This window comes from Leifsonia sp. EB34, from assembly GCF_041260585.1.
GTDB lineage: Bacteria > Actinomycetota > Actinomycetes > Actinomycetales > Microbacteriaceae > Leifsonia.
Genome location: NZ_JBGCCV010000001.1, coordinates 1 through 57,202, shown reverse-complemented (window position 1 = coordinate 57,202; position 57,202 = coordinate 1). Strand labels below are relative to the sequence as shown.

General features: G+C 69.0%; 51 protein-coding genes, 1 tRNA gene and 1 pseudogene (1 of these 53 cut by a window edge). 29 read left to right on the top strand and 24 right to left on the bottom strand.

The window, feature by feature from the left end; all coding sequences use genetic code 11:
- On the top strand, window positions 1–899 hold the 3' portion of the coding sequence (locus tag ABIA36_RS00265) for an SLC13 family permease (protein ID WP_369960100.1). Its footprint begins 256 nt before the window's first position; 899 of the gene's 1,155 nt are visible here — the last part of the coding sequence; the start codon falls outside the window, past its left edge; its stop codon occupies window positions 897–899.
- 42 nt (window positions 900–941) lie between these two features.
- Here the strand turns inward: ABIA36_RS00265 and ABIA36_RS00260 are convergent, their stop codons facing one another.
- Together ABIA36_RS00260 and ABIA36_RS00255 are read right to left on the bottom strand one after the other, a co-directional pair.
- Window positions 942–2,933, bottom strand: coding sequence for a YhgE/Pip family protein (locus tag ABIA36_RS00260; RefSeq protein ID WP_369960098.1), 1,992 nt, complete (start codon window positions 2,931–2,933; stop codon window positions 942–944).
- Window positions 2,930–5,854, bottom strand: a complete 2,925-nt coding sequence (locus ABIA36_RS00255) for an MMPL family transporter (protein WP_369960096.1) — start codon at window positions 5,852–5,854, stop codon at window positions 2,930–2,932. The genes ABIA36_RS00260 and ABIA36_RS00255 overlap by 4 nt, the downstream gene beginning before the upstream one ends.
- A 136-nt stretch (window positions 5,855–5,990) precedes the next feature.
- Here ABIA36_RS00255 and ABIA36_RS00250 point away from each other — a divergent pair, with 136 nt between their 5' ends.
- Together ABIA36_RS00250 and ABIA36_RS00245 are read left to right on the top strand one after the other, a co-directional pair.
- A complete protein-coding gene (locus tag ABIA36_RS00250; RefSeq protein ID WP_369960094.1) occupies window positions 5,991–6,653 on the top strand; it encodes a TetR/AcrR family transcriptional regulator in 663 nt (220 codons plus the stop codon).
- Between the two features lie 63 nt (window positions 6,654–6,716).
- Window positions 6,717–7,589: an SGNH/GDSL hydrolase family protein gene (locus ABIA36_RS00245; RefSeq protein ID WP_369960092.1), complete on the top strand. Its 873-nt coding sequence runs from the start codon at window positions 6,717–6,719 to the stop codon at window positions 7,587–7,589.
- Here ABIA36_RS00245 and ABIA36_RS00240 read toward each other — a convergent pair.
- Window positions 7,501–8,433, bottom strand: coding sequence for a sugar phosphate isomerase/epimerase family protein (locus ABIA36_RS00240; protein WP_369960090.1), 933 nt, complete (start codon window positions 8,431–8,433; stop codon window positions 7,501–7,503). The two genes, ABIA36_RS00245 and ABIA36_RS00240, sit on opposite strands and share 89 nt — an antisense overlap.
- A gap of 173 nt (window positions 8,434–8,606) precedes the next feature.
- Between ABIA36_RS00240 and otsA the strand changes: the two genes are divergently transcribed.
- A complete protein-coding gene (gene otsA / locus ABIA36_RS00235; RefSeq protein ID WP_369960088.1) occupies window positions 8,607–10,085 on the top strand; it encodes an alpha,alpha-trehalose-phosphate synthase (UDP-forming) in 1,479 nt (492 codons plus the stop codon).
- A 26-nt stretch (window positions 10,086–10,111) separates the two neighbouring features.
- Window positions 10,112–10,942, top strand: coding sequence for a trehalose-phosphatase (otsB, locus tag ABIA36_RS00230; protein ID WP_369960085.1), 831 nt, complete (start codon window positions 10,112–10,114; stop codon window positions 10,940–10,942).
- Between the two features lie 57 nt (window positions 10,943–10,999).
- On the opposite strand, the gene ABIA36_RS00225 is transcribed toward otsB, so the two are convergent.
- The 3 genes from ABIA36_RS00225 to ABIA36_RS00215 form a co-directional block, all read right to left on the bottom strand.
- Window positions 11,000–11,557: a hypothetical protein gene (locus ABIA36_RS00225; protein ID WP_369960084.1), complete on the bottom strand. Its 558-nt coding sequence runs from the start codon at window positions 11,555–11,557 to the stop codon at window positions 11,000–11,002.
- Window positions 11,554–13,383 (bottom strand): alpha/beta hydrolase, encoded by a 1,830-nt coding sequence (locus ABIA36_RS00220; RefSeq protein ID WP_369960082.1) that lies wholly within the window; start codon window positions 13,381–13,383, stop codon window positions 11,554–11,556. Before ABIA36_RS00220 ends, ABIA36_RS00225 begins: the two co-directional genes overlap by 4 nt.
- A gap of 61 nt (window positions 13,384–13,444) precedes the next feature.
- A complete protein-coding gene (locus ABIA36_RS00215; RefSeq protein WP_369960080.1) occupies window positions 13,445–13,765 on the bottom strand; it encodes a hypothetical protein in 321 nt (106 codons plus the stop codon).
- A gap of 114 nt (window positions 13,766–13,879) precedes the next feature.
- On the opposite strand from ABIA36_RS00215, the gene ilvD reads away from it, so the two are divergent.
- The 4 genes from ilvD to ilvC are packed head-to-tail and all read left to right on the top strand — an operon-like array spanning window position 13,880 to window position 19,021.
- On the top strand, window positions 13,880–15,574 hold the full coding sequence (gene ilvD / locus ABIA36_RS00210) for a dihydroxy-acid dehydratase (protein WP_369960078.1): 1,695 nt from the start codon (window positions 13,880–13,882) through the stop codon (window positions 15,572–15,574).
- Window positions 15,575–15,630: 56 nt separating this feature from the next.
- The gene (locus ABIA36_RS00205) at window positions 15,631–17,436 is read left to right on the top strand and encodes an acetolactate synthase large subunit (RefSeq protein WP_369960077.1); all 1,806 of its coding nucleotides are present in this window, start codon (window positions 15,631–15,633) and stop codon (window positions 17,434–17,436) included.
- Window positions 17,437–17,441: 5 nt separating this feature from the next.
- Window positions 17,442–17,951 (top strand): acetolactate synthase small subunit, encoded by a 510-nt coding sequence (gene ilvN / locus ABIA36_RS00200; RefSeq protein WP_310128669.1) that lies wholly within the window; start codon window positions 17,442–17,444, stop codon window positions 17,949–17,951.
- A gap of 41 nt (window positions 17,952–17,992) precedes the next feature.
- Window positions 17,993–19,021 (top strand): ketol-acid reductoisomerase, encoded by a 1,029-nt coding sequence (ilvC, locus tag ABIA36_RS00195; RefSeq protein ID WP_369960074.1) that lies wholly within the window; start codon window positions 17,993–17,995, stop codon window positions 19,019–19,021.
- A gap of 69 nt (window positions 19,022–19,090) precedes the next feature.
- Here the strand turns inward: ilvC and ABIA36_RS00190 are convergent, their stop codons facing one another.
- The gene (locus ABIA36_RS00190) at window positions 19,091–19,279 is read right to left on the bottom strand and encodes a DUF1918 domain-containing protein (protein WP_369960072.1); all 189 of its coding nucleotides are present in this window, start codon (window positions 19,277–19,279) and stop codon (window positions 19,091–19,093) included.
- Window positions 19,280–19,357: 78 nt separating this feature from the next.
- Here ABIA36_RS00190 and ABIA36_RS00185 point away from each other — a divergent pair, with 78 nt between their 5' ends.
- The 4 genes from ABIA36_RS00185 (at window position 19,358) to ABIA36_RS00170 (ending at window position 23,638) form a co-directional block, all read left to right on the top strand.
- Window positions 19,358–20,116, top strand: a complete 759-nt coding sequence (locus tag ABIA36_RS00185; RefSeq protein WP_369960070.1) for a copper homeostasis protein CutC — start codon at window positions 19,358–19,360, stop codon at window positions 20,114–20,116.
- A 105-nt stretch (window positions 20,117–20,221) separates the two neighbouring features.
- A complete protein-coding gene (gene serA, locus ABIA36_RS00180) occupies window positions 20,222–21,814 on the top strand; it encodes a phosphoglycerate dehydrogenase (protein ID WP_369960068.1) in 1,593 nt (530 codons plus the stop codon).
- 108 nt (window positions 21,815–21,922) lie between these two features.
- The gene (locus ABIA36_RS00175) at window positions 21,923–22,288 is read left to right on the top strand and encodes a YciI family protein (RefSeq protein WP_369960067.1); all 366 of its coding nucleotides are present in this window, start codon (window positions 21,923–21,925) and stop codon (window positions 22,286–22,288) included.
- 78 nt (window positions 22,289–22,366) lie between these two features.
- Window positions 22,367–23,638 (top strand): RNA polymerase sigma factor, encoded by a 1,272-nt coding sequence (locus ABIA36_RS00170; protein WP_369960065.1) that lies wholly within the window; start codon window positions 22,367–22,369, stop codon window positions 23,636–23,638.
- Window positions 23,639–23,647: 9 nt separating this feature from the next.
- Here the strand turns inward: ABIA36_RS00170 and ABIA36_RS00165 are convergent, their stop codons facing one another.
- Entirely contained in the window at window positions 23,648–24,238 is a 591-nt protein-coding gene (locus ABIA36_RS00165; protein WP_369960063.1) for a TetR/AcrR family transcriptional regulator, read from the bottom strand.
- Between the two features lie 123 nt (window positions 24,239–24,361).
- Here ABIA36_RS00165 and ABIA36_RS00160 point away from each other — a divergent pair, with 123 nt between their 5' ends.
- The 3 genes from ABIA36_RS00160 (at window position 24,362) to ABIA36_RS00150 (ending at window position 28,211) form a co-directional block, all read left to right on the top strand.
- Complete coding sequence (locus tag ABIA36_RS00160) at window positions 24,362–25,927, top strand: MFS transporter (protein WP_369960061.1); 1,566 nt, start codon at window positions 24,362–24,364, stop codon at window positions 25,925–25,927.
- A gap of 74 nt (window positions 25,928–26,001) precedes the next feature.
- A complete protein-coding gene (locus ABIA36_RS00155) occupies window positions 26,002–27,057 on the top strand; it encodes a 3-isopropylmalate dehydrogenase (RefSeq protein ID WP_369960059.1) in 1,056 nt (351 codons plus the stop codon).
- 23 nt (window positions 27,058–27,080) lie between these two features.
- The gene (locus ABIA36_RS00150) at window positions 27,081–28,211 is read left to right on the top strand and encodes a branched-chain amino acid aminotransferase (protein WP_369960057.1); all 1,131 of its coding nucleotides are present in this window, start codon (window positions 27,081–27,083) and stop codon (window positions 28,209–28,211) included.
- A 75-nt stretch (window positions 28,212–28,286) separates the two neighbouring features.
- Here ABIA36_RS00150 and ABIA36_RS00145 read toward each other — a convergent pair whose 3' ends face one another.
- Window positions 28,287–29,375, bottom strand: coding sequence for an aminotransferase class V-fold PLP-dependent enzyme (locus ABIA36_RS00145; RefSeq protein ID WP_369960055.1), 1,089 nt, complete (start codon window positions 29,373–29,375; stop codon window positions 28,287–28,289).
- 82 nt (window positions 29,376–29,457) lie between these two features.
- Between ABIA36_RS00145 and ABIA36_RS00140 the strand changes: the two genes are divergently transcribed.
- Genes ABIA36_RS00140 through ABIA36_RS00120 form a run of 5 tightly spaced genes read left to right on the top strand, consistent with a single transcriptional unit; the run spans window position 29,458 to window position 34,570 of the window.
- Window positions 29,458–30,399 carry a LysR family transcriptional regulator gene (locus ABIA36_RS00140; protein ID WP_369960053.1) on the top strand — a complete coding sequence of 314 codons (942 nt, stop codon included), beginning with the start codon at window positions 29,458–29,460 and terminating at the stop codon, window positions 30,397–30,399.
- 20 nt (window positions 30,400–30,419) lie between these two features.
- Complete coding sequence (locus ABIA36_RS00135) at window positions 30,420–31,298, top strand: ketopantoate reductase family protein (RefSeq protein ID WP_369960051.1); 879 nt, start codon at window positions 30,420–30,422, stop codon at window positions 31,296–31,298.
- Window positions 31,295–32,080 (top strand): fumarylacetoacetate hydrolase family protein, encoded by a 786-nt coding sequence (locus tag ABIA36_RS00130; RefSeq protein WP_369960050.1) that lies wholly within the window; start codon window positions 31,295–31,297, stop codon window positions 32,078–32,080. Before ABIA36_RS00135 ends, ABIA36_RS00130 begins: the two co-directional genes overlap by 4 nt.
- Window positions 32,081–32,092: 12 nt before the next feature.
- Window positions 32,093–33,622: a glutamate--tRNA ligase gene (gene gltX, locus ABIA36_RS00125; RefSeq protein WP_369960048.1), complete on the top strand. Its 1,530-nt coding sequence runs from the start codon at window positions 32,093–32,095 to the stop codon at window positions 33,620–33,622.
- A 9-nt stretch (window positions 33,623–33,631) separates the two neighbouring features.
- Window positions 33,632–34,570, top strand: a complete 939-nt coding sequence (locus ABIA36_RS00120) for an NAD(P)/FAD-dependent oxidoreductase (protein ID WP_369960046.1) — start codon at window positions 33,632–33,634, stop codon at window positions 34,568–34,570.
- A 36-nt stretch (window positions 34,571–34,606) separates the two neighbouring features.
- Here the strand turns inward: ABIA36_RS00120 and ABIA36_RS00115 are convergent, their stop codons facing one another.
- Window positions 34,607–35,062 (bottom strand): MarR family winged helix-turn-helix transcriptional regulator, encoded by a 456-nt coding sequence (locus ABIA36_RS00115; protein ID WP_369960044.1) that lies wholly within the window; start codon window positions 35,060–35,062, stop codon window positions 34,607–34,609.
- An 88-nt stretch (window positions 35,063–35,150) separates the two neighbouring features.
- On the opposite strand from ABIA36_RS00115, the gene ABIA36_RS00110 reads away from it, so the two are divergent.
- Window positions 35,151–36,230, top strand: a complete 1,080-nt coding sequence (locus tag ABIA36_RS00110; protein WP_369960042.1) for a hypothetical protein — start codon at window positions 35,151–35,153, stop codon at window positions 36,228–36,230.
- Between the two features lie 104 nt (window positions 36,231–36,334).
- A tRNA-Gln gene (locus tag ABIA36_RS00105) sits at window positions 36,335–36,406 on the top strand.
- A gap of 618 nt (window positions 36,407–37,024) precedes the next feature.
- Here the strand turns inward: ABIA36_RS00105 and ABIA36_RS00100 are convergent.
- From ABIA36_RS00100 to ABIA36_RS00090, 3 genes are all read right to left on the bottom strand, one after another.
- Window positions 37,025–40,678: a hypothetical protein gene (locus tag ABIA36_RS00100; RefSeq protein ID WP_369960040.1), complete on the bottom strand. Its 3,654-nt coding sequence runs from the start codon at window positions 40,676–40,678 to the stop codon at window positions 37,025–37,027.
- A gap of 113 nt (window positions 40,679–40,791) precedes the next feature.
- Window positions 40,792–42,000 (bottom strand): tyrosine-type recombinase/integrase, encoded by a 1,209-nt coding sequence (locus ABIA36_RS00095; protein WP_369960038.1) that lies wholly within the window; start codon window positions 41,998–42,000, stop codon window positions 40,792–40,794.
- A complete protein-coding gene (locus tag ABIA36_RS00090; protein ID WP_369960037.1) occupies window positions 42,000–42,248 on the bottom strand; it encodes a helix-turn-helix transcriptional regulator in 249 nt (82 codons plus the stop codon). The genes ABIA36_RS00095 and ABIA36_RS00090 overlap by 1 nt, the downstream gene beginning before the upstream one ends.
- 389 nt (window positions 42,249–42,637) lie before the next feature.
- Here ABIA36_RS00090 and ABIA36_RS00085 point away from each other — a divergent pair, with 389 nt between their 5' ends.
- Together ABIA36_RS00085 and ABIA36_RS00080 are read left to right on the top strand one after the other, a co-directional pair.
- Window positions 42,638–43,237, top strand: a complete 600-nt coding sequence (locus tag ABIA36_RS00085) for a hypothetical protein (protein ID WP_369960035.1) — start codon at window positions 42,638–42,640, stop codon at window positions 43,235–43,237.
- A 115-nt stretch (window positions 43,238–43,352) separates the two neighbouring features.
- A complete protein-coding gene (locus tag ABIA36_RS00080; protein WP_369960033.1) occupies window positions 43,353–45,245 on the top strand; it encodes a hypothetical protein in 1,893 nt (630 codons plus the stop codon).
- Between the two features lie 3 nt (window positions 45,246–45,248).
- On the opposite strand, the gene ABIA36_RS00075 is transcribed toward ABIA36_RS00080, so the two are convergent.
- The 3 genes from ABIA36_RS00075 to ABIA36_RS00065 form a co-directional block, all read right to left on the bottom strand.
- Window positions 45,249–45,812, bottom strand: coding sequence for a hypothetical protein (locus ABIA36_RS00075; RefSeq protein ID WP_369960032.1), 564 nt, complete (start codon window positions 45,810–45,812; stop codon window positions 45,249–45,251).
- Between the two features lie 128 nt (window positions 45,813–45,940).
- A complete protein-coding gene (locus ABIA36_RS00070) occupies window positions 45,941–47,335 on the bottom strand; it encodes a hypothetical protein (RefSeq protein WP_369960030.1) in 1,395 nt (464 codons plus the stop codon).
- Window positions 47,336–48,590: 1,255 nt separating this feature from the next.
- Window positions 48,591–49,106, bottom strand: a complete 516-nt coding sequence (locus ABIA36_RS00065; RefSeq protein WP_369960028.1) for a hypothetical protein — start codon at window positions 49,104–49,106, stop codon at window positions 48,591–48,593.
- Between the two features lie 171 nt (window positions 49,107–49,277).
- On the opposite strand from ABIA36_RS00065, the gene ABIA36_RS00060 reads away from it, so the two are divergent.
- Entirely contained in the window at window positions 49,278–49,865 is a 588-nt protein-coding gene (locus ABIA36_RS00060) for an HNH endonuclease signature motif containing protein (RefSeq protein ID WP_369960027.1), read from the top strand.
- Between the two features lie 100 nt (window positions 49,866–49,965).
- Window positions 49,966–50,583: a hypothetical protein gene (locus ABIA36_RS00055; RefSeq protein ID WP_369960026.1), complete on the top strand. Its 618-nt coding sequence runs from the start codon at window positions 49,966–49,968 to the stop codon at window positions 50,581–50,583.
- 9 nt (window positions 50,584–50,592) lie between these two features.
- On the opposite strand, the gene ABIA36_RS00050 is transcribed toward ABIA36_RS00055, so the two are convergent.
- From ABIA36_RS00050 to ABIA36_RS00040, 3 genes are all read right to left on the bottom strand, one after another.
- Complete coding sequence (locus ABIA36_RS00050) at window positions 50,593–51,159, bottom strand: AAA family ATPase (protein ID WP_369960025.1); 567 nt, start codon at window positions 51,157–51,159, stop codon at window positions 50,593–50,595.
- Window positions 51,160–51,162: 3 nt separating this feature from the next.
- On the bottom strand, window positions 51,163–51,525 hold the full coding sequence (locus ABIA36_RS00045; protein ID WP_369960023.1) for a hypothetical protein: 363 nt from the start codon (window positions 51,523–51,525) through the stop codon (window positions 51,163–51,165).
- A 79-nt stretch (window positions 51,526–51,604) separates the two neighbouring features.
- Window positions 51,605–52,375 (bottom strand): nuclease-related domain-containing protein, encoded by a 771-nt coding sequence (locus tag ABIA36_RS00040; protein WP_369960021.1) that lies wholly within the window; start codon window positions 52,373–52,375, stop codon window positions 51,605–51,607.
- A 154-nt stretch (window positions 52,376–52,529) separates the two neighbouring features.
- Here ABIA36_RS00040 and ABIA36_RS00035 point away from each other — a divergent pair, with 154 nt between their 5' ends.
- Complete coding sequence (locus tag ABIA36_RS00035; RefSeq protein WP_369960019.1) at window positions 52,530–53,045, top strand: hypothetical protein; 516 nt, start codon at window positions 52,530–52,532, stop codon at window positions 53,043–53,045.
- 2 nt (window positions 53,046–53,047) lie between these two features.
- Here ABIA36_RS00035 and ABIA36_RS00030 read toward each other — a convergent pair whose 3' ends face one another.
- The 3 genes and pseudogenes from ABIA36_RS00030 to ABIA36_RS00020 all read right to left on the bottom strand — a co-directional run.
- The gene (locus ABIA36_RS00030; protein ID WP_369960017.1) at window positions 53,048–53,806 is read right to left on the bottom strand and encodes a potassium channel family protein; all 759 of its coding nucleotides are present in this window, start codon (window positions 53,804–53,806) and stop codon (window positions 53,048–53,050) included.
- Window positions 53,803–54,003, bottom strand: coding sequence for a TM2 domain-containing protein (locus ABIA36_RS00025; RefSeq protein WP_369962041.1), 201 nt, complete (start codon window positions 54,001–54,003; stop codon window positions 53,803–53,805). Before ABIA36_RS00025 ends, ABIA36_RS00030 begins: the two co-directional genes overlap by 4 nt.
- Before the next feature lie 66 nt (window positions 54,004–54,069).
- Window positions 54,070–54,210 (bottom strand): annotated as a pseudogene (locus ABIA36_RS00020) (DUF4236 domain-containing protein); the annotation flags it as partial.
- A gap of 156 nt (window positions 54,211–54,366) precedes the next feature.
- On the opposite strand from ABIA36_RS00020, the gene ABIA36_RS00015 reads away from it, so the two are divergent.
- Window positions 54,367–55,275 carry a hypothetical protein gene (locus tag ABIA36_RS00015; protein WP_369960016.1) on the top strand — a complete coding sequence of 303 codons (909 nt, stop codon included), beginning with the start codon at window positions 54,367–54,369 and terminating at the stop codon, window positions 55,273–55,275.
- Between the two features lie 126 nt (window positions 55,276–55,401).
- Here the strand turns inward: ABIA36_RS00015 and ABIA36_RS00010 are convergent, their stop codons facing one another.
- Together ABIA36_RS00010 and ABIA36_RS00005 are read right to left on the bottom strand one after the other, a co-directional pair.
- A complete protein-coding gene (locus ABIA36_RS00010) occupies window positions 55,402–55,707 on the bottom strand; it encodes a hypothetical protein (protein ID WP_369960014.1) in 306 nt (101 codons plus the stop codon).
- Between the two features lie 410 nt (window positions 55,708–56,117).
- Window positions 56,118–56,738, bottom strand: coding sequence for a L,D-transpeptidase family protein (locus ABIA36_RS00005; protein WP_369962040.1), 621 nt, complete (start codon window positions 56,736–56,738; stop codon window positions 56,118–56,120).
- Window positions 56,739–57,202: the final 464 nt, after the last annotated feature.

The following is a 57,202-nucleotide window of genomic DNA, read 5'->3' as shown; positions in this document are numbered from 1 at the left end:
TGAGCACGATCTTCCTGTCCCTCGACACCACGGCGGTGCTGCTTACACCGGTGGTGATCGTGCTCGCCCGGCACTCGGGCCTCGACCCGTTGCCGTTCGCGCTGACCACGGTGTGGATCGCGAACACGGGATCGCTGCTGCTCCCGGTCTCCAACCTCACCAACCTGCTCGCCCAGCACGCGATGGGCGACCCCACGCCGTTCGCCTTCGCCGCCCTGATGTGGGCGCCGGCGCTCGTGGCGATCGTCGTGCCGCTGGTGGTCGTGTTCGTCATCTCGCGCAAGCGGCTGCTGGTCCGCTACGAGACGGGGCAGGAGGACGGGATCGAGGACCCCGTGCTGTTCTGGACCGCCGCCGCGGTGGTGGTCGCGCTGATGCCGCTGCTGGTGTCGGGGATCCCGGTGTGGATCCCGGCCTCCGGCGCGGCGGTCGTGCTGCTCGTGCTGTTCGCAGTGCGGCGACGCTCGGTGCTGCGGTTCGGGCTGCTGCCGTGGCAGCTCGTGCTGCTGGCCTCCGGGCTGTTCCTGTTCATCGAGGCGCTGCACGCGAACGGTCTCGGGACTTTGCTGGCGCGCGTCTCCGGCTCCGGGGAGTCGCCGCTGGCGCTGCTGCGGCTGTCGGTGACCGGGATGGTCGGCGCCAACGCGATCGACAACCTCCCGGCCTACCTCGCACTGGAGCCGGCGGCGGGTAGCCCGGTGCGGCTGGCGGCGCTGCTGATCGGGGTCAACGCCGGTCCGCTGATCACGCCGTGGGCGTCGCTGGCGACCCTGCTGTGGCATCAGCGGCTCACGTCGTTCGACGTCCGCATCCGCTGGGGCCGCTACATGCTCCTCGGGCTGATCGTCGCGCCGGTCACCGTCGTGCTCGCGACGCTCGCCCTCTCCGCCACGGTCTGACCCGACCCCTGTTCGGTCACTCGGCGGTCACTCGGCGCGCACTCACTCGGCGGGGAGGAGCTGCGCGGCCGTGACGATGCGGCGGCGGGCGACCGCCACCAGCGCGAGCGCGAAGCCGATCGCGGTCCAGATCAGGAGGCCGCCGAGTCCGCGCCACACGCCCGTCGGCCCGTCCACCACGCCCTGCAGCGCCGTGATCGCGGGAGACGTCGGCAGCCACGCCGTCACGCTGTCGAAGAACCCGGGCGCCGTCGACACGATCCCGGAGGCGAGGGTGACCACGACGACGAGCATCGAGACGAACCGTCCCAGGCCGCCGAACAGCGCGACGAGCCCGTGGTTGATCGCCGCGAAGCAGACCGCGGCCGCCGCCGCCACGCCTGCGAAGCCGAACCACGCGCCGACCCCGAGCTGCATCGCCGGCTGCATGATCGCCGCCACGAGCACGCCCTGGACGACGCCGATCGCGGCGGCCGGCAGGAGGCCGTCGGACGCGATCCGTCCGGCCGCGCGGGAGGTCAGCAGCGCGCGCCGCGAGATCGCCTGCAGCACCAGGAACGAGGCGAACGCTCCGAGCCACAGCGCGACCGACGCGAACAGCGGGACGCTGGACGCCCCGAACGCAGGAGTCCCGGACTGCTTCTGGCCGACGGGCTCCGAGGCGACCGACGCCAGGTTGGTGCGCTGCCCCGCGTCGTAGCTCGGAAGCTTCGCCACGGCCTGGTTCAGTCCGGAGGCGAGGGAGGCCGCCCCCGCGGCGGACTGGTCGGCGCCGGTCGCGAGCGCGGGCACACCCGCCGCGAACTGCTGCACGCCGGTCGCGTACTGGGACGCGCCGTCCGCGGACTGCTGCACGCCCGAGGCGAGCTGCTGCGCTCCGGAGGCGGACTGGGACGCGCCGGAGGCGAGCTGCTGCGCGGCCGAGGCCGACTGGGCGAGCTGCCCCGGCAGCGGCGCGACGCTGCTCGAGAACGCCTGGGCGCCCGAGGCGACCTGGGTCGCGGCGGCCTGGAGACCCTGCCGCGGGTCCGGATTCGTGATCCCGTCGATGGCGGACTGGATGCCGAGGCAGATCGGGTCGGCCGCGGTGTGCACGAGCACGCAGTTGTTGTGGAGGTCGGTCAGCCCGGCGACCGTTTTGCCGACGCCGTCGCGGACGCCCGCGGTGCCGGTGGCGAGCTGTGCGGCTCCGGACGGGAGCTGCTGGGCCGCCGTCGCGCCCTGAGACACGCCGTTCGCGTACTGCGTCATCCCGTTCGACAGCGTCCCGAGCCCGCTCGCCAGCCCCGAGGCGCCTCCGGAGAGCTGACCGAGCCCGCTGGCCAGCGAGTCGGCTCCCGTGGAGAGCTGGGTCGCCCCGTCCGCGAGCTGGTGGGTGCCGCTCGCGAGATGGGTCAGCCCGGTCGAGAGCGATCCCGCGCCCGACGCCGCCTTCGCGAGCTGGTCGTGCAGCGTGTTGAAGCCGACGTACACGTTCTCCAGGTACGTCGTCGTGAGTTGCTTGTTGAGCACCCCGGTAGCGGTCGTGGTCACCGCCTGGCTGATCGCCGGGTCCACGAGCTTGGACTTCTGGCTCGTGCGGACGTCGATGGTCGCCTGTGTGGCGGCGCCGGAGGTGCCCGCGGTGGAGGTCGCCGCCTTCGAGAAGTTCTTCGGGATGGTCACCACCGCGACATAGCCGCCGTCCGCGATGCCCGCGCTCGCGTCCTTCTGGTCCGTGAGCACCCAGGTGAAGTTCTCGTTCTTCGCGCCGAGCAGCCCCGCGGCCATCTGCCGGCCGAGCGGCACGATCTGGCCGTTGACGGTGACCGGCTGGTCGAGGTTCACCACCGCGGCCTTCACCTCGCCGAGCCGGGCGGTCGGGTTCCAGAGCGCCCACACCAGCAGGCCGCCGATGACGAGCGGCACGAGGACGATACCCACGATGGTCAGCCAGGTCACGCGCTTGTCGGAGCGCATCCGCTCCAGCGAGAACAGCGAGCGCGGGCGGCGCAGAGCCGGGTTCGGGGAAGGGGAGGGCGGTGGGGTGGTCATCGGGCGTTCGCCTTCTCGAGGTGGGCGGCAGGGTGGTGGTCGGCGTTGTCGGTGAGCGCGGGCGCCGTCGCCGGGGGAGTGGACGCGGTGCCGTGCGCAGCCCCGTCGGTGTCGACGACGAGCCGCACCGCGGTGGGTTCGGCGGTGTCGGGCAGCAGGTCGTCCAGCCCGGACGGGTCCACACAGCTCACGACCAGCGCGAACGGGCGCCCGGCCGCGGCCGCGTCGGCGAAGGCACGACCGAGCTCGGTGCGCACGCGCCGCCGCTCGACGGGGTCGGTCAGGCTGTCCGCGGCGTCCAGGCCGAGGATGGCGGGGGAGTCGGCGAGGGCGCGGCGCACATCCTCCACCGGGGTCTCGGCGCGGTCGAGCCGGACCACGGAGGTCCGCGAGCGCACAGCCGATCCGCGGGTCGGGAGGACGAAGCCGGCGACCTTGACCGTTCCGCCGTCGACGCGCGTGCGGCCGGTGACCGCCATCAGCAGCGCGAGGGCGGCTGTGCGGTCCGGGCCGTGCACGACGAGGACCTCCCCGTCGCCGAGGCGGAACGACACATCGCGCAGCAGCGGGGTGCGCCGCGCGCTGACCGACAGGCCGTCCGCCGCGGCGACGGAGCGGGAGCCGGGCTCGGGCCAGTCGGCCAGCTCCAGCTCCTTCTGCAGGCCGTCGCCCTCCACGTCGAAGGAGGGGAGCACGCGGTCGAGCCAGCGCGGCATCCACCAGGCCTTGTCGCCGAGGAGCTGCAGCACCGCAGGCACGAGCGTCATCCGCACGATGAACGCGTCCACGAAGACGCCGACGGCGAGGCCGAGCGCGATCGGCTTGATGGACGCGTCGCCCTCCGGCACGAACGCCGCGAACACCGAGATCATGATGATGGCCGCGGCCGTGACGACCTTGGCCGAGCCGACGAAGCCGCTCTGGATGGCGCGGCGCGCGTCGCCGCCGTGCACGTAGTCCTCGCGGATCCGGCTGACCAGGAAGACCTCGTAGTCCATCGCCAGCCCGAACAGCACGCCCATCAGGATGATCGGCATGAAGCTGATCACGGGCCCCGTCTTGTCCAGGTGGACGGCGTCGCCGAACCAGCCCCACTCGAACACCGCCGTGACCGCGCCGAAGGCGACGCCGACCGACAGCAGGTAGCCGAGCGCGGCTTTGATCGGCACCGCGATCGAGCGGAAGACCATGGTCAGCAGCACGAGGGAGAGCCCGACGACGAGGATGCCGAACGGCAGCAGCGCGCCCGCGAGCCGGCTGGAGACGTCGATCTGGGCCGCGGTCGTGCCGGTGACCTTGAGGTCGACGCCGTACTCGTCGAGGAAGTGCTGGTGCTTGGCGCGCAGCTCGGAGACGAGCTGGGCGGTGCGCGGGTCGTCCGGCGCGGTGGTCGGGATGACCTGCACGATGCCGGTGTCCGCGTTCTGGTTCGGCGTGGAGAGCGGCACGGCGGCGACGCCGGGGAGGTCGGCGATCTCGGCGCCGAGCTTCTTCATCAGCCCGAGCGGGTCGTGGCTGGAGATGATCGAGCCGGTGATGATGAGCGGGCCGTTGTAGCCGGGCCCGAAGTGCTCGGACACCAGGTCGTACGCGATGCGTGCCGGGTCGGACTTGGGGTGCGAGCCGGCGTCCGGGAGGGCGAGGCGGAGCTGGAGGGCCGGGACCGCCGCTATGCCGAGGGCGACGACGACGGCGACGACGGTCGCGATCGGGAAGCGCGTGACGGCACGCACCCAGGTGCGGAAGGGACCCTTCGGGATCTCGGCCGTCGCGGCGTGGGCGAGCGACGGGTTGGCGCGCGTCGCGGTGACCGGTTCGGCCTCCGCGGGTGCCCCGGCCTCCGCGTCCGGAGTGGCAGCGCGCCGTGCGGCACGCTCAGCGCGCTTGGCTGCGCGGCGTCCCGGCGTGATCCGCGCCCCGGCGAAGCCGAGGAACGCGGGCGTCAGGCTGAGCGCCACGAGCACGGCGATGCCGACCGCGACCGAGGCGGCCAGTCCCATCGTGGTCAGGAATGGGATCCCGGCGACGGCCAGCCCCGCCAGGGCGATGATGACCGTGATCCCGGCGAAGAGCACCGCGGAGCCGGCGGTCGCCACCGCGCGCGCGGCGGACTCCTCCGGATCGACGCCCGCCTTCAACTGACTCTGATGCCGCGAGATGATGAACAGCGAGTAGTCGATCCCGACCGCGAGGCCCAGCATCAGCGCCAGCAGGGGAGTGGTCGAGGAGATCGGCCCGAACAGCGTCGCGAGGAAGATCAGCGCCATCGAGAGCCCGACGCCCAGCAGGGCGGTCGCGAGCGGCATCCCGGCCGCCAGGATCGACCCGAACGTGATGATGAGCACGACGATCGCGATCACCAGCCCGATGCCCTCCGTGGGCGAGATGGTGGGCAGGTTCTGCGAGAAGAGCTGGCCGCCGACCGCGGTCTGCGAGCCGGACGGCAGCTCCTTCTGCAGCGCGGCGCCGGCGTCCTTGATCGCGGTCTTGGTCTCGGCCGGCACGGTGGTCTGCTGGCCGTGGAGCTGCACCGTGATGATCGCGGCGGTGCGGTCGTCGGAGATGAGGTTCTTAACCGTCGTGCTGTACGGGGAGGTCGTGCCGGCGACGCCGGGGGTCTTCGCGAGGTCGGCGACGGTGCTCTCCACCGGGTGCTGGATCGCCGGCTGGTCGACCGTCTCGCCCTTCGGCGCCACCACGACGATCTGCGCGCTGGTCCCGCTGACCTGCGGGAAGGTCCTGCTCAGCGTGTCGAGCGCCGCCTGGGACTCGGTGCCGGGGATGCTGAACGTGTTGTCCGTACCCTGGTTGAAGGCGATGGCGCCGCCCGCGAGGAGGACGAGCAGCAGCAGCCACAGTGACAGGACCAGCTTGCGGGCGCGGAAGGCCCAACGGCCGATCGAATACAGGAGCGAGGACACACGTTCTCCAGCAGGGAAGTGGAACGACAGGGCGGATGGAGCGCCTGTCGAAGGGTTTCGATACATGGTTGTATCCGATGCCCGACTGTATCGGATACACTCGTGTATCGGAAACTCGGCACAGGAAGGTTTCAGCTTGAATAGCACGGCCCTCAGAGACGACGCGCCTGTCGAGTCCGCTCGCCGGCAGCGCACCCGCACCCGCCTCCTCGACGCCGCGTTCGACGTCTTCGCCGAGCAGGGCGTCAAGGCCGCGAGCGTAGAGACGATCGCCGAAGCGGCGGGCTTCACCCGCGGCGCGTTCTACTCCAACTTCTCCAGCAAGGAAGAGCTGTTCTTCGCCCTGATGGAGCGCGAGAAGAGCATCCGCCTGGAGCAGCTCGACGCCGGCGTGGAGCAGTTCCTGCGGCCGCTCGTCGGCGACGGGGGCGTCGCGCTGGACGACGCGGATGTCCTCCGGACGATCACCCGCATCCTGGAGCTGCAGTCCGACGACCGGCGCTGGTGGCTGGTGCAGTCCGAGTTCCTGCTGCTCGCCCTCCGCGACCCGGCCATCTCCGCCGACTTCCTGCGCTACCAGGACGGCTTCTTCCGGGAGCTCACCGAGACGGTGGTCGCGGCGCTCGCGAGCGCCCGCCGTCGGTTCACCATCGACCCGGAGGAGGCGGTCCGCGTCATCGCGGAGCTGTGCGCCAACGGGGAGGCAAGGGCGCTGCTCTCCGGTGACGAGCGGAAGTTCGCCGAACGGCTCTCCGAGTCGGTCCCCGCCATCCTGCTGGCCCTCACGGAACGGGTCTGACCCGACCGGTCCGACCTCCCGGGTCTGATCGAACGCCGAGGCGCACCGGGTAACGTGTGCTCGATGCGACGTCGACTGCTCCGTCCGGCCCTCGCGACCGCGCTGTGCGCGGCCGTGCTGCTGGTCGTGGCCGCTTGCGCCGCGCCGGCGAACCCGGCGGCGACTCCCGGGGACGCCCCCGGTTCCACCCCGGCCCCGATGTCGACCCACGACCCGTTCCCGAAGCAGGCGCTCACGCCGCAGACCCGGTACGTCGCGCTGGGCGACTCGTTCGCCGCCGGCATGGGCGGGGGAGACGAGACCGGCAAGTGCCGCTCCAGCCCGTTCAGCTACCCGAGCGTGTTCACCCGCGACTCCGGGGTCGACCTCGTCGTCGATGCTGCGTGCGCGGGAGCGACGACCTCCGACCTCCTCAAGCACCAGCTCATCGCCCTGGACGACCGCACGAACCTGGTGACCGTCAGCATCGGAGGCAACGACCTCGGCGTCGCCGCCATCGCCGCGGAGTGCTCGGCGGGCAAGGCGTTCGCCTGCCGCAACGGCGTCTCCTCGGCGCTGTCGCTGCTGAACGTCCTCCCGGAGCGGCTGGCGGCGGTCTACGCGGCCATCCACCTCGCCGCCCCGAACGCCCGCATCGTCGTCACCGGCTACGCGGTCGTGTTCGACAACCACGACCCGAAGTCGCCGACCTTCGGCACCGACACCGCGATCAACGCGGCGACGCTCGGCCTCAACCAGACCATCTCCGACGTCGTGGACAGCCAGCGGGCGCAGGGGGTGCCGATGACCTACGTCGGCGTCGACTTCGCCGGTCACGGCGTCGGCTCGAAGAAGCCGTGGCTGAACCTCAGCGGGACCGACGCCTTCCACCCGACCGCAACGGGCTACGTGCAGTACGCGAACGCGCTGGTGCGGGTGCTGGGTCGAGCGAAGTAGCCGGATCGTCCTGCGCCGCCCCGCCGGCGAGGCCGTCGTGCGCGCCGATGTGCGTGCCGTCGATGGCGGCGCGCGCGAAGTCCAGCGTCTCGCGGAGCATCGCGGTGCGCTCGACAGCGTCGCGTGCCTTCCGCGTGTTCACCTCCGCGACGATCGAGCCGTCCCAGCCGGAGGCCGCGAGCGAGCGGAGAACCGCGGCGACAGGCTGGCTGCCGCGCCCGGGGATGAGGTGCTCGTCGAAGACGCGCGAGTCGTCCAGCGGGCCGGAGCCGTCGCAGAGGTGCACGTGCCGCAGCCGCCCGCCGAGCTCGTTCGCGAGGTCGAGGCCGTCCACCCCGCTCAGGGCGGCGTGCGAGAAGTCGAGGGTGACCGCGTCGCAATCCATGCCGACCGGGTTCCAGTGCGGGACGTACCCGGCCATCGACCGGCCGGCGACCTTCCACGGGAACATGTTCTCGACCGCGATGGTCACACCCGTGCGCTCGGCGGTCGATCGCACCAGGCCGAGGAAGTCCTCCGCGTACCCGGACTGCCAGCGGAACGGCGGATGGACGACGACCGTGTCGGCGCCCAGTTCCGCGGCGAGCTCGGCCGAGCGCTCCAGCTTCACACCGGGGTCGCGCCCCCAGACGAAGTGGGTCAGCAGCAGGACCGGCGCGTGCACGCTCAGGATGCGCGTGCCGTAGCGTTCGGCGAGCCTCCGGAGCGGCTCGGCGGACTGCGTCCGGTCGTCGCGCGTGACCATGACCTCCACGCCGTCGTAGCCCAGTTCGGCGGCCGTGCGGAAGGCCGTCTCGACCCCGAGCGGGTAGACGCAGGTCGTGCCCATGCCGATGCGCATCACGTCCGTCACTCTAATCACGGCGCCTGAACGAGCAGTGTCCTGACGGGGAACGCGTGCCGGTACCGGCCTGTGCGGGCGCTGGTACTGTGGCAGGAGACCACCGCATCAACTGGGGGAGTTGACCCACTATCAGCCAGACGTCCGAAGCCGCAGCAACCGATACGTACGACCTGGTGATCGTCTCCAACCGACTGCCCGTCGACCGGGTGGTCGACGAGGCGGGGCAGGCGAGCTGGCGGCCGTCGCCGGGCGGGCTGGTCACCGCGCTGCAGCCGGTCATGCGCGCGGAGGACGGCGTCTGGGTCGGCTGGGCCGGCGTCGCGGACGAGGAGATCGAGCCCTTCGAGGCCGACGGCATCACCATCCGGCCCGTCGCGCTCAGCGAGCAGGAGCTGCAGGAGTACTACGAGGGCTTCTCCAACGACACGCTCTGGCCGCTCTACCACGACGTCATCGCCCAGCCGAGCTACCACCGGGAGTGGTGGGACAGCTACGTGCGCGTCAACCGCCGGTTCGCCGACGCCGCCGCAGGCGTCGCCGCGCCCGGGGCGGTCGTCTGGGTGCACGACTATCAGCTCCAGCTCGTCCCCGCGATGCTGCGGGAGGTGCGCCCGGACCTCGTCATCGGCTTCTTCAACCACATCCCGTTCCCGCCCTACGGCATCTACTCGCAGCTCCCGTGGCGCCGGCAGATCATCGACGGCCTCCTCGGTGCGGACGTGATCGGCTTCCAGCGGGTGGCCGACGCGGGGAACTTCTCGCGCGCCGTCCGCCGGCTGAAGGGCTACGAGACCCGCGGCCCGATCATCGAGGTGCCGATCGACACCGACGACCCCGAGTCCGGTTCGCACCGCCACGTGACCACGAACCGGCACGGCGGCCTGGTGCGCACGGTGCTGGCGCGGGCCTTCCCGATCTCGATCGACGCCGAGGCGTACCAGGAGCTCGCCCGCCGCCCCGCCATCCGGGAGCGCGCCAAGGAGATCCGCGAGGAGCTCGGCAACCCCGAGACGATCATGCTCGGCGTCGACCGCCTCGACTACACCAAGGGCATCGGCCACCGGCTGAAGGCGTTCGGCGAGCTGCTGCGCGACGACCGCCTGAGCGTGGAGGACGTCACGCTCGTGCAGGTCGCGAGCCCGAGCCGCGAGCGCGTCGAGACCTACCGCCAGCTCCGCGACGAGGTCGAGCTCACGGTCGGCCGCATCAACGGCGACTACGCGACGCTCGGCCACACGGCCGTGGCCTACCTCCACCACGGGTACCCGAAGGAGGAGATGGTCGCGCTGTACCTGGCGGCCGACGTCATGCTGGTGACCGCACTGCGCGACGGCATGAACCTGGTGGCCAAGGAGTACGTGGCGACCCGCGTGGACGAGGACGGCGTTCTGGTGCTCAGCGAGTTCGCCGGCGCCTCCGACGAGCTGCGCCAGGCCCTGCTGATCAACCCGCACGACATCGAGGGGATGAAGGACGCCATCCTTCAGGCCGTCGCGATGCCGAAGCGCGACCGCGTCCGCCGCATGCGCGCACTCCGCAAGAAAGTGCTCACCAACGATGTCGCCCGCTGGTCGGCCAACTTCCTGGAGGCGCTCACCCGCAGCGCCCACGGCGACCACCCCCTGCAGGACCCGCCGGTCAACCGGCGCTGACCCCAGCCGCAACGACTGAGAGACGTATGACCGACACGCCCTCCCTCGCCCCCGACCCCCAGCCCGCGGCCATCGCCCTGGCGACCGCCGTCGCGCGCCTGGCCGGCGCCGACCGGCTCCTGCTCGCGCTCGACTTCGACGGCACCCTCGCGCCGTTCGTGGACACCCCCAAGGCCGCGCGCATGCTCCCCGCGGCCGAGGCCGCGCTGGATCGGCTGGAGGCCCTCCCGGACACCTGGGTCGCGTACGTCTCCGGCCGCCCGCTCTCCAGCCTGGAGATCGTCACCGAGGCCGACGAGGACGCCCTGCTGCTCGGCTCCCACGGCGTCGAGGTCCGTTTCGGCCGCGACGGCGTCTCCCTCGACCTGAGCGAGGAGGAGCGCTCGACCCTGGAGAAGCTGGGCGAGACGCTCGGCGCGCTCGTCGACAGCGTGCCCGGCACCCGCCTGGAGGTGAAGCCGGTCGGCTTCGGCGTCCACTACCGCCTGCTGGAGGGCGACGAGGGCGCGGCCGTGGTGGCCCGCGCCTACGAGGCCGCCGCGTCGGTCAGCGACTCCCTCACCATCCGCGACGGCAAGGACATCATCGAGTTCTCGGTCCGCGGCGCCAACAAGGGCGACGGCATCGAGCGCCTCCGCGAGTACACGAAGGCGACCGCTGTGCTCTTCGCCGGCGACGACGTCACCGACGAGGACGGCTTCGCGGTCCTGCGCCCGGAGGACGGCGACCTGGGGATCAAGGTCGGCGACGGCGAGACGGCGGCGCAGTTCCGCGTCGCGGACGAGCGGGCGGTGGCGACGCTGCTGGGGTTGCTGGCGGATGCGCGGGGGGCGAGGGGCGCGTCGATCGAGGGCTGACGCGGGGGTTGCCGCCAGCTTGCTGTGGCGGCCAGGAGATGCGCGTTCGGACGAGTCTCACCTTTCGATCGCGAAGCACTCACTCTGGACGGAGATGCTCAGCACCTGGGTGCTTGCGAAGAAGGCGATCGCACCCTTGCGCGGTTGGTCCACGATGATCGAGTGGCCGTAGGTGGTGCTCTGTTCGGGGGGTCCGATCTGGCGGATGGCGTAGCCGAGGCTTTTCCAGTGGGCGCGGACCTTGGCCACCGCTGCGAACGGGTCGATCTCGGTGCCCTCTGGCGCGCGTTGCCGGAGGTCGATCGAGTATTGCTCCGCGACTCCGTTCATGTCGCAGGGGTCGGGGTGACGCCACGGGTTGAGGTCGCTGGGATCGAACGGGTTCGGCGGTACCCCCAGGTCGAGCCATTCGCCGCCGAGGAGTTGGACGAGGTCGTCGGTGTGCTTGATGGTCTCATCGAGAAGTTCGGCGTGGCTTTTCGTAGAGAGTCCGTTCGGCGGCGAGAGGACATCGTCGTTGGGATTGGTCATGATTCCTCCTGTGTAGCTGCAGCCGGTCAGGGTCAGGATCGTCAATAGCGTGACGAATGCACGGTCGAGGGCGCGGTGTTTCATTTCTTCTTCCCGGTTCCGGGGCTGGTGGCGCCGCCGTTGATCTCCCCGTCGAGTCCGACGCTGGCTGCGGCGGTGTTATGAAGAGCTTCGGTGTTCATATCGAGGTAGCCGTGTCCTCTGGTCGCGTGGGGGTTGAACCACGGCCCGTTTTCCGTTCCGTAACCGATGGGGTCGTGTCCATCGGTGGGTTCGAGGTTGTGAGCGAGGTCGCCTTCGGAGGAGTAGGTCCGGGCACCGAATCCGTCGTCTCGCGGATCCTTGCGCCCAGACGCCCAGCGGCCTTTGTCGGCGACGGTGTCGTCTGAGGACTGGCTGGCGTAGACGTGCTGCCCGCCGCCGTCGACGTGCAGACGATCCACCGTGCCGATGTTCTGTTCGACTCCGGCCGAGGCCAGCAGCACCACCGACTGCACGTTGTGATTCAGTCCGCTGACGGCGTTGGCGACCACGGTAGTTCCGTACGAGTGCCCGACGACCGCGGTGTGCGGGGCCCGGTTTCCACCGAGGATGGTATCCGCGGCCCACTGACCGTCCAGTTCATGGGAGAGGCGGCTGCCGCCCGCGCGTGCCCGATCACCCTCCAGAACCGTCAGGTCGGCTGGTGAGTCGTAGCCGATCCATGCCACGACCATGTGGGGGACACCGGGTTCCAACTTGTCTTGGGCTTTGTAGACGTTGAGCGCGGCGCCGGTCCAGCCGGCGAGGCGGTCGGGCACCCCGAGTCCGCTGTTCATGCCCGGGACAGCCCAGGTGACTTTTCCTGACTTCTCCGCGCTCGGCTCGCCCAGAGCGACCGCTGCCAGTGGCGGACGGTGACGGAGGTTGTAGGACAGGAGCCCGCGTGGTGGGTGGAGCCTTTTCGCGAGTTTCTCATAGTCGAGCCAGGGACCAGAGATGCCGTCGACCCTGAGCGCCTTGAGGATGTCCCGCAGCACGATCCCTTGCGGTGAGTCCGGGTCGATGTCCGGGTCGTAGAGATCGCGGCGGAGCTGGATCGAGTTCGCGTGGATGCGCGTCTCCGCGTCGAGCCCCGGAAGGTTGCCGATGATCGTCGGCGCGGACTGGCACCACGCTTCCCTGACCTCTGCGGAGAGTCCCTTCCACCACGAGGCCACCCGTTCCGGCGGAGGGGGATCGTCCCAGAATCGTTGCGCCAGGCGGGGGTCCTCGGCGAGCAGCCTTCCGGCCTGCTCGGGGGTGAGCGCGGTGAGGAGGTCCAGCAACCCCGATCCGCGGACCGAAGCGGATTCGACCCCGGTGATCGTCCCGAAGAGCGTGATGAAGTTTCCGAGTTCCGGGAGGGAGGCATGGGGGAGAGCGCCGTGCAAGGTGGCGTCGAGCTGACGGACGAACTGTTCCTCGGCGGTGTCGTAGTCGTCCTTGGCGATCAGCGCCTTCCTCCGGGCGTCGTCCAGACGCTGCTGCGCATCCTCGAGGCGGAACCGGGCGTGGAGCAGTTCGGTCTCCGCCGCCGGGTCCCGGCTGCCGGTGCCTGCGAACCCGACGCCGGTCAGCAGCCCGAGCGAGGCCTCCGCCAGCACGAGGTCGGCCTGCGCGATCTCAGCGTCCCGCAACGCCCGGTCGGCCGCGCTCTGAGCCTCGGCCATCGAGGTCGACCACCGACGTGCGGCATCCGAGCCTTCCCCGTGGCGGGCAGAGGAGGCTCGGGCGCCGTCGACGACGCCGCGGAGCCGTTCTGCGAAGACCTCGGCCGCGACGCCGGACCAGTAGGGTGCCGCGATCGTCGCGTGCACGCTCTCCAGCACGTTCGAGCGCAGCCACAGCCATTCCGCCGTCCTTCTCAGCTCGGCGGCCAGTGTGTCCACCGTCTCCACCGAGCCGGGGGTCGGGTCGGAGTCGAACCCGACAGGTGACCAGTCCCACGAGCTAGAACGCACGAGCCGTACCGCCGAACGTCTTCGCATCGTCGTGGTCGCGCCTGTCGTACGCGTCCGCGGTGGAGCGGAGGACGTGCTGGAGGGCTTCGACACTGCCCGTCAACGCCATACGCCCGGGATGCCAGTAGCCCTCGAAACGCTCCAGTGCGGCCATCGAACGCGGTGAGCCGACCCCGTCGGGGTCGACGTCCGGCCAGTGGCGCCCCTGGATCGCCTCGGCCAATGTCTGCGCGCTCGCCCGCAGGCACTCGGTGTCGGCACCGACCGTTCCTCCCACGTCGCCTCCCTTGCTCACGATGAGGAACACCATATAGGAACACCAATGCGATATGGCAATGTCAGTGCCAGCATCTGAGGGAAACGGGTTGTCCACAGCCCCCGACACATGGCCGACCCGGTATCCAAACGGTCCTAGAGTTGTCACATGCCAGAGATCGATTGGAAGCCGCGTTCGCGCGTTGTCACGGACGGAATCGAAGCCACCACCAGCCGCGGGATGCTGCGGGCCGTCGGCATGGGCGATGCGGACTGGGAGAAGCCGCAGATCGGCATCGCCAGCTCGTGGAACGAGATCACGCCCTGCAACCTGTCGCTCGACCGCCTCGCGCAGGGCGCGAAGGAGGGCGTGCACTCCGGCGGCGGCTACCCGCTCCAGTTCGGCACCATCTCGGTCTCCGACGGCATCTCGATGGGCCACGAAGGGATGCACTTCTCGCTGGTCTCGCGCGAGGTCATCGCCGACTCGGTGGAGACCGTCATGATGGCCGAGCGCCTCGACGGCACCGTGCTGCTGGCCGGCTGCGACAAGTCGCTCCCCGGCATGCTCATGGCCGCAGCGCGGCTCGACCTCTCCGCGGTGTTCCTCTACGCGGGCTCCATCGCTCCGGGCTGGGTCAAGCTCAGCGACGGCACCGAGAAGGACGTCACGATCATCGACTCGTTCGAGGCGGTCGGCGCGTGCAAGGCCGGCAAGATGAGCGAAGAGGACCTCAAGCGCATCGAGTGCGCCATCGCCCCGGGCGAGGGCGCCTGCGGCGGCATGTACACCGCCAACACCATGGCGAGCGTCGCCGAGGCGCTCGGCATGAGCCTCCCCGGCTCGGCCGCGCCGCCCTCGGCCGACCGCCGCCGCGACTACTTCGCCCACCGCTCCGGCGAGGCCGTGGTCAACCTGCTCAAGCTGGGGATCACCGCGCGCGACATCCTGACCAAGAAGGCGTTCGAGAACGCGATCGCCGTCGCGATGGCGTTCGGCGGCTCGACCAACGTCGTCCTGCACCTGCTGGCGATCGCGAACGAGGCGGAGGTCGAGCTCACGATCGACGACTTCAACCGGATCGGCGACAAGGTGCCGCACATCGGCGACCTCAAGCCGTTCGGCAAGTACGTCATGAACGACGTCGACCGGCACGGCGGCGTCCCCGTCGTGATGAAGGCGCTGCTCGACGCGGGCCTGCTGCACGGCGACTGCCTCACCGTGACCGGCAAGACCGTCGCGGAGAACCTGGCGGAGATCAACCCGCCCGCGCCGGACGGCAAGGTCATGCGCTCGCTCGACAACCCGATCCACCCGACCGGTGGTCTGACCATCCTCAAGGGCTCGCTCGCTCCGGAGGGCGCGGTCGTCAAGACGGCCGGCTTCGATGCCGACGTGTTCGAGGGCCCCGCGCGGGTCTTCGAGCGCGAGCGTGCGGCGATGGACGCGCTCACCGAGGGGCGCATCAACGCGGGCGACGTGGTCATCATCCGCTACGAGGGCCCGAAGGGCGGCCCGGGCATGCGCGAGATGCTGGCGATCACCGCCGCCATCAAGGGCGCGGGGCTCGGCAAGGATGTACTACTATTGACGGACGGACGATTCTCAGGCGGCACAACCGGCCTGTGCATCGGCCACATAGCACCCGAAGCGGTGGACGCAGGTCCCATCGCCTTCGTGCGCGATGGTGATCTGATACGGGTCGATATCGCGGCTCGCTCCCTCGACCTACTTGTCGACGAGTCAGAGCTGACCGCCCGCCGTGACGGCTGGGCGCCTCTTCCTCCGCGCTATACCCGTGGCGTTCTCGCGAAGTACTCCAAGCTCGTGCACTCCGCTGCGGAGGGCGCGGTCACGGGGTAGCCCTTCGCCCCCGCACAGATACATCAACCGTTTCGCACGTAAGGGATCGATAAGGCATGACGCCGGATGCAACCCCCAGTTCAGTGTTGCCGTCCGCGGCGCCCGGTAAGGCGTCGCCCGAAATCCTGACCGGCTCCCAGTCGGTCGTCCGCACCCTCGAGCTCCTCGGCGTCACCGACGTCTTCGGGCTGCCGGGCGGTGCGATCCTCCCCATCTACGACGCGATCATGGACTCGACCGTGATCCGCCACATCCTGGTCCGCCACGAGCAGGGCGGCGGCCACGCGGCCGAAGGCTACGCCTCGGCGTCCAACAAGGTCGGCGTCGCGATGGCGACCTCCGGTCCCGGTGCCACCAACCTGGTCACCGCGATCATGGACGCGCACATGGACTCCGTCCCCGTCGTGTTCATCACCGGCCAGGTCTTCTCCACCCTGATGGGCACGGACGCGTTCCAGGAGGCCGACATCGTCGGCATCACGATGCCGATCACCAAGCACTCGTTCCTGGTCAAGAAGGCCGAGGACATCCCGGCCACGATCGCCGCGGCGTACCACATCGCCGGGACGGGACGACCGGGCCCTGTGCTGGTGGACATCACCAAGGACGCCCAGCAGAACGCGGTGCCGTTCGTCTGGCCGCCCAAGATCGACCTGCCCGGCTACCGTCCGATCACCAAGGCGCACGGCAAGCAGATCCTCGCCGCGGCGCAGCTCATGGTCGAGTCGAAGAAGCCGGTGCTGTACGTCGGCGGCGGCGTCATCCGCTCGCGCGCCTCGCAGGAGCTCCTGGAGCTCGCCGAGGCGACGGGCATCCCCGTGGTGACCACGCTGATGGCGCGGGGCGCCTTCCCCGATACGCACAAGCAGCACCTCGGCATGCCGGGCATGCACGGCACCGTGCCGGCGGTGCTCGCGCTGCAGGAGTCCGACCTGATCGTGTCGCTCGGGGCGCGCTTCGACGACCGGGTCACCGGCAACACCTCACTGTTCGCGCCCGACGCGAAGATCGTGCACGTCGACGTCGACCCCGCCGAGATCTCCAAGATCCGAGTCGCCGACGTCCCCATCGTCGGCGATGCCAAGGACGTCATCGTCGATCTGACCGCGGCCTACCAGGACGCCACCCGCGCCGGCGCACCCGACCTCGTCGAGTGGTGGACGTACCTCAACGGCCTCCGCGAGGAGTTCCCGCTGGGCTACACGCCCACCAGCGACGGTCTGCTCGCGCCGCAGCACGTCATCCAGCGGATCGGCGAGCTGACCGGGCCGGAAGGCATTTACACCGCCGGCGTCGGCCAGCACCAGATGTGGGCCGCGCAGTTCATCAAGTACGAGCGCCCCAACTCGTGGCTGAACTCCGGCGGAGCCGGCACGATGGGCTACTCGGTGCCGGCCGCGATGGGCGCCAAGGTCGCCCAGCCCGACCGCGTCGTGTGGGCGATCGACGGCGACGGCTGCTTCCAGATGACCAACCAGGAGCTGGCCACCTGCACGATCAACAACATCCCGATCAAGGTGGCGATCATCAACAACTCGTCGCTCGGGATGGTGCGGCAGTGGCAGACGCTGTTCTACGACGGCCGCTACTCCAACACCGACCTCAACACGGGCCACGACACCGTGCGCGTGCCCGACTTCGTGAAGCTGGCCGAGGCGTACGGCGCCCTCGGCATCCGCGTCACGAAGGAGGAGGAGGTGGACGCCGCCATCAAGCTGGCCCTGGAGACGAACGACCGGCCGGTCGTCATCGACTTCGTCGTCAGCGCCGACGCCATGGTGTGGCCGATGGTCCCGCAGGGCGTCAGCAACAGCTACGTGCAGTACGCACGCGACCACAGCCCGTCGTTCGGAGAGGAGTGACCCCCATGAGCACACACGTTCTGAGCCTCCTCGTCGAGGACAAGCCCGGTCTGCTGACCCGCGTCGCCGGCCTGTTCGCGCGGCGCGGCTTCAACATCCACTCGCTGGCGGTGGGAACGAGCGAGGTCGACGGCCTCTCGCGGATCACCGTCGTGGTGGACGTCGAAGACCTCCCGCTGGAGCAGGTCACCAAGCAGCTCAACAAGCTGATCAACGTCATCAAGATCGTGGAGCTGGAGCCGTCGCAGTCGGTCCAGCGCGAGCACCTGCTGATCAAGGTGCGGGTCGACAACTCGACCCGCTCGCAGGTGCTGGAGGCGGTCAACCTCTTCCGCGCCCGCGTCGTCGACGTGGCCACCGACGCCCTCGTGATCGAGGTCACCGGCGACAGCGGCAAGACCCAGGCGCTGCTCAAGGTGCTGGAGCCGTACGGGATCAAGGAGATGGCCCAGTCGGGCCTGCTCGCGATCGGCCGCGGCGGCAAGTCCATCACCGAGCGCGTCTTCAAAAACTAGACCCGAACGTTAAGAACCACATCACGAAGGAGAACCACACAGTGGCTGAGATCTACTACGACAACGACGCGGACCTCTCGATCATCCAGGGCAAGAAGGTCGCCGTCATCGGCTACGGTTCGCAGGGCCACGCGCACGCGCAGAACCTCCGCGACTCGGGCGTCGAGGTCGTCATCGGCCTCAAGGAGGGCTCGAAGTCCAAGCCCAAGGCCGAGGAGGCGGGCTTCCGCGTCCTCTCCGCCGCCGACGCGGCCAAGTGGGCCGACGTCGTCGTCATCCTCGCGCCCGACCAGGTGCAGCGGAACCTCTACAAGGACGACATCCAGGCCAACCTGGAGGAGGGCAACGCCCTCGTCTTCGGCCACGGCTTCAACATCCGCTTCGGCTACATCGAGGCCCCCGAGGGCGTCGATGTCATCATGGTCGCCCCCAAGGGCCCGGGCCACACCGTCCGCCGCGAGTACGAGGCCGGCCGCGGCGTCCCCGTCATCGTCGCCGTCGAGAAGGACGCGACCGGCAACGCCTGGCCGCTCGTCCTCTCGTACGCGAAGGGCATCGGCGGCCTGCGCGCCGGCGGCATCAAGACCACCTTCACCGAGGAGACCGAGACCGACCTGTTCGGTGAGCAGGCCGTCCTCTGCGGCGGCGTCTCGCAGCTCGTCCAGTACGGCTTCGAGACCCTGACCGAGGCCGGCTACCAGCCGCAGGTCGCCTACTTCGAGGTCCTGCACGAGCTCAAGCTCATCGTGGACCTGATGTGGGAGGGCGGCATCGCCAAGCAGCGCTGGAGCGTCTCCGACACGGCCGAGTACGGCGACTACGTCTCCGGCCCTCGCGTCATCGACCCGCACGTCAAGGAGAACATGAAGGCGGTGCTCTCCGACATCCAGGACGGCACCTTCGCCAAGCGCTTCATCGCGGACCAGGACGCGGGCGCGCCCGAGTTCCTCGAGCTCCGCAAGAAGGGCGAGCAGCACCCCATCGAGGCCACCGGCCGCGAGCTGCGCAAGCTCTTCGCCTGGAACGCCTCGAACGACGACGACTACGTCGACGGCGAGGTCGCGCGCTGATCCAGCCGCGCTGAACCACGGCATCCCGAGCGGGGCCGCACCGGGCATCGGTGCGGCCCCGCTCGGCGTTCACGCCGCGCTGTGCTCGATGACCGCGTCCGTCCCTGGATACACGAGAGTTTCGTGCCCGTCGTCGAACCGGACCAGGTACGGTGGGGCGCCGTCCGCGCCGCGCACCTCGATCACCGAGCCGTGGCGGTCGGCGGACTCCACGTGGGTGCCCCGGATGCAGATCCGGTCTCCGATCGTCGCCTCCATGATGGCCTCCTCCCTGAACCCTCTCTCCCGACGTTACGCCAGGGCCGTCGCGCCGGGAATGCCGCTATGGTGGGCCGCATGCCTGAGCCCCGCCGCGCCGCCCTCGATACCGCCATCGAGATCGCCGTCCAGGATGTCGCGGGGGTGCGCGTCGCCCTCGCGGAAGGTGCCGACCGCGTCGAGCTGTGCGTCGCGCTGGGCCTCGGCGGCCTCACCCCGTCGGCCGGTCTCGTGCGCGCCGCCGTCGAGGAAGCGCGGGAGGACGGACGCGCGGGCTTCGTCCACGTGCTGGTGCGTCCGCGCGGCGGCGGGTTCGTCTACGACTCGGACGAACTCGACACGATCGTCGCCGACATCCGGTTCGCCCGCGAGGCCGGCGCCGCGGGCGTGGTCGTCGGCGCGCTGGACGAGACCGGGCACATCGACCGGGAGGCCGTCGCCCGGTTCGTGGCGGAGGCCGGCGGGCTGGACGTGACCTTCCACCGGGCCTTCGACACGCTGCCCGACCCGCTGGGCGCCGCCGACGCGCTCGCCGAGCTCGGCGTGGCGCGCATCCTCACCTCCGGTGGGGCGGCCCGCAGCGTCGACGGCGTGGACGGCCTGCGGGCGCTGGCCCAGCGGACCGGCGGCCGAGTCCAGGTGATGGCCGGCGGGGGAGTGCGCGTTCAGGACATCCACACGCTGCTCGCCGCCGGCGTCGACGCGGTGCACCTGTCGGCCCGTCAGACGGTGTCGGGCGCGCCGAGCGGTCCCGGCGGCGGGGACGCGGCCTACGACATCACCGACCCGATCACGGTGCGCGAGGCGGTCGCGGCAGCGGCAGTCCGCGGTTCGTAACGCGGCGAAAGGCGGCGTTGCGCTCCCGCTAGAGTTAAGCAACCCGCGCACCGACGACTGCTGCGCGTCTTCTCCCAAGCCAGCCTCCCCGTAAGGAACTGCCACGTGACAAAGCCGGTCGTGCTGATCGCCGAAGAACTTTCGCCCGCCACCGTCGACGCCCTCGGGCCGGACTTCGAGATCCGCAACGTCGACGGGACCGATCGGCCCGCTCTGCTCTCCGCTGTCTCCGACGCGGACGCCATCCTGGTGCGCTCCGCCACCAAGGTCGACGCCGAGGTCATCGGCGCGGCGAACAAGCTGCGGGTCATCGCCCGCGCCGGCGTCGGCCTGGACAACGTGGACATCAAGACCGCCACCAACGCGGGCGTCATGGTCGTCAACGCGCCGACCTCCAACATCATCTCGGCCGCGGAGCTCACGGTCGGCCACATCCTGAGCCTCGCCCGGCACATCCCTGCCGCACACAGCGCGCTGGCGCAGGGGCAGTGGAAGCGGTCCAAGTACACCGGCGTCGAGCTCTACGAGAAGACGGTCGGCATCATCGGCCTCGGCCGCATCGGCGCGCTCATCACGGCCCGCCTGCAGGCGTTCGGCACCAAGGTGATCGCGTACGACCCGTACGTCACCAGCGCCCGCGCGCAGCAGCTCGGCGTCCAGCTCGTCAGCCTGGATGAGCTGCTCACCGACGCCGACTTCATCACCATCCACATGCCGAAGACCCCGGAGACCACCGGGATGATCTCCGACGACCAGCTCGCCCAGATGAAGCCGACCGCGTTCATCGTCAACGTGGCCCGCGGCGGCCTGATCGACGAGGACGCCCTCTACCGCGCGCTCAGCACGAAGAGCATCGCCGGCGCCGGCCTCGACGTGTTCGTGACCGAGCCGCCGACCGAGTCGCCCCTGCTGGAGCTGGAGAACGTCATCGTCACGCCGCACCTGGGCGCCTCCACCGACGAGGCGCAGGAGAAGGCGGGCGTCTCGGTGGCCAAGTCGGTGCGCCTCGCGCTCTCCGGCGAGCTCGTGCCCGACGCGGTCAACGTCGCCGGCGGCGTCATCGACCCGTACGTGCGCCCCGGCATCCCGCTGGTGGAGAAGCTCGGCCAGGTGTTCTCCGGCCTCGCGCACAGCCCGCTGACCAGCATCGACGTGGAGGTCCGCGGCGAGCTGGTCGACTACGACGTCAGCGTGCTGAAGCTCGCGGCGCTCAAGGGCATCTTCACGAACATCGTGTCCGAGACCGTCTCGTACGTGAACGCGCCGCTGCTCGCCGAGCAGCGCGGCATCGAGGTCCGCCTCATCACCGACTCGGTGAGCGAGGAGTACCGCAACCTGATCACGCTGCGCGGCGCTCTCAGCGACGGGTCGCAGGTGTCGGTCTCCGGCACGCTCACCGGCACGAAGCAGATCGAGAAGGTCGTGGAGATCAACGGCTACGACGTGGAGGTGCCGATCGCCGAGCACCTCATCGTCATGATCTACGACGACCGCCCCGGCATCGTCGCGGTCTACGGCCACGAGTTCGGCGAGGCGAAGATCAACATCGCGGGCATGCAGATCGCGCGGACCTCCGCCGGCGGCAAGGCGCTCAGCGTGCTGACCGTCGACTCGCGTGTGCCGGAGGGCCTGCTCGAGAAGGTCCGCGTCGCGATCGACGCCGACCTCATGCAGGAGATCGACATCACGGAGTCCTGACCTCCCTCGAAAAATCTCCTGTCGCGCGTTGTCGATTTCGACGGTTGACTTGCGTCGTAGGGATGTCGCCCCGGACGGGGCGTCGTTCCGACGAGTGAGGAGACCACGATGTCCGACGAGTACGTTCTGCTCATCCGCGAGCCGAACTGGGACCCCGAGGCGATGACGGCGGAGGAGTGGCAGGCCGGGATGGCCGGCCACCAGGCGTTCCAGGAGGCCGTGGTGGCGGCCGGTGAGCGCATCGTCGCCAGCAGCGCTCTGCAGCCGATCACCCAGGCGACGAAGATCACGCCGCGCGCCGGAGGCGATCCGCTGATCACCGACGGGCCGTTCGGCGAGACGGCGGAGGTCATCACCGGCTTCTACAGCTTCACCGCGGCGACGCCCGGGCAGGCCAGGGAGCTGGCCGCGATGGTGCCGACCGGCGGCTGGGTCGAGCTGTACCCGGTGCTGGTGCTCGACACGGTGCGCTGAGCCGCGGCCGGAGGCGTGACGGGATGGTGAGCCGCTGGATGGCGGGCCGCGGGTGGTAAGCCGCGTGAGGGCGGGGCCGTGACCGCGGCCTCCCGCATCGAGCGCGCCTACCGCGAGGACGCCGCCCGCATCCTGGGCGCGGTCGCGCGCACGACGGGCGACCTCCTGCTCGCCGAGGATGCGGTGCAGGAGGCGTTCGCGCGCGCCGTCGCCGAGGCGGCGCGCGGCCGTGAGCCGCGGAATCCCGCGGCCTGGATCACGACGGTCGCGCGCCGGGTCGCGCTCGACGCGCTGCGCCGGGAGCGCTCGGCGCGGCGCGTCGCGCCGATGCTGGCTGCGGAGGCCGCACGCGCCGAGAGCGCGGCTGCCGCGGCCGAGGCGCACGGTGTGGAGGGAGGTGGTGCGGGCGTGTTCACGGGAGACGAGCGGCTCGACCTCATCCTGCTGGTCGCGCATCCTGACCTCGCGCCGGAGACGCGGGTCGCGCTGGCGCTGCGGCACGTCTGCGGCGTCCCGACCGCGCGGATCGCGGACGTGTTCCTCGTCTCCGAGCCGACGATGGCGGCGCGGCTGACCCGCGCCAAGAAGCGCATCCACGACTCCGGGCTCCGGTTCGCCCTCGACGACGCGGCGGCGGTGGCCGGGCGGATGCCGGATGCGCTGACCACGATCTACCTGCTCTACACCGCCGGCCACGCGACGGCGGACGACCGGCTGCGCGCCGACGCGATCGCCCTCGCCCGGGACGCGCACCGGGTGGCGGGCGACGCCGAGAGCGCCGGGCTGCTCGGCCTGCTGCTGCTCACCGAGGCGCGCCAGTCGACGCGGCTGACCGCGGACGACGAGTTCGCGACGCTGCGGGAGGCCGACCGGACCACCTGGAACGTGCCGATGATGGTCGAGGGCGAGCGACTGGCCACGATCGCGCTGGACGGCGCTGCTCGCGCGGACGCCGCCGCCGGCGACGGCCGCTACGGCCTGCAGGCGGGCATCGCCGGGCTGCACGCGATCGCCCCGAACTGGGAGGCCACCGACTGGCCCGCGATCGTGCGCCTCTACGACGGCCTCGTGCGGGTGTGGCCGAGCGCGACGGCGCGGCTCGGCCGGCTGGTCGCGCTGGGCCACAGTCCGGACGCGGGGCCGGAGGTCGCGCTCGCCGCCCTGGCCGCCGAGCCGGAACTCTTCGCCGGTCCGCTGGCCTCCCGGGCGCACGCGGCGCGCGCCGAACTGCTGCGGCTGGCGGGGGACCGGGAGGGGTCGGAGGCCGAACTGCGGCACGCCATCGGCGCCGCGGGCGACGACCGGACGCGGCGCTCGCTGCTGCGACTGCTCGCGGCGGGCGGCGCGTGAGCGGGCGGGTCAGTCGCGCGCAGTGAGCCGTCCGACCAGCCCGATCAGCTCCTGGAGGTCGGTCTCGTCGCGGAGCACGGTGTTGGCCGCCGGCAGCAGAGCGGTGTTGTAGTACATCCCGTCGCCGATGAGCATGATGGTGCGCGCCACCATCCGGTCGCCGACGACGGCCTCCAGCTCGCTCAGCCACAGGCGCTGCGCGTCGGCGAGCGCGTCGCTGGCGCGGGCGTCCGAGGCCTGGGCGAGCCGGGCGATGGCGACGATCACGCGCTCCAGGCGGGTGTCGGAGGGGATGGAGGTGCGCAGGAAGTAGGCGACCGGGCCGTCCGGGGCGGCGCGCATGTGCTCGATGTCCTCCGCGAGGTCGTCGGCGAAGCGCTCCAGGAGGCCGTCGACCAGGGCGTCCTTGGACGCGAAGTGGTAGAGCAGGCCGCCCTTGGAGACTCCGGCCCGCGCGGCCACGGCCTCCAGCGTCGCCGCGCGCTCGCTCTGCTCGGCGAGCAGGTCTTCGAACGCGTCGAGGATGCGGTCGCGGGCGGCGCGCGGAGCGGTGGCGGACGAGGCGGTTGCGGTGGACGCCGGGGCGGCGGGGGAGGCCATGGGGCCATGCTAGCCGCGACCGCGCGGGCCGACGCTGCGACCGCGCGGGCCGACGCTGCGGCTGCTCGGCGCGGGTGCGGTCGCCCGTTGACCACTGTACCGTCCGGACGGTACAGTAACTTTATGACCGCGACCACCCGCCCCGACCGCACTCCGGCCGCCGCCGAGCCGACGGCGCAGATCCCTGCGCCCACGCCGGGCCGCGCCGGCGCGCGCGCCTGGGCGGCCCTGGTCGTCCTCATGCTCCCGGTCCTCCTGGTGTCGGTGGACAACACCGTCCTCGGTTTCGCCCTCCCGGCCATCACCGAGGCGCTGCGGCCGTCGTCCACCCAGATGCTCTGGATCGTGGACGTCTACCCGCTGGTGCTCGCGGGCCTCCTGGTCGCGATGGGCAGCCTCGGCGACCGCATCGGCCGCCGGACGGTGCTTCTGATCGGCGCGACGGGCTTCGCCGCCGTCTCCGCCGCGGCCGCGTTCGCGCCGACCGCCGAGCTGCTGATCGGCGCCCGGGCCCTGCTCGGCGTGTTCGGCGCGATGCTCATGCCGTCCACGCTGTCGCTGCTGCGCAGCGTCTTCCAGGACCGCGAGCAGCGCCGCGTCGCCATCGCGATCTGGGCGGCGGCCTTCGCGGCCGGCTCCGCGCTCGGCCCGATCGTCGGCGGCCTCCTGATCGAGCGGTTCGGGTGGGGTTCCGTGTTCCTGCTGGCTGTGCCGGTGCTGATCCCGCTGCTGGTGCTCACGCCGCTGCTGGTGCGGGAGTCGCGCGATCCGGCGCCGGGGCCGGTGGACGTGGTGTCCATCCTGCTGTCGCTCGTGACGATGGCGCCCGTCGTGTACGGGATCAAGGAGTTCGCGGTGCACGGCGTCGCCCTCGTGCCGGTGCTCGCGGTGCTCGTCGGGGTGAGCGCCGGGGTGCTGTTCGTCCGGCGTCAGCTCCGGCGCCCGGCGCCGATGCTCGACATGCGCCTGTTCCGGCGGGCGGCGTTCAGCGGCGCCGTGCTCATCAACCTGCTGAGCGTGATCGCGCTGGTCGGCTTCCTGTTCTTCGTGTCGCAGCACCTCCAGCTCGTGCTCGGGATGGCCCCGACGCGGGCCGGGATGGTGCTCCTGCCGGGCCTCGCGACCATGATCGTCTCCGGCCTCCTCGTGGTGCCGGTGGCGCGGCGGCTGCGGCCGGGCTTCGTGATCGCCGGCGGACTGTGTGTCTCGGCGTCCGGGTACCTGCTGGTCGCGGTGACCGGCGGGAACGCGTCGTGGGGGATCCTGCTGGCGGCGTTCGTGCTGCTCGGCGCGGGCATCGGCGCGGCGGAGACCGTGTCGAACGAGCTCATCGTGTCGACGGCGCCGGCGGACAAGGCGGGTGCGGCGTCCGCGGTGTCGGAGACGGCGTACGAGCTGGGCGCGGTGCTCGGCACGGCGGCCCTCGGGAGCATCATCATCGCCTCGTACCGCGCCGCGATCATGCTGCCCGCGGGGCTCAGCCCGGCCGACGCGACGGCGGCGGCGGACACGCTGGGCGGCGCGGTGACGGTCGCGAAGACCCTCCCCGGCGGGGCGGCGGCCGAGCTGCTGGCGTCGGCGCGCCACGCCTTCGACAGCGGGATCGCGCTCACGGCCTCCCTCGGCGCTGCGCTCATGCTGACGGCGGCGGTGCTGGCGGTGGTCACGCTGCGGCGCGTGCGCGGCTGAGCGGGAGCGCCGCCGGTCGGCGCGGCGATAGTGTGTAGGGGAACCGTCCGCCCACCGATCAGTGCAGGAGCGTCATGAGCAGAACCGTCCAACTCGCCGTCATCCCGGGGGACGGAATCGGTCCGGAGGTGATCGCGGAGGCGGTCAAGGTGCTCGACGCGGTCAGCGCGGGAAGCGACCTCGAGTTCGAGAAGACGCGCTTCTCGCTGGGGGCCGACCGGTACCTGGCGACCGGCGACGTGCTGACCGACGACGACCTCGCGGCCATCGCCGGCCACGACGCCATCCTGCTCGGCGCGGTCGGCGGCAAGCCGGGCGACCCGCGGCTGGCCGGTGCGAACATCGAGCGCGGGCTGCTCCTGAAGCTGCGCTTCTCGCTCGACCACTACGTCAACCTGCGCCCGACCACCCTGTTCCCGGGCATCGCGAGCCCGCTGGCGAACCCCGGTGAGGTCGACTTCGTGGTCGTCCGCGAGGGCACGGAGGGGCCGTACGTCGGCAACGGCGGCGCGATCCGGCAGGGCACGCCGCACGAGATCGCCAACGAGGTGTCGGTGAACACCGCCTACGGCGTGGAGCGCGTGGTGCGCTACGCCTTCGAGCAGGCCGAGCATCGCCGCAAGAAGCTGACGCTGGTGCACAAGACCAACGTGCTCACCTTCGCGGGCGGCCTCTGGAAGCGCACCGTGGACGCCGTCGCCGCCGAGCACCCCGACGTCGCGGTCGACTACCTGCACGTCGACGCGGCGACGATCTTCCTGGTCACGGATCCTGCTAGATTCGATGTGATCGTCACGGACAACCTCTTCGGCGACATCCTCACCGACCTCGCGGCCGCGATCAGCGGCGGCATCGGACTGGCCGCCTCGGGCAACATCAACCCCGCGGGCGAATTCCCGAGCATGTTCGAACCGGTTCACGGATCGGCCCCCGACATCGCCGGCCAGCAGAAGGCCGACCCCACCGCCGCGATCCTCTCCGTCGCGCTCCTCCTCCGCCACCTCGGCGCCCGGGAGCTCGCCGAGCGGGTCGAGCAGGCGGTGACGTCCGACCTCGCCGCCCGCAGCGGCGCCGCGCGCACGACCTCCGAAGTGGGCGACGCGATCGCCGCCCGCGTGGCGCAGAATTGACGCATCGCACAAAAGGACACTCAATGACCTCCACCAGCATCAACCTCACCTCCGGACCGACCGAGACCGCCGGGCTCCTCTGGAACGTCGCACGCAACGAGTCGCCCCGCAGCGCGGCCGAGCGCGAGGAGATCCTCGCGAACCCCGGCTTCGGCAACTACTTCACCGACCACATGGTCGACCTGTGCTGGTCGGCCAAGGGCGGCTGGCACCGGCCGCGGGTCTCCCCGTACGGCCCCATCCAGCTCGAGCCGTCGGCCGCCGTGCTGCACTACGCGCAGGAGATCTTCGAAGGGCTCAAGGCCTACCGGCACGAGGACGGCTCGATCTGGAGCTTCCGCCCCGAGGCGAACGCGGCCCGCATGCAGCGCTCCGCGTACCGGCTCGCGCTGCCGGAGCTGCCCGTCGAGCACTTCCTCGACTCGCTCAAGCAGCTCATCGCGGTCGACGGCGACTGGGTGCCGGACCGCGAGGAGACCAGCCTCTACCTGCGCCCGTTCATGTTCGCCAAGGAGGCGTTCCTCGGGGTGCGCCCGGCCAACAAGGTGGCGTACTACCTGATCGCCTCGCCGGCGGGTGCGTACTTCCCGAGCGGCGTCGCCCCGGTGTCCATCTGGTTGTCGGACCACTGGTCGCGCGCGGGCAAGGGTGGCACGGGCGCGGCGAAGACCGGCGGCAACTACGCGTCGAGCCTGCTCCCGCAGGCCGAAGCCTACGAGCACGGCTGCGCGCAGGTGCTGTTCCTCGACTCGGTCGAGGGCAAGTACATCGAGGAGCTCGGCGGCATGAACGTCGTGCTCGTCTACAAGGACGGCACCCTTGTCACGCCCGAGTCGGACAGCATCCTCGAGGGCATCACCCTCGACTCGGTGCTGCAGCTCGCGCGCGACCGCGGCCACACGGTGGAGCGTCGCCGGGTGACGATCGACGAGTGGCGCGACGGCGTGGAGTCCGGCGACATCGTCGAGGTGTTCGCCTGCGGCACGGCCGCCGTGATCACGCCGATCGGGGAGCTCAAGTCCGACACCTTCACGGTCGGCGACATCACCGCGCCTCCCGGCGAGCTGACGATGTCGCTGCGCAAGGAGCTCACCGACATCCAGTACGGCCGCGAGCGCGACCGCCACGGCTGGATGATGCGCCTCGACGCGTAAGCCTCCCCACTCGAAGGGCACGTAGACGCCCCTGAAACACGGTTTCAGGGGCGTTCGCGTGCCCTTCGGCAGTTGTCAGCGGGGGAGTGCGGCGAGGACGCGGGCGACGTCGTCGTCGGTGTTCCAGAGGTGGAAGGCCACGCGGGCGCGCCCCGCGCGGCCCGAGGCGCGCAGGCCGGCGGCGGTGAGCGCCGCGAGGTCCGCGCCCTCCGGGTCCGGCCACGTCAGGATGGCCCGACCGCGCACCGGCCGGCCGTCCGCGTCCGTCAGGCCGAGCGCCTCCGCGAGCCGGTCGCCCAGGCCGGTCGCGTGCGCGTGCACCGCGGCCGGGTCGAGCGACGCGAAGAACTCCAGGGCTGCCGCCGTGCCGGGCCACACCGGCCAGGCAGGTGAGACATCGAAGCGCCGGGCCGAGGCGGCCGGTGCGAGCAGTGGACCGTAGCAGGACCCCCACGGGTCCTCGCCCGCGTACCAGCCGGCGTGCACGGGGTTGAGGGTGTCCCGCAGCGATGGCCGCACGGTGAGGAAGGCGCTGCCACGCGGCGCGCACAGCCACTTGTAGGCGTGGGTGATGGTCAGATCGAACCGGGAGGCGTCGACCGGGAGCCAGCCGAGCGCCTGGGTGAGGTCCGCGAGGCTGAGCGTGCCCGTGAGGGCGCAGGCGGCGAGGATCGCGTCGGCGTCGGCGTGCTCCCCGGTCGCGGACTGCACCAGCGAGAAGGCGACCAGCCAGGTGTCGCCGTCGATCGCCCCGGCGAGCTCGGACAGCGCGACCTCCCGCACCCGCACCCCGCGGTGCGCCTGTGCGTGGAACGGGGCGACGACGGAGGCGAAATCGCCGGCCGGGCAGACCACGACGGCTCCGTCCGGGGCGGCGGCCGCGACCAGGGAGGCCAGGACCGACGCCTGCGACCCGATCGCCACGTCGTCGGCCGTCACACCGGCCAGCCGCGCGAACGCCGAGCGGGCGCGCGCGATGGCCGCGTCGTAGTCGCCGGGCGCGGCCTCTCCGCGCGCCCAGCGCTCGAGGTCGGCCCGGGTCGCCTCGACGGTCGCGTGGGTGGGGAGGCCCTGGGTGCAGGCGGCGAGATAGCCGGGGCCGGCGGGGAAGGCGTCCCGGAACGCCGGGGCGGCGGGTGCGGGCACGGTTACGGAGGCGGGCATGCCATCCAGCCTGAGCGACCCTCACGCATCACACCAGAACAGGTGTTGAATCACATCCATCATCCAGCGTTATGATTCCGGCATGCTGCTCGACGACCTCGACTCCCACAGCCTCCGCGTGGTGCGCGCGATCGCCGACCACGGCTCGATCACGCGTGCCGCCGAGTCCCTCGGCTACAGCCAGCCCGCGATCAGCCAGCACCTGCGTCGCCTGGAGACGCGCATCGGGATGCCGGTGGTCGCCCGCGCCGGCCGCGGCGTCCGGCTGACCGAGGCGGGCCGCGTGCTCGCCCGGCACGCCCGCGCGGTGACCACCGCCCTCGACGCGGCGGCGGGGGAGCTCGCCGACCTCCGCGGCCTCCGCACCGGCCGGGTGCGGCTGGCGGGCTTCCCGTCGGCGTCGTCCTCCCTCGTCCCGCGGCTGCTGAACACGATGGAGGCAGAGCACCCGGGAGTCCGGATCACCTACCTGGAGGCGGAGCCGCCCGAAGCCGTCGCTGCCGTCCGCGACCAGACCGCCGATCTCGCGATCACGTTCAGCTACCCGGGCGACCGCGTCGACCCGCACCGGGAGAGCGCGCGCGGGCTCGCGGTCGTCCCGCTCTGGAAGGACGAGATGCTGGTCGCCCTCCGCGCCGACCATCCGCTCGCGCGCCGCCCGCGGGTCGACCTCGCCGAGCTGGCGTCGGCCTCCTGGATCGGCGGCTGCCCGCGCTGCCGCGGCCACCTCCTCGAGCTCGCCGACGCCTGCGGGTACGCGCCGCGCATCGCCTACGAGACGGACAACTTCATCGCCGTGCTGCGGATGGTCGCCGAGGGCGTCGGCGTCGCGCTGCTCCCGGCTCTCGCGGTCGGCTCGGCGGGAACGGTGGACGGCGTGGTGCTGCGCCCGACCGCGAACCGCGACCACCGCACCATCAACCTGGTCGCCGCAGCGGGCTCCGACGCCGTCCCGGCGATCGCCGCCACGGCGGACGTGCTGCTCGCGCTCGACGGCGCCCCCTGGGGGCTGTCCGCTCTCTGAACGCTGGCTACGATCGAGGCATGAGCGCTCCCGCACCCGTCTTCGCCGTCGTCGGTCCCGGAGCCGTCGGCGGCCTGTTCGCCTGGCTGCTGTCCCGCGCCGGGCACGATGTCGTCGCGGTGGGTCGTCCTGCGACCGTGGCGGCGATCCGCGCGAACGGCATCGAAGTCCGCAGCGCCACCTTCGGCGACGGTGTCGAGCGCGTCTCCGCGGCGACCGAGGTGCCGGAAGGCGCGAGCGTCGTCGTGGCGACGAAGGCGTACGGGCTGGAGGATGTCCTCCCGGGCATCGCGGCCGCCCGGCCGAGCGAGGTCGTGTCGTTCCTCAACGGCGTCGAGCACATGGGCCCGCTGCGGGAGGCGCTGCCGGGTGTGCCGGTCGCGGGCGCGTCCGTCGCGGTGTCCGCACTGCGAGCCTCCACCACGGTGATCGACCACCGCAGCCCGTTCGTCAACATCGAGGCTCCGGAGGCCGCGGGCGGCTTCGCGTCGATCCGCGCCCTCGCCGACGCCGGCCCGCGCGTGAAGGTCGGCGGCACGGAGGCCGAGGTGCTGTGGGCGAAGTTCCGGCTGCTGTCGGCGCTCGCGCTCCTGACCTCCTACTGGCGGCAGTCGGCCGGCCCGGCGCTCAGCGAGGACCCCGAGCTGACCGAGGCGGTCGTCTCCGAGATCGTCGCGTGCTCGACAGCGGAGGGCGTTCCGACCTCCGCGCTCGACCTCGTGCGCGTGCTGCACAGCGTCCCCGGCGGGATGCGCACCTCCCTGCAGGAGGACCTCGCCGGCGGGCACGCGACCGAGCTGGACGCGCTCGGCGGCGCGCTGCTGCGGATCGGCGCACAGCACGGCATCCCGATGCCGGCCGTCGCGCGGATCGTCGCGGCGCTAGGCTCGAACGCGTGAAGATCGCACGGTTCAGCCACACACGTCCCTCCGAGCAGACCCCGGTCATCGACTACGGCATCGTGGACGACGACGCCCTGGTCGTCCTCGCCGGCGACCCGATGTTCGCGGGCTTCGACACGACGGGGGAGCGCGTGCCGCTCGGCCAGGTCGGGTCGCTGCTCGCGCCGGTCATCCCGCGATCGAAGGTCGTCGCGGTCGGCAAGAACTACCGCGACCACGCCGCGGAGATGGGCTCGGAGGCGCCGGGGGAGCCGCTGCTGTTCCTCAAGCCGAACACCGCGGTGATCGGCCTCGGCGACGCGATCCTGCTGCCGCCGCAGTCGAAGCAGGTCGAGTACGAGGGCGAGCTGGCCGTCGTGATCGGCAAGATCGCCCGGCACGTCCCGGCGGAGAAGGCCGCGGAGCACATCTTCGGCTACACCGTCGCCAACGACGTCACCGCCCGCGACCTCCAGAACTCGGACGGCCAGTGGACCCGCGCGAAGGGCTTCGACACCTTCTGCCCGCTCGGCCCGGTGATCGAGACCGAACTGAACCCGGAGGCGTTCCTGCGCACCCGCGTCAACGGCGAGCTCAAGCAGGAGGCGCGCATCTCGGACATGGTGCACGACATCCCGTCGATCATCGCGTACGCGTCCAGCGTCTTCACCCTGCTGCCGGGCGACGTCATCCTCACCGGCACGCCCGCCGGCGTCGGGCCGATCGTCGCGGGCGACACCGTCGAGGTGGAGGTCGAAGGCGTCGGCTCGCTGGTGAATCCGGTGCGCGCGCCCAAGTAGGATTTCCTACGTATGTCTGACAACGATTCGCACCCCTTCTCGACCGCGACCGGCGCGGATGTCCGCGTCCGGTTCTGCCCGTCGCCCACCGGCACCCCGCACGTCGGCCTGATCCGCACCGCCCTGTTCAACTGGGCGTACGCGCGGCACACCGGCGGCAAGCTGATCTTCCGCATCGAGGACACCGACGCCGCGCGCGACAGCGAGGAGTCGTACGCGATGATCATCGACGCGCTGCGCTGGCTGCGCCTCGACTGGGACGAGGGGATCGACGCCGGCGGCCCGAACGAGCCGTACCGGCAGTCGCAGCGCTACGACATCTACCGCGAGCTGATCGAGCGGCTGAAGGCCTCCGGCCACATCTACGAGAGCTTCGCCACCGGCGAGGAGATCGAGGCGCGCAACGTCTCGCTCGGCCGCGACCCCAAGCTCGGCTACGACAACTTCGAGCGCGACCTCACCGAGGACCAGAAGGCCGCCTACCGCGCCGAGGGCCGCGAGCCCGCGCTGCGCCTGCGCGTGCCGGACGACGACCTCAGCTTCGACGACCTGGTGCGCGGCGAGATCACCTTCCCGGCGGGCTCGTTCAGCGACTTCGTCGTCGTGCGGCCGAACGGGCACCCGCTCTACACCTTCGTGAACCCGGTGGACGACGCGCTCATGGGCGTGACGCACGTGCTCCGCGGCGAGGACCTGCTGTCGTCCACCCCGCGCCAGATCGCGCTGTACCACGCGCTCATCGACGCCGGCGTGACGACCTTCGTGCCGCGGTTCGGGCACCTCCCGTACGTGATGGGCGAGGGCAACAAGAAGCTCTCCAAGCGCGACCCGGAGTCGAACCTGTTCCACCACCGCGACCGCGGCTTCATCCCGGAGGGCCTGGTCAACTACCTCGCGCTCCTCGGCTGGTCGCTCACCCACGACCGCGACGTGTTCTCGGTCGACGAGCTGGTGGCGGCGTTCGACGTCGCCGACGTGAACCCGAACCCGGCCCGCTTCGACCAGAAGAAGGCCGAGTCGATCAACGGCGACCACATCCGGCTGCTGGAGGTCGGGGACTTCGCCGAGCGGACCATCCCGTACCTGGTCGCGGCCGGGGTGCTCACCGAGCCGCTGACCGACCGCCAGCGCGCCGTGCTGGCGGAGGCCGCGCCGCTCGTGCAGGAGCGCGTGCAGCTCCTGGGCGAGACGCCGGGGATGCTCGGCTTCCTGTTCACCGACGCCGCGTCGCTGACCATCGAGGACGACGCCCGCGCGTCGCTGCCCGACAACGCCGCCGAGGTGCTGGCCGCGTCGCTCAGCGCTCTCGAGGCGCTGCCGGAGGACGGCTGGACGCACGAGACGATCGAGGCCGCGCTGCGCGACGCCCTGGTGGAGGCTCTCGGGCTCAAGCCGCGCGTCGCCTTCGGCCCGTTGCGCGTCGCCGTCTCAGGCCGTCGCGTGTCGCCTCCGCTGTTCGAGTCGATGGAGATCCTCGGCAAGGCCGAGTCGCTCGCCCGGCTGCGCGCGCTGTCGGTGTCGCTGGCCCCGAGCCTGGGCTAGGTCCTCGCCGTGGCGGTCAACGTCGAAGTCATCGTCGTCGGGGGCGGCCCGGCCGGCCTCAGCGCCGCGCTCAACCTGGCGCGCGCCCGGCGGCGGGTCCTCGTCGTGGACGGCAACCGGCCGCGGCACGCGGCGACGCTGCAGGCGCACGGGTTCCTCAGCCGCGACGGCGTGCCGCCAGCCGAGCTGCGCCGCCTCGGTCGCGAGGAGGTCTCCGGCTACGACAACGCGGACGTCGTGTTCGCGCAGGTGGGCTCGGTGACCGTGGACCCGGACGGCTTCCGCGTGCGCGGCACCGGTGTGCGCGGCGGAGCCGACGTGGATGTGGTGGCCCAGACCGTGGTCATCGCGACCGGCGTGACGGAGACCATGCCCGCCCTCCCGAGCCTCCGCGCCTATTACGGCACCCAGCTCCACAGCTGCCTGGAATGCGACGGCTTCGAGAAGGCCGGCGAGCCGCTCGCGCTCATCGGCGAGACCGCGGAGCTGGCCGAGCGCGCCCTGCTGCTCACCCAGTGGACGGACGACCTGATCGTCTTCACCAACGGCGTCGCGCCGATCGGCGAGGACGAGGAGCGCGCCCTCGCGCGGCTCGGCGTGGCCGTCGAGCGGCGGCCCATCGAGGACGTGGTGGGGGAGAAGGGCGCGATGACGGGGGTTCGGCTCGTGGACGGGACCGTGGTGCCGCGGGCCGGCGGGTTCGTGCGGCCGGTGTGGACTCCCGCCCTGTCGTTCGCGGACGCGCTCGACCTCGACCGGGACACCGACGGGTACCTGGTGACGGACGCCCACGGTCGCACGTCGCTGCCCGGCGTGTACGCGGCCGGGGAGACGACCGCGCCGGGGCCGCAGCAGCTCATCGTGGCGGCGGGGTCCGGCGCCGTCGTGGCGGCGGCGGTGAACCGCGACCTCATCGGCCTCGCCGTCGACGAGGACGCCGTCCTCTAGCCGTCGCGACATTCGGCACGAATCGCGGCGCGCGGGTCACTCGTCGGGAGCGGCGTTGTAGCGCTCGAGCATGCGCGCGAAGGCCTCCACGTCGTCCTGCGACCAGCCCTCGAGGCGGCGCGCGACCGAGTCCATCACCGTGCGCGTCGACTTGTCGAAGGCGCGCGCTCCCGCGGGCGTGAGGCGGAGGGCGATGCCGCGTGAGCCGGCAGCGGCCTCCTCGTCGGCCGCGACGTAGCCGTGCTCCAGGAGGGCGGCGAGCTGTCGCGAGACGGTGGAGCGGTTGAGCTGGAAGTGCGTCGCGATGTCGACCGCGCGGCAGCCCGGATTGGCCTGGATGTACGTCAGGATCGAGCGGTCCACGACCGAGAGCGCCTCGTCCTCCCTGCGCACCCGCGCGGTGCCGCGGCGGCCGACGGTGAGCAGTTCGCGCTGCACGCGCGCGATCGGGTCGCGTTCGTCGCGGGCATCGGCGTCGGGCGGGAGCGTCATCCAACCAGCCTACCGAGACTGGGTTGCACAATACAACGAATTGACGTACGTTGCTCTCTGCAACTCAACGAGAGGATCCGCCCGCCGCATGTCTGCGCACCGCATCACCCCCGTCCCCGCCGTCGCCCGGCCGCCGCGCTTCTGGCCTCCGGCCGCCCTCTGGAAGACGCTCGGCTCGCACATCCTCATCCCGCTGTTCCTTGCGGCCGGGATGGCGCTGGCCTACCTCGGCGCGTTCCAGGCCGCCCAGCCGAACAACATCCCCGTCGGGATCGTCGGCCAGGGCCCGGCGGCCGACGTGTTCGCGCAGACCCTCAACGACAAGGCCCCCAGCGCTCTCGACGTGAGCACCGTCGCGACGGTCGCGAAGGCCAAGGCGGAGGTCGCCGACGGGAGGCTGTCCGCGGCCTACGCGACCGATGCGACGCACGCGACGATCATCCTGTCGACCGCGGCGTCTCCGGCGGAGGCGTCGGCCGCGCAGCAGCTCCTGATCCCGATCGCGTACCAGCAGCACCTCCCGGTCGCAATCGACGACGTGCGCCCCGTGCCCGCGAACGACATGACCGGCCAAGGGCTGTTCTTCATGATGGTGGCGATGAGCGTCGGCGGCTACTCGAGCGCGATCGCCATCGCCGCGGTCGCCGGCCGCCTCGGCATCGGCTGGCGCGTCGCGGTGTCCGCCGCGACCGCCGTCGTCGTCTCGGCGATCACCGCCGTGGTCGCGGGCCCGATCTTCCACGTCCTTGCCGGAAACGAGTGGAGCATCGGCCTCCTGGGCGCCCTCTACGTCTTCGGGATCATCACGATCGGCGTCGGCCTTCACCCGATGCTCGGCCGCTGGACCACCCCCGTTCTCACCCTCCTGTTCGTCATGCTCAACGTGACGACCTCCGGCGGGATCTTCCCGCAGGACATGCAGCCGCCGTTCTTCGCCGGTCTCAGCACGTTCTGGACCGGCGCCGCGTGGCTCGACTCCGCCCGGGCGCTGACCTACTTCCCCGGGCAGCAGTTCGGATTCGACGGCTTGCGGCTGGCACTGTGGGCCGCCGCGGGAGTGGCGCTGATCGGCATCAGCCATCTGCTCACCCTGCGCCGGAGGCGCGTTGCGGACGACACGATCGCGGCGACCGCCGAGGAGGAGGCGACTGCCGCCGTCGCGGCCTGAACGCCAGGGCCGGGCGCGGCTCGCCCGGCCCTCCCGCGTTTTGTGGAAGCGGTAGAGCATAGGCTAGTGTTGTATCTCGTGCCCGGACCGCAGTCCGAAGCCCTTGGGGTATGGTGTAATTGGCAACACGGCTGATTCTGGTTCAGTTGTTCTTGGTTCGAGTCCAGGTACCCCAGCAAGAAAATCCAGTCGAAACCCCGGTGATCACCGGGGTTTTCTGCTGTCCGGGGGTTGTTGGTCTCATTCGGGTTCACGTGTATTCACTTCTTCTCACCGAATAAACGGCGAATAAACGTCCCGGGCCAAAAATGTCCCGCACACCAAAACGAAATCGCACGCGGTTCGGGGTGCTGAGCGAGCGGGGCTCAGCCGATCCATTCGTCAGCGACCGGGAATCCGGGATAGCGCGGGGGTCCCCGGAGGCGGGAATCCCGGTCCCAACGTCGCACCAGGCTGTCTTATCTAAGGGGTCGCCGCGCCAGACACCCGTCCCATCAGGCTGTCCAGGGGTGTCCAAACAGGCGGTCACGATTGTTCTCGTGGCGTCTGATCAGGAGGCGCCCCGGTGATAGGACGCCTCGCGCTCAAGACGAGGCGACACTGTCGCGACGGCGGACCATGCACGTGTCGAACACGTCCTGCGTCCGCGAGACCCAATTGGCGACCGCCCAACGGCCATGGGCAAGAATGGAGAGTGACGTCGGGGCGCGCAGCGATACAAGGGGTGCGCCGGTGCCATATTTGTTAGTTGGAGGGGTCACGGACTCATCATTGTGGTGGTTCGCTATGAGCCCCTACGGCCTCTTCAGTGTGACCCGCAGCCGCCCCTTCTCAGGCTGGATCTGGTTGACGATCTGAGCGCGCTTGAGGGTTTCCAGGATCAACCGGTGCGGCTCATCGTCCGGGAAGGTAGGCCGCTTCGTTCCGAGATCAGCCACCAACGCGTACTCTCCGCCGAAACTGCGCAACACCGCTCGGAGCTGACTGGTGTCGAGGAGCGCGAGCGAAATCACGGTGATCAGATCTGGGCTAGGCCGGAGCCCTTCGCATGCCGCCCACAGATTCTCGTTATTCATCGCCGCGCGTCGGCTGGCGGCGAATGTGATGGCCGCTTGTTTGGTATCGCGATCGAGCGAGCTGCCGTAGGTCGTAAGCGTCTTCAGTGCCGCCTCTTTGAGGTCCTCAGGGATGTGACCGCTACGGAAGAAGTCGCTCAGCTGGTCGGGAGGCAACGTGGCGGGTGTGATGAAGGTCGAGAACTCATCTGATTGAGTGATCGCAAACTCCCGAGAAGGCCAGTCTCCCATTAGGGCGCTGGCGAATGTCATCTCGGAGTCTTCGAGGATGGCGTTGCGGAGGAGTTCGCCGGCAAGACTTCCCGGCTCCGGAGCGAGTTCGTCGGCGGCGATGTACGTCTCCAGCTCGAGCGAGTGAGCGAGTCCTGCGCGAATCGCTGGCTCCGGAAGCAGCTCTCGTGCTCCAACTAGCTTGAGCGCCACGGATTTCTTTTCCGACTCGGGGATTCCCGACTTTGCAGAGATCGCCTGCGCGTCTCGAAGGAGGTTGGCGATGCTGGCATCCAAACCGTAAGTGTCGATGTAGGCGTGCACGTTCGCATACGAAGCCGTTGTGCGCCCGCTTGCTACAACGAACGGCCATGATTCTGGCGGGATCGACGCGAGCTTCTCGGCCCGTCCGTCCGGGTCTGCGTGCGACACTACGACCTCGAACACGGTCCGATCGGCGCCAGCCTTTCCGAGCGCAGCAAGGACGTTGACGAATTCTCCCGGGTTGTCCACGGTGGAAACGTCATCAGCATCGACAGCGGATGCATACTGAGCAAGTTTCGACAGGACAGTCTGGTAAACGCGCGCGGAACGCATTTTCATGTGATCGAGAGCGACAGACTCGCTCCCGAGAAGGGTCCGCAGGTTGTCAATGTTCAACTCGTAGGTTTCGTCACGTATGGCGAGTTCACGCGCGTCTTTATTGAGGGGCTTTATGGCCGGAAGCTTCAAACCGAGTTCTTTGATGGCGGCCATCGAGCGTCGGGTACCAGAGTGCTTCGGTTTGGTCAGTGAAGGGAATTGGCCGCAGCCGGTCACTAGGTAGGTTGCCGCGGTGTCGTCCATCTCGTAGTCGACAGCGGCATCCCAGCTTGTGAGTACCGCATCCGCGAGTGCTGCACGAACCTCGTCGCTGACTGCGGCGCCGGTCACGTAGGTCAGAATCTGTCTCGTCGCCGGGGTGAGCCGACTGATAAGTCCTGCCGGGTAGGCGCCGTTGGCGATGTATCTGTCGATGAATCGGACGTCGACGCGTTCCCAAGTCGATAGCTGGTCGGCGATGCGCACAATCCGGTCGTCGTCCTTCTGGAGGAGGTAGTCGACAATGTTGACGTTGTACGCGCTGCGGTCGTCAAGGATTTCGTCGCCTTTATCGTTCAAGATGGCCTCGACATCTGCGGGTTTCAACGGGTACATCACGTCGGGCTCGCCCTGGTCGAGCGCGTGAATAACGAAATTCAGCGCATCACGGCGGAGGTGCTGACCGTAGAACACGGATATGTACAAGGCGAAGTAGTCGGTGATGTAGCCGTGCTTAACCAGGTCCTGAGACAGGTTCGACTCCAAGAGCCGCCGAGCGGCTGCTTCAAATGTCTCGCCGGTGACGGTCGCGTCAGTGGTGAATTCCGTCCGTGCCCACATTTCCTCCCATGTGTTGTGCCTGAGGAAGGAGATCGCGTCTGAAGCTGCCTGTAGACGTCTGCGTCCGGCCCGGACGCTTGCCTCGTCCCACGCCGCCACGTCGAGCGACTCGCCCATCAAGCCTTCGAGGTCGGCGTACGTGAAGACAAGCTGCATGTAAGGCGTGCCGACGGTGAAGTGACTCTTCTCCTTCGCTAGCTTGCGCCAGAAGTCCACGGTCGTGAGTGCTTCAGGCTGTACGCCAGTCCCGCCGAGGGCATACGAAGCGCTGTAGCCGCCCCGCCCTGCTGCTTCGGCGATACGGCTCAGCCTCGCGCCGAGACGCGCTGAACGGGCCATTTGGTTGGCGGCGCTGTCTACAGCCTTTTGTGCTGCTTGGTACGCATCGTTCTCTGCATCGATGCTGTCCTCGACGATGTTGCGCCAGATCGTGTGGAGCTTGTCCAGCTGACTCGTCCCGAACCGGATTCGTTCGAAGTCGGCCATGTGAAAGCTCTTGTACAGGATCATGGCGAAAAGCCGGTCAGCGTCCAAGCTCGGGACGGTGTTGTCAGCGCGGAGCAACTTGGCGGCGAATACGTCGAATTCGTTTCGAATGTTCTCGATGAGTCGCATGTCAGCGACGTGATGGGCGGCCAGATTGATCAGCGATCTGGAGACGCCCGTTCCCTCCATCCGTTTGATCATCAGGTCCCGCGAGTTCCGATGGGTGATAAACGGTACGACCGGAACGACCAGGTCGAAGAATTTGGTCCGGTTTGCGCGCTGCACCTCACTGCGTGCGGCGTCGTCTTCTGGTGCATCCGCGTCTGTACCGAGCCGCTCGAAGACGCTGTCTCGAAGAGCGTAGATGAACTTCACATCCGGTCGAGACTTCTCAGAGGCGTCCTTCCTCCGCCTCCGACGTTGGGTGATCTGTTGGGCGCCGTTGAGCAGGGTGTTGAGTGCCCGCAATGCCTCGAAGATCCGAACATCCTCGAAGCGATCGAGATCTTCAAGGATGACGACGTCCCGCCCGGACACCTCGAAGTAGTACACAATCTCATCGATGTATTGGTCAAAGTAACTCGTTGCTGTCGTCGCCAACGAAACAGTTGCAGGGCCGGCGGTCAGCTTCTCTAGGAATACGCGATTGTGGGTCAGCCATCGTAGGGCGAACACCACCCCGGCGATCAGGAGGTACAAGGCCGCATACGCGAGCAGTGTCGGAAGGAGCTCCTTCCCGGCGACGGCGACGAGGGCCCTGCTGAGCGACGTGAGATAAAGCCCCGCGAGTATCAGAGCGCCAATGCCGAACGCGATGCCGATCTCGCGAGGTGTGTCAAACCGAGATATGCGCTGGAAGCGTGAACCTCGAGTAGCGGAGGGCTTGTCCCTGTAGAGGATCTGCTTGACGATCTCCTTTTGAATCCGGTTGCTCGTGGTTGATGCCGCATGGTTGAGCTTCGGGTCGTCCGTGAAGCTCTCCGGCTCGGTTCCCACCGTTGAAAGGGAGATCTCGAGGACGCGTTCGGAGTACCGGCGTGCGATCTCGCTGAGAATGCTGCTCTTGCCTGTGCCGTACGCGCCGGTCAGTGCGATGTTGCGCATGTTCGGCTTGTTGTCGATCGCGTCCAGAAGTACTTCCACGTACAGCCCATGTTGCTCTTCGACATAGTCGGGGGCGAGACTGCGCAAACTGTCCACGAACAGCACTCCTTCTAAACGCGGCGCCATCGCACGGAGTTTGAGCGAGCGCACTCGAACGAGGTTAGCGAAACGGAAAAGTGGTCAATATCCCCAGTTCGCGCCCAACGCCGAAGGCGCCACGATTTGGTGGGGGCGCCTTCGGACACGGCGAGCGTTAGCGATGGTTATTCGGAGCCTCGCTTGGGGGCGAACATCGTCTCGGTGATGTCAGTGACGTCCGGCGCGACTGTCTCGCGCTCGCCGTATGTGGAGATGATGAGCTTGTCGTCGGCGTGACCGGCGACGGCTGCGGCAGCTTTTGAGCCGAGTTGGCGGTTCACCGCTGTGAGCATGGTTTTCCGTGCCGAGTGTGGCGTTACCCAGGCGAGGTCCGAGCCGTCGAGGATTTCGCGGAGAAGGCGCCGGAGGTTGTTCTGGGAGATAGGGCCTCCGGGTGCACGAGAGCTGCGAAAGATTAGTCCGGTTCCGTATTGCTTGATGCGGCGCTCGATGATGCGGACGGCGAAGGGGGGAAGTGGAATACTCCGCTCCGTGCCGTGCGTCTTCACGCTTCCAAGTACGTAACCGGTGCCTCGGACGTACTCGACTTTCTTCGAGACGTTGAGGACGGGCCCCTTGGGGTCGAGGGCGACGTCTTCCGAAGAAATCCCGAGCACCTCGGAGATGCGGAGGCTTGTGGCGAGTGCGAGGTCGATGGCGTCGAGGAGGTCGTCGTGTGTCTTGCGGCTCTTGGGTCCGCTGCGCGGCCGAGACCTGTCAGCTTGGACCATCGTTCGAAGTCGGTCCAGTTCGCCCGGTGCGATTGCCCGGGCCTTCTTGATTGGTACAGCGAGCCGAACACCGTCGAAATTGAGCAGCTCGGGAGAGCAGATACCTTCCTCGGCACCCTTAGCGAGGACGTGGCGAAGCACGACCCTAGAGTTTCGAGCTTCGGCCAGGTGCTCCGACCCGAGCGTGCGAAGCCATTTCCTCAGTCGAGGGTTTGACAGCTCCGCGATGCTGAGGTCACCGAACGCGGGAAGAAGATGAGCGTTGAGGGACGACTCGTGACGTTGAACGGTCTGAGCTTTAGGTGCGGGTTTCTGTGTGCGATAGTCATCCAGCCAACGCTGTGCCAGTTCCCGCAGGGTCATGTCTGGCGAGTAGCCCTCGGTGGTGTCCCAAGCGGCCAGTTTGCGCCGCGCCTTCTCGTTGAGGTCGTTGCGGGCGTCGAGCGCGCTCAGCGTGCTCTTACCGGTGACCCGCGTCCGAGTGCCGTTGGGCAGGCGCAGCCTAGCCTGGGCCTTGTAACAGCCGACGCTCTTGTCTTGCCACTCGTTGATTTTCCCGAGCTGACCGATGCTTAGAGCGGGGCGTCCCCGCCGCGCGCCCATTAGACCGCCGCCTTCCGCTGAGAGGCGGAACCAGCGGACAGAGGCTGGCCTTCCTTGAAGGCCCTGGCCCAGGCGAGAACGTCGGCGCGTTCCCATCGTACCGATTTGCCGATGACGATTGCGGGGGCGAATCGGCCCGCGCTGCGAAGGTTGTAAACGGTGCCGGTTGCAAGTCCGAGTATTTCTGCGGCCTGCTTGACAGTGAGGAGACTGTCGGCCTCCTGCTGAGAGGCGAATGGCGTCAACATATCGATGTTTCTCCCGCCGTATGAACGAGTAGTCGCACCCGGCGGGCGGTGGACCACGATGAACCAGAATGGGTCATCGTGGTCTCTATGCGCGGACTCATCGCCTTGGTGTCGGGCTGCTAGGGGAGCTTCGCGGCGGCATTATTTGGGCGACCGATTTTGGGTCTATTGAGCCTTGAAGGACTCGGACGTTGGCCTTCCGCATCCGGCAATTCACGTGCATTGGGGCCGTCGGTCCCGCGTTGGGGTCGCGCACGCTGACGTGCTGCACCCGGTAGGCAGGTAGGAGGTCCGGCATGGCGCCACGGTCGGAGGAAGCGGCACGGGTGACGTGTCGAGCCACGGCTGATCGCTATTCTCGAAGCCACTCGACCAGTAGAGGAGCACGCATGGATGTCTTCGAGTTTGTAGCTTCCTTAGTGAACAGCCTCGCGTGGCCAGCAGCACTGGTGGTTATTGCCATCGTGTTTAGGCAGCCGATTCGTCGGGTTCTTAACAGGATGGCCAAGCGTGTCGGGAGCATGACTGAAGTGCGGGCTTGGAAGGTGCGTGCGAAGTTCGCTGAGAAGACCACTCAGGTCAACCAAGAGATTGCAGACGAAGCTTCTAGCATCGATCCACCTCTCGGACAGACCTATAACGAGGGTGTGAGTCTTGAGGGAGAAAGTCCCCGTGAAATCGTAATGCTCGCCTGGCTCGACCTTGAAGAGAATCTTCGTCAGGCTGCCGAAATAGCGGGTGTGCCCTCAGACCGCTCGGTTCCGGCGGCTCGGCTCCGACGCAATTTCCCGCCGGACATTCAAATGCGTTTGCGCGAGTTGCAGAATCTCCGAAATGCGGCGGTACACATGCGGGACTTCTCTGTCTCTCGCGAGAGTGCCATCGCTTACGCTAGGGCAGCTAGCAAGTTCGGAGCAATCGTGCGGCATCCGTCGATCGTCATGGCAATGCGGGACGAGGCGCGAGAAAACCCAGCTTCGGTGAAGTGACGCTCGCTACGTACCCACAACTGGGAGCGATGGGATACTCTGTCGCGCCCGAAAGCGGCTGTCCTTCCTCTAGGCGCGGACCTCGGATGTCGGCGCCCCTCGGTAGGCTCCGCACATGCCAATGGTGGGGCTTCTGGCGGGGGAGCGGGTGGAGGCGTGGACGCACACGCCCGCGTCGTGGGAGCAGTTGAAACGGGAGTACCCGAAGCTGGGTCTGACAATGCTGTGCGGGCAACCGGGGATCCCGGTCCGGTCCGGCAAGGGCGTGTTCTTCTTCCGGCACAAGCATCAGCACGACTGCCTGCTGTACGCCGGCGCTGACGAGACACCCGAGCATCACCAGGCGGAGCAGATCGTCGCACAGGTCGCTACGCGTCTCGGGTGGAAGGCGACCATCGAACGGGCGGCGGATGACCGCACTTGGATCGCGGACGTGTACCTCGAGCATGCCGCGCTGCCGAAGCCTCTGGCGGTGGAGATTCAGTGGTCTCGGCAGTCGAACGAGAACTTCCACCGCCGGCAGGACCGATACGCGAACGCCGGCGTCGACGGCCTGTGGATCATCGGCCCGGTCAACACCGCGAACGTCGACGGTGTCCCGAACGAACTGATGGAAGGCGTCGTCGACCACCTGGAGATGAGGATGCCGACCGTCCTCGCCGGGGACTCGGTAATGTTGCCGCTGGACCAGGCGGTCGAGCTGCTGCTGAACACGCGGCTGCCGAGAGAGGCCCGGCCGGAAGGTGCGGTGGCTCTGTCCCCGGTGTCTGATCTGGTGGTCACCGACGTCGAACTGGCGGTGCAACGCATCAACTGCTGGAACGACGAGTGCGGCCGCCCGCTGACCGTCTGGCGGGTCAGTGGGTACCGGATCGAATCTCGGTGCGGGCAGCACGCCGTCGTCCGTGACCTCAGCGGCTACCGGCAGCACGCGACGGAACGCCCAGAACTCCGCGCCCAGAAACGGGTCTGCGAGGCGATCGCAGCCAGCAGCCTGCCGGCCCCGACGTCCTACGCCAAAAGGTTCACCAAGAAGGCCGGCTTCGAGTACATCGCCCACGTCTGCCCGTATTGCCGGTCAGTCGAGGGCGACGCGTTCCTCAACCCGCGAGACCGGTACTCCATCCCGTGGCGCGCCCGGGTGCCGTTCCGCGACGACATTGCTGACAGCCTCCACCCGTGTCGGAACACCAGCAACGGCTGGTGCCACGAGCCGGAGCCGGCGGAGCCGCCGCTGTTCCCGGCCCCGGAAAGCAGGGTGGAGTTCACGGTCACCGCCCCTGAGAACCAGCCCCTGCCGAGACCGATCCCGCAGTGGGTGCGAGTGCAAGACCCGCCGTGGAAGTCCCCGGCGCAGAAACGCCGGGAGGAAGCGGCAGCGAAGGCTGAGCGCGACAAGCTGATCCGCGCGGAGGCCGCGAAACGAATCCCGGAATGGGAGATCTCTCCTGAGCGGGCGAAACTGCTGACCGCGTTCAACGGGGAGTGGCCGGAGTACCTACGCTTCGACACGGCCAGCATCCTCCCCGTCCCCGCAGAGATGTGGCAGGGGCACCTGTACCTGAGATTCATCCACGGCCGCAGCTCTGGGGACATTGACCCGAAAGTCCTCGCGATTCACCTGCGCAAGTTGGGGCCGGAGAACATGCAAGTCGACGCGGCGTCGAACGAATGGCTGCGTCACCTTGTCGACCGGCGGCTGTTGACGGGGAAGCTCAGCGGATGGCGGAGCACACCCTCCCGGTTCCTGTTCATCGTCGACCAGAACCCGCGCCGACCTGCCCCGCAGCCGGGCCGCCCGGCAACGCCGGAGCTCGTGGAGCTCGCCATCCCGCCCACCCCGGAACCGCGACAGCTGGTGAGCCCACCTGCTCAGCCGCCAACCCCCGGGGTGGTGCGTGAGCACAGATGCGTGTTCTGCGGGATAACGCTGGACCCGATCTTCTACGACCAGGGGTACCACAACGTCTGCGCCCCCGGCTGGCGCCCAGGGAGCCGCAGCTACTGACCACTATGGCGCTGTGGGATCCAGCCGCTTCAGTCCGAGCCCGGACGCAGCGAGAAGAGCGTTTTCGCTTTCGCGTGAGGAGGCGACGAAACTCCCGATGGAGGCGTTCGAGGTCAAAAGCGTGCCCACTCGTGATCTCACATCGCGTTCTAGGGCGGCGGCTTCCGAGCCGTTGACGTTGTCGGCGAGGCGCGGCTCACGGGGGTGCAGACTTAGCGCTTCGAGTTGTTCCACGTCGTGGTTCCATCGGACGCCGACGCGGACGATTCGCTCATCCTGGTTGTGTCGGAAATACAGCGCACCGAACGGGCGCCCGCAATCGAGGGTTAGGTCAGCGCCGGTGAGCGTCCATCCACGAGCGGCCTTTGTCGAGTCCCACTTCTGAACACTGAGGACGCCGGCTCCGTTCAGGAGCCCGGGAACGAGCTGCGTTCGGGCGTTATGGGCCACTAATGCGGCTATCTGCTCGTTGCTGTCGTGGGCGGCCTTGGCCTGCGGTAGGTCTTCGGGCTGGTGGGATTGGTCACTGTGGCGTGAGTCAGAGTGGCCCGGTTGGGTGTTGTTCATTGTTCTCCTCTGGGTGGATGCGTTCGTGGGACCGGCGTGAGAAGGCCCCGGCTTTCCTTTGTTGGTCCCGGTTCAAGATGGTCATGCGCGGCACTTAATGAAGTTGTGCGTTGGAGGCCGCCCGGGCGTCATGCCCGTCCGAGGGGTGCTCCCAATCGTTGTGGTGCGCGAGCGGCGCCCGCGGCACCTTTCGCGGCACCGAGTCGCAGGCCAGCGCTGGTCGTCGGGTGGGTGGGCCTGGGTACTGGGATGCGGTTGTATCCAGCTTCCGCGATGGCAAGTGGCCAGAGTGCCGGCCCGGTACCGGTACGGAGCCAGAGCGGGACACCGCCGAGAGCGTTTGCGTTCTCGAGGATGGCCAGCGCGGATTCGGGGTTCGAGGGCGCGAACTCCACATCGAACACGTCCAGGGCGGAGGCCTTCTGCCAGAGTGCCCTGTGCTCCCCGGTTGGTCGGATCGCGTCGAGGGTCAGAAAGCTCGGCGATACTTTCCCGGGAGACGGAAACCACTCCTGCCAGTCTGCGACGAGGAGTCGGGAAGCTGTCCGGTCGAACGACACGCCGGGGTAGTCCCGGGCTGCCCGGGCGATGGTCTGAAGGACCTTGTCTCGGAGGACTCCTGCGTTGGCCTTGCGCTCGGGTCGGCCAGCGATAACGAACAGGACGGCGAGTCCGGTCTCGGCCATCCGCAGAGTTGAGAGGACCGCCGCCCACTTTCGGACCTTGTTCTCGAAGCGCTCTCCTGTACTGGCCGTGAGCTCGATGGCGATGCGGGCGCCGTCGGTGCGGACCAGGGTGGCGTCCGCGGCCCGCGTGGTGCCTGTGATCCGTGGCCGGCCGATTCCGCTTCCCGTGAGCAGGTCGATCCCCGAGAGTCTCTCGCCGAGCACGGTGCCGATCTCGCAGTACTCGGCGACTCGCAACGCCAACTCGGCGGCGAGCACATTGTGCCTGTCGTATTGGCTGGAGGATGCGTAGGGGAGCCCACCGGTCACGGCGATCCGCTCCGGGTAGGTCAGGCGAGGACTGATTTTGGTGCGGAACACCTCGGTCGCGGCCGGACGGTACAGTGCAGCACGCGCCGTCCTCGCTGTGCTTCCCAGCACCGTCCCAACTTGACCGACGTCGGTGAGGCCGAGTGCGAACTGGGCCGCCATGTCCGTTGACCGGCCGCTCGCGATCGCCTCGATGCCGGTGATCGCAGCGAGCTGTTCAGCGGTGACAGTGCGCCACATGTTCAGTGCTCCGAGCACCCGCAACTGCTTCGACAACCGGGATGGGGTAAATAGTCGCTCCCACCCCGCATCTGCGGACATGGACAGGTGGTTGGGAATGATCGCCAGTCCGGCCGCTGCTTGCCTGCTTGCGCTGTCCGCGGAAACCCACGCGGCGTGCGCGCCCGCCTCCCAGATTCCGGCCCAGTACGGGTCGAAACGGGCAGCGGCGGACAGCCCCGCGTGCGGACAAGCGCTGCGCATGTCCGATAAGGATTTCGGGGACACAGCTGGTGGGGTGGCGGACATTCGGCTGCCGTTCCTTTCGATTGGCGTGGAGGACGATGCTTCGGGCTGCGCGGAACCGGGTTCCCGGCACGCGGTCCTACCAAATGACATGCGGCGAAAAAACGTCGAAAAAACCGCGCCTCCGCGGTGGGCCGCCCACGCGTTTAACGCCCATGACGTCCGGATGGCCGGCCGCCGCCTCCTTGGTTGAAATGGGCGGGAGCACGCGAGGGGCTATTCGACGCACGAGCCCGTCAGGGACAAGGCTCTGCTGCATCCTGCAGGACTCGAGAACAGATGCTTGAATGCTGGGGTGCGCGACGGACGACGAAGACCTCACACATGCCCGCTCCCTTTTCGCACAGCGCTCCAAAGATGGCCCGGCAGTTCATGACATTGCGAAGCGACGCGCATGGCTAATCCGAGTCTCGGCCTGGCCCCTGGATCAGTCGACTGGGCGAGTGGTTACTGAGGACCGATACCTCCCTGCGCTCTCTCCGCAGCTCGCTGAGTCGCGATGATCGATAGGGACCAATTCGCATAACGTGTCCACCTGTATATCGGAAACATTCGTCGTGTAGGTCCATGTGTCCGCGGGCGAACCGCCCGTTGTGCATCCCGCTAACGCGTTGAGGCCTGTCGGGCGCCACATGTCGAGGATGGGTGATCACGCAGCCGCTTTCACCTGGTCGGCTGAACTCGCCCATGAGTTCGGACGGGAGCGCAGCGACCGGCACTACAACCACCCTCCGCAGCTGATCTGTGCGACGTCTCCAGACCAAGGGAGGCGGACTTCGTCCGCCGACCCCATCATGTCGGCTGGACGTGGACGGAACGGTGACGAGACGGGTCGTGGGAACGTCACGTAGACATGCCGTCGACGAGCCGGTGACGCTACGTCAGCTCGATGACCGGGTGACGCCACCAGACCATGCCACGAGCACGACCCGGACCCGCGACCAGAACGTGCCGTGAGGCGGACGCAGTCCGCCGGCGCCGCAGGCGCCCACGGACGCAGTCCGCCGGCGCCGCAGGCGCCCAGCGTCGCGCCGCCCAGCACCCGCAGGGTGCCAGACGGCGCTCCGTCAACGGACCGCTGACGAGGCGTGGACGTGTTCTTCTTACCGTGACCTTTCCGTGATCGAAGAGAGGACACCGCGAAGCGCGCGCGAGCGCCGACGAAGGAGGCGCGAGCTCTTGAGATGCGCGGCTACCGCCGAACCCGAAGCTCGCACGACTCGCGGGGCGGCTACCGCCGGACCACCGCACGCAGCGACTAGCCCTGCGGCACCTTGCAGTGTGCGGCTGCCTGGCCGTCGGTGGGCAGCGAGAACAGGTCGACTTCGGTGATCGCTGACGGGTGCACACCGGTGACCTCGATGGAGTAGGGCGTATCGGCCATGCTGACGGTGACGGTCTTGGTGGCGGTCGTCGTGCTGCCCTCCATGACCTGCACGGTCAGCAGGCCGTACGCGTAGATGAGCACGCTGATGCCGCTGGCGTCCGACAGCATCGGTGTCCACGACGCGGTCATGCCCTGGCAGGTCCCGTCGGCTGCCGCGGTGATCTGCGGTGTCGGTGCCGGGTCCGGCGTGCTCGCCGCCGTGGTCTTCGCCGGCTTGGGTGTGCTCGCGGGCGCGGCCTTCTTCGCCTTCGGGGTGCTCGTGGCGGCGGCGCTGGAATGCGATGTCGGTTGGCCGGCTGGTGGCGTGTCTGGCAGCGTCGAGCATCCTGCGAGAGCGAGAGCGAGGGCGGACAGGAGTACGAGGGTGGGCGTGACGCGGAGACGCATGCGCCCAATCGTGCCATCGAGCCGAGTTTTCCTCATCCCCCAGATCGGGGTGGCAGTGCGATGGTGACGGCGGCTACCGCCGTCACTGTCTGCACCCGCCGGTAGGATGCGGCAGACCGAAGTACGCGAAGGGAGCCGGCCATCATTGGTACCACTCACGAGGCGGGGGACGTGTCTGGCGGCTTCGAGTTCACGATTGAGGACTACAACCCCAGGGAAGACTTCCTCACCCGGCGCACGACGGTCGACGATGAGTCCGGCTGCTGGCTGTGGACGAGCACGATCGACCGGGACGGGTACGGTCGCGCGTCCTATCACGGGAGTTCGGTGGCCGCGCACCGGCTCAGCTACGAGACCCGGGTGGGCCCGATACCCGCCGGCCTGGAACTGGACCACACCTGCGAGCGGCGCGACTGTGTGCGCCCGGATCACTTGGAACCGGTGACGACCCTTGAGAACCGCGTCCGCCATCACACCCGGCGGGGTGTGCCGCGGGCGGAGGCGGAAGTGCTCGCCGCCGAATACCTCGAACAGCACGAGCGGAAACGGGACGTCAAACGGTACGCGAACGAGCAGGTGAGCGCCGCCGGTATCCGGAAGGGGATGCTCGTCCGAGACGGACGCAAGCTCGCCGTGTGGACGGTCGTCAGGTGGTGGGCGATGGCTGTCGGTTCACCGGTCATCGTCGGTCTCCGACAGGGGGATGAAGACTCCGCGCTTCACACTGTGAAACTGAGCCGGCTCAGGGCCGTGGACTGAGCATCGGCCTGGGCGATCGGCCACCGCCGGCTGCGCCCACAACGATCAACCGTCCGCGCATAGAACTTCCGAGAACGTCACCGACCCTCGGAGGAACCCCGTGAGCATCATCGCCCGCCTGAACGACGACCAGCGATGGTTCCGCGGCGCGGTCGCCCTCCGTATCGACCGGATGACCGATGTCCACCGGACGAACATCCTCCGCTCCCTGGTCGAGCGTGCGGAGGAGAACCAGTCGAAGTACCTGGCGGAGATCCTGGGGGCGTCCGGCCCCGTCATCTTCGACACCGGGTACGCCACCCTCGACGAGCTGCTCGTCGACGTGGAGTCGAAGTCGCCGGTGGAGTGGACACTCGCACAGAAGCTGCCGCAGCGACTTCTCGAGTTGGGCGCCACGCTTGCCCCGGCCGCACCGGCGGTGTCCCCGGTCGCGTTCCTCTACGACAACTCCCGGTGGGTGACTCGGGACGGGAAGGTGTACCGCCCGTCGAAGATGGTGCCGAAGCATCGGAGGAACGCGCTGCGCATGCTGACCGGGGCCGCCCTCCACTACCGGGAGCAGGAGCTGATCTTCCTCGCTGACCAGGAGCCGGACGAGCACCGTGAAGCGGCCGCGCGGCGGCTGCGGGACGACCTCGAATCGCTCACCCACCAGGCCGCGGTCACCTGGCTGATGCGCCTGCCACTTCCGCGGCGGCTCGCCCAACTCAGCCGCTGACGCACGCGGTCAAGCGGAGAGCTCTGGCGGGGTCCAGGCGGGCCACTCCGAAGCGCCCAACAGCCGCCCATGTTCGTAAACAGCGACGCGGCGAAACGGATGCCGGGCGCTGCTGTTGTCGAAGAACTCGGTGCGATCGGCGACCGTGCGCGCCCGCACGATGAGATCCCACAGCCTGGCATACCGGTCGCGGATCTTCTGCTCAGGTACACCGTGGCCGCCGTCGCGGACGCGTTCTGCGACACGGTTCACGCTCACCTCGACCGGGACGAGGATGACATGCAGGTGCACCAGATAGCCCAACGCGATCGCCTCGTCGACCAGTTCGAGCTTGCTCGGGTGGCTGAAGACCGTCTCGGTGATGAACGACGTGCGTTCCGCAAGCAGCCTTTCGCGTTCAGCGGCGGCGGCACGCGACGCGTCGTAGCCGTGCTCGGATTGCGCATCCGGCCAGCGTTCGGCGGCGATGACGTCAGCGTTCACGAACGGCAGGTGCGTCACCGGTTGCAGGAGACGTGTGACGTAAGTTGATTTGCCGGCACCGTTAGGCCCGGCGAGCAGGTGAAGGACCGGCACGCGTCAGACGCTCGTGTTGTCACCGCGGACGACCGCGTTGCCCTGCTCGTCCGCCTCAGTCCAGGACCGACCGGCCGCGGTGAACTCCGCCGCCAAGTCCAGGCGCGCCAGGCGCTTAGCCATCTCCTCGTCCCAGACAGCTCGCACGATGGCCTGGGCGCGCTCACCGAGCTCGTCGTAGGCAGCCTCACCGGCGAGCACGCGCTGGATGTCGCGCTGACTGGTTCCGGGGGACGCTTCGAGCTCACGGCCGATCCGCGCCCAATGGCTGAGCTGCTGGGTCGCGCTGCGGCTGGAAACCGCGCCGACGGCCTTCGCCGCATCGACCAGGTCGCCGTCTATCCGCATCGGCATGGTGTGACTCACACGCCCATTGTAGCAACTTGCTACAGTCTCGGAAGCGGCTTGCCCAGTTCAACCGCTGATGTCGGCCACCGGCGGCCCGTCAGTGGCCGAGGAGAACGCTGTACATCCCGAAGAACCCGGCGACGGCGGCGCCGGCGAGGGCGAGAGACCACAGAGCCCGGCGGGTGTTCGCACGCTCAACGTCTTTCCGTAGCTGCTCGAAAACCGGGTAGGGGTCGTGGGACGCTGGCAGCGTCCGCCAGGTGCCGGGGTTGTCGAAAAGCTGGGCGATGCGGGCCACGGTCAACGCATCCAGTCGCTGCGGTTGCCGGATCAGGAACTGGTACAGCTCCCCGTCCGTGGCTACGGACACGCCGGCCGGGCGCTGCCGGATGGTGACCGGACCCGGGCTCACCAGGCAGATGACCGGGCGGACGTTTCCAGCCTCCACACCGAGCTTCCCGACGAGTTTCGCGACGCGGCGGCCTTCGCTGACCGAGTTGCGGATGTAGTCGGTCCTCTGACCGGCGACCATCACCATCCGTTCCCCGAGCCAGATCTTCTGCCCGCGATGGTGCTTCGTGTTGACCGGGAACACCCCACCGGGTCCGACGACCAGATGGTCGATGTCGGTGGTTTGTGTCCCGACCGGGAGCGCGTGGAACACCTTCCACGTCGGTGGGAGGCTCGCGAGGATCTGCCCGACATGCAGTTCACCGAGCGCGCCGGCGTACCAAGGCCTGGCGGCCGGAGCCAACGCGTTCAACCCGAACAGGACATCCAGGCGGGTGCGGGGGACCGCGAGCGACTGCTCGTGAAGGACCGCTTCGATAACGGCGTGACCGGGACGCCGATCGAGCATCGAGGTCATCGTCCGGCACCTCCGGGGTAGAACGGTCAGGCCCATCACGCTACCGGGGAGAGCACTGGGCTTCTGCCCCCAGAACGGGCTGCGGCCGCCATACTCAATTCGGTATGACGCGCCGGTAATTGCTTGAATCCCTACCGGCCGGTATCCTCACCCCGTGCGGAAACCCGGAGCGCTCACGATCGTCGTCATCGCGACCGGCGGGCTCCTCGCGGGATGCTCCGCTACCGCGGCGCCGACCCCACATACCACCGCGGCTCAGGTGTCGGTCGGTGAGGACGCCGCGGCGATCGGCCGGCTGATCCCCGGATGCTCGAACGTGATGGCGGGGGATGTCGCCGCCGGTGGTCCGAACCTCACCTCCACGGCGACATGCACGTTGGACGGTCACACGGTGAACATCAACTCCTGGTCGGACTCGTCTGACGCGAACCTGGACGAGGTGTTCCAGTCCGACCATGTTGAGGGGTACTACGCAGCCGGGGCTGCGTGGACGGTGACGTTGGGCGATGACCCGACCATTCAGTACCAGCTGACGAACCAAGCGGACAAGCTCCTGCAGAGCTCGTTCTCCGGGTCGACACCGGCACCGGTCAACGTCTCAGCGGAGAAGCAGGTAGCTTCCGACGCGGCGAAAGCGCTCGGCGGCCAGCTCCGCCACGTCAGCGGCTGAGTTCAGACAGCGACGTCGTCTTCGCGGCGCTCCTCCTGCCGGCGAAGCAGCTCGGTCAGCTCGCTGATCTTCGCCTCCAGCCCGGTGTCCGCAGCTTGGACCTCCTTCGCGGTCGTCGTGCGGACCTGTTCGACGAGCCAGGAGGCGACCGAGGCGGTGACCACCCCGATGACGGCAACTCCGCCGACCATGAGGCCGACAGCGACAAGCCTGCCGATCATGGTGACGGGGTACCGGTCGCCGTAGCCGACGGTGGTGATGGTGACCACCGCCCACCAGAGCGCGTCGCCGAAGGATTTGATGTTCGCGCCGGGGGCGTTCTCTTCCGCGTCGAGGACGGCGAGAGCGCCGACGTAGGTGAGGAGGACGGCGGACCCGAGCACGTAGGTGAGGACACGGCCGCGGAGGGTGGCGCCGGCGAACCGGTGCAGCACCCGGACGACGATCACGAGGCGGAGCAGCCGCAGCGGTCGGAGGACCGGCAGCGCCAGGATCACCAGCTCATGCAGGTTCCGGATGAACCAGCGGCCGCGGTGCTCGGCAAGCACCAGCTGCGCGACGTAGTCGACGACGAACACCGCCCACGTCACCCAGATGATGTCGCTGAGAACGGCAGCACGCTGGTCGGGGAGGTTCCCGATCACCTGGATGGAGTACGCGGTGAGGAACACGGCGGCGACGAGCAGCAGCGGCCACTCCGTCAGTTGCCGCCAGCGGTCCTGCGTCAGCCGCCGCTTCGCGGCATCGGTGTCCTCGGTCACGAGAGGGTCCGGTTGACCTTCGCCACCTCGAACGGGATGGCGAACAGGTCCCACAGCCAGCCGAGAGTGAGCCAGCCGAGCGTCCACGCGTACGCGCGAGCACGGCCCCGGTAGCCGAGGTACAGATGCTGCAAACCGGTGAACCCGAGGAAGAACGTGAGCGCGTACGCGACCCAGTAGCTGCGGCGTGATGCCACCGGAACCACAGCAGGCTTGGCCTGTGCGGTGCGAGTGGCTCGACGGGTGCCCACCGTGTACGACAGGCCCGGCGCGAGATGCAGCGTCTCCCGACCGCGCGAGTTCAAGGTCACCGGGCCTACCTTCGTCGACACCGATGCTCCCGACTTCGACAGGTTCAGCCGAAGACCGCCGAACCGGACCTGCTTACGAACTCTGAGACCCATCAGCCGCCTTTCTGTCGGAGCGATCCACCGTATCTGCGGCGACCGGGCCCTATCTGCCCCCACAACGGGTGCAGCAGCCTCACCCTGTTCATGCGCGGAGCGTGCCCCATACTGGGCGCTGTCGCGGCGCCGCCGCCGGTCGCTACGCTTTTGCGCGTGCGCAAACCCCTGTCCGTCGCCCCACTCGTGGCGCTCCTTGTTGCCGGCCTCGCCGGGTGCAGCGCGATCGGACCGCAGCCGACCGAGTGGGTCGCTGACACGTCACAGGGGGCGGTGTACCTGTCGTGGACGAGCACGGACGGGAAGCTGAGCGGGAACGAGTCCTCGTCGTCGGAGAACAACTACGTGGTGTCGACGAGCAGCGCACCGTTCACCGGGACGGAGTCGGACGGGAAGGTCACCTTGGACTTCGGCAGCGCTCTGATGTCGGAGGCGTTCACCGGGAAAATCTCGAACACTGACCTGCATCTGACGGGAACGAACTCCAACGGCACGGTCGAGCTCGACTTCAAACCGGGGACCGTCACCCAGTTCAAAGCCGCAGTCGCCAAAGAGCAGGATGCGGCTACCGCGGCGCAGACGAAAGCGGCGATCGCCGCCGCGCAGCACCAGTACGACGGTGCCGTCGCCCAGCTGGCACCGGCAGTCGACGCCGCCCAGACCGCGTTGGACACCGAACAGGCGGCGCTGGCCACCGAGAAGCAGGCGATGGCCGTCTACGCCAGTCAAGTGGCGACCGCAGTCAGCAGCGGCTGCTCCAACTCGGACGCATCCAACGCGGCCACAGGACCCGAGCAGGGCCCACCAGGGGATGCCGCGTACGCGTTGCAGACTGCGACCGACGGCCTGTCCAAGGCCGCGTCAGCGCTCACCGACGCGATCAACGCCGTCAACCCGCCACCGAGCAAGATTGCGGCGACCGTCTCTCAGGCGACGCTGTCCGCCGACAGTGACCTCGCCAGCCGGGCGACCACCGCCGCTCAACAGGATGGGGCGCTCGCCTCCTCCGACAACTCTGGGATCTTCACCCAGGGGAACAAGGTCTGGAACCTGCCGTACTGCTGAGCAAGCTACTGTCGGCACAACCATCGAAGTGTCAGTACATTGACGCCAATCCGGCCTGGGGCTCAATCTATTGACGTTCCGCCGCCCGGCGTCCCGAGGTCAGCCGACGTAGGTCTGTTACGCCGCCTACCAGTCAGTGGCGATCGCGTCCTGCGCCGTCGCGAGGGACAGTTGCCCGGAGCAGACCAGATCGTGGAGCTTGTTCTCCACCTTGTCTTTCGTCTTGGCGCCGTCGCTGCCGGCGTACGGTTCCGGCCACAGGTTCTGCGGCGAGTCGGGGGACCCGCCGATTTCGATGGAGATGAGGTGGTATTCCTCGTAGTCGCGGGTGTTCGTGTCCCCCTGGTACGCGTACCCGGACGCCAGCTGCTGCCGCTTCAACCCGGTCGTGTACGACGCCGGCGGGCGGATGGTCGCGGTGTACCCGGACACGCAGATCGTCTGCCGGATGTTCGCCTGCGTGACAGCCGGGTTCGTCGCCCCCCGGGGTCCGTGACGCGTCAGGGAGGACCACGCCGGCGGGGTTCGAGACCGGCTGCGGAGCCGCAGCCACCGGCGCCGCGGGGGGCGCGCCCGGCTCAGTCGGTGCGGCCGCGCCCGCACCGGCGTCGACGCCGCTCGCGCTGTGCGGCGCAGCAGCGTGGGAGTGCACCGCCCCGACCAGGTGGCTGGCCGGCAGCGTGGAGCAGCCGGCGGATGCGCACTTTACGGCCGATGATGAGCCGGCGTCGATCGGCGACGGTGGAACATCAGCTCCAATACCGCCTCCGACTACCGCGACCTGGACACTGCGATACGGTCGACCGCGCCGGCGCCGGCGGCCACTTCTGGAGCTTCAGCTATTAGCTTTCGACGGTGACGAGGGTGTCTACCTGTGCCCAGTAGAACATCGTCGAGACCACGTCAAGGCCGACGTGGACACAACAATGGGAGCCCTGCGTCGTGTAGAGCGGGCTGCCGAGGGGGAAGTTCTGCCATGACGCGTCGTGGAAGCCGCAACCGCCGACGGTGAAGGGCATCCAATACTGGACCGGGTCATTCCACTGGCCGTTCACATCGCCACCAGAGAGCACCGTGTTCTGGGCCTTGTCCAGGATGTGGAAGGTGCCGATCGGAGTCGAGTCGTCCACGTTCGCGATCGCTGATGCGCCGGTAGTGACGGGCCCGTCCGTGAACAGGGCTTGACCATCGCACGCATACAGGTGCTGCTGGCTGATGCTGACGATGATGTGCTTGACTCCGGGCTGGTTTCCCGCGCAAGCCGGAGAGACTGCCGGGGCAGGCGGCTGCGCCGGGAGGGCGATGGATACCGCGACCGGGAGGGGGACGGCGGCCACCGGAGCCGATGTGTGCTTCGGGGTCGGTCTCGGTGCAGGGGTGTTCGCTGCGACACTGCACCCGACTAGAGCCGCCAGGAGTGAGGTCGCTCCCGCGATTGCAGCACCTCGGCGCAGGGTGATCATGAATGTCATGTGTTTCTCCTCGCGAGAGCTCATGCGTAGCCTAAATGATCTAACCCGTCGGTAACGACGTCAAGTGATTGAGCCGTTCTACGGCGGACAAGGGCGCGCGGACATTTGGGGGATAGGCCCACCCGAGCCTCAGAACTCCCCAGCCAGCACGATACGGACCGCTTCCGCAGACGGCCGAGGGGTCCCGCCAAGGGCCGCGCGGCCCTGCCGAGGTACCGGAGGACGAACACGGGTCCCGCATCACTTGGCCGCATTTCGTTCACTCCCAAGGTCGCACGCTTTTGAGTGCCATCTCGGCAAGTGACCGAGAGCGAGTGGAAGGTGTGCAGAGCTGGGTCCGTGGAGTATGGGGGGGGGGGGGGGGGGGGGACCGCAAAACAAAAAAAAGGGTTGGGGAATTACAGCGCCCCCAAAAATCCCTGGGCGGCCCCGCCGGGCCCCGCCCACCAAAAAAA

Coding starts and splice junctions, on each gene's coding strand:
- ABIA36_RS00095 (WP_369960038.1), bottom strand. CDS start 42,000: ATGGGCGCGCGGCGGGGACGCCCCGCTCTAAGCATCGGTCAGCTCGGG.
- gltX (WP_369960048.1), top strand. CDS start 32,093: ATGTCTGACAACGATTCGCACCCCTTCTCGACCGCGACCGGCGCGGAT.
- ilvD (WP_369960078.1), top strand. CDS start 13,880: ATGCCAGAGATCGATTGGAAGCCGCGTTCGCGCGTTGTCACGGACGGA.
- ABIA36_RS00075 (WP_369960032.1), bottom strand. CDS start 45,812: ATGAACAACACCCAACCGGGCCACTCTGACTCACGCCACAGTGACCAA.
- ABIA36_RS00150 (WP_369960057.1), top strand. CDS start 27,081: ATGACCTCCACCAGCATCAACCTCACCTCCGGACCGACCGAGACCGCC.
- ABIA36_RS00145 (WP_369960055.1), bottom strand. CDS start 29,375: ATGCCCGCCTCCGTAACCGTGCCCGCACCCGCCGCCCCGGCGTTCCGG.
- otsB (WP_369960085.1), top strand. CDS start 10,112: ATGACCGACACGCCCTCCCTCGCCCCCGACCCCCAGCCCGCGGCCATC.
- ABIA36_RS00245 (WP_369960092.1), top strand. CDS start 6,717: ATGCGACGTCGACTGCTCCGTCCGGCCCTCGCGACCGCGCTGTGCGCG.
- ABIA36_RS00140 (WP_369960053.1), top strand. CDS start 29,458: ATGCTGCTCGACGACCTCGACTCCCACAGCCTCCGCGTGGTGCGCGCG.
- ABIA36_RS00005 (WP_369962040.1), bottom strand. CDS start 56,738: ATGATCACCCTGCGCCGAGGTGCTGCAATCGCGGGAGCGACCTCACTC.
- ABIA36_RS00225 (WP_369960084.1), bottom strand. CDS start 11,557: ATGAAACACCGCGCCCTCGACCGTGCATTCGTCACGCTATTGACGATC.
- ABIA36_RS00205 (WP_369960077.1), top strand. CDS start 15,631: ATGACGCCGGATGCAACCCCCAGTTCAGTGTTGCCGTCCGCGGCGCCC.
- ABIA36_RS00115 (WP_369960044.1), bottom strand. CDS start 35,062: ATGACGCTCCCGCCCGACGCCGATGCCCGCGACGAACGCGACCCGATC.
- ABIA36_RS00175 (WP_369960067.1), top strand. CDS start 21,923: ATGTCCGACGAGTACGTTCTGCTCATCCGCGAGCCGAACTGGGACCCC.
- ABIA36_RS00110 (WP_369960042.1), top strand. CDS start 35,151: ATGTCTGCGCACCGCATCACCCCCGTCCCCGCCGTCGCCCGGCCGCCG.
- ilvN (WP_310128669.1), top strand. CDS start 17,442: ATGAGCACACACGTTCTGAGCCTCCTCGTCGAGGACAAGCCCGGTCTG.
- ABIA36_RS00260 (WP_369960098.1), bottom strand. CDS start 2,933: ATGACCACCCCACCGCCCTCCCCTTCCCCGAACCCGGCTCTGCGCCGC.
- ABIA36_RS00215 (WP_369960080.1), bottom strand. CDS start 13,765: ATGGTGTTCCTCATCGTGAGCAAGGGAGGCGACGTGGGAGGAACGGTC.
- ABIA36_RS00160 (WP_369960061.1), top strand. CDS start 24,362: ATGACCGCGACCACCCGCCCCGACCGCACTCCGGCCGCCGCCGAGCCG.
- ABIA36_RS00190 (WP_369960072.1), bottom strand. CDS start 19,279: ATGGAGGCGACGATCGGAGACCGGATCTGCATCCGGGGCACCCACGTG.
- ABIA36_RS00065 (WP_369960028.1), bottom strand. CDS start 49,106: ATGCGTCTCCGCGTCACGCCCACCCTCGTACTCCTGTCCGCCCTCGCT.
- ABIA36_RS00070 (WP_369960030.1), bottom strand. CDS start 47,335: ATGTCCGCCACCCCACCAGCTGTGTCCCCGAAATCCTTATCGGACATG.
- ABIA36_RS00085 (WP_369960035.1), top strand. CDS start 42,638: ATGGATGTCTTCGAGTTTGTAGCTTCCTTAGTGAACAGCCTCGCGTGG.
- ABIA36_RS00090 (WP_369960037.1), bottom strand. CDS start 42,248: ATGTTGACGCCATTCGCCTCTCAGCAGGAGGCCGACAGTCTCCTCACT.
- ABIA36_RS00185 (WP_369960070.1), top strand. CDS start 19,358: ATGCCTGAGCCCCGCCGCGCCGCCCTCGATACCGCCATCGAGATCGCC.
- ABIA36_RS00135 (WP_369960051.1), top strand. CDS start 30,420: ATGAGCGCTCCCGCACCCGTCTTCGCCGTCGTCGGTCCCGGAGCCGTC.
- ABIA36_RS00165 (WP_369960063.1), bottom strand. CDS start 24,238: ATGGCCTCCCCCGCCGCCCCGGCGTCCACCGCAACCGCCTCGTCCGCC.
- ABIA36_RS00155 (WP_369960059.1), top strand. CDS start 26,002: ATGAGCAGAACCGTCCAACTCGCCGTCATCCCGGGGGACGGAATCGGT.
- ABIA36_RS00040 (WP_369960021.1), bottom strand. CDS start 52,375: ATGACCTCGATGCTCGATCGGCGTCCCGGTCACGCCGTTATCGAAGCG.
- ABIA36_RS00080 (WP_369960033.1), top strand. CDS start 43,353: ATGCCAATGGTGGGGCTTCTGGCGGGGGAGCGGGTGGAGGCGTGGACG.